The 55849-nt window shown below is 60.5% G+C and carries 56 protein-coding genes and 2 pseudogenes (1 of these 58 cut by a window edge); 17 read left to right on the plus strand and 41 right to left on the minus strand.

Annotation, left to right across the window (positions count from 1 at the left end; all coding sequences use genetic code 11):
* Positions 1 to 204, plus strand: a 204-nt coding sequence (locus B5G06_RS14175) for a hypothetical protein (RefSeq protein WP_204220783.1), incomplete at its 5' end; no start/stop codon positions are given.
* Positions 205 to 543: 339 nt separating this feature from the next.
* On the opposite strand, the gene B5G06_RS08630 is transcribed toward B5G06_RS14175, so the two are convergent.
* The 5 genes from B5G06_RS08630 to B5G06_RS08650 form a co-directional block, all read right to left on the minus strand.
* On the minus strand, positions 544 to 1164 hold the full coding sequence (locus B5G06_RS08630; protein ID WP_087188678.1) for a toprim domain-containing protein: 621 nt from the start codon (positions 1162 to 1164) through the stop codon (positions 544 to 546).
* Between the two features lie 2 nt (positions 1165 to 1166).
* A complete protein-coding gene (locus tag B5G06_RS08635; RefSeq protein ID WP_087188730.1) occupies positions 1167 to 1592 on the minus strand; it encodes a toxin-antitoxin system antitoxin subunit in 426 nt (141 codons plus the stop codon).
* A 5-nt stretch (positions 1593 to 1597) separates the two neighbouring features.
* Positions 1598 to 2635, minus strand: coding sequence for a DNA polymerase III subunit delta (holA, locus tag B5G06_RS08640; protein WP_087188679.1), 1038 nt, complete (start codon positions 2633 to 2635; stop codon positions 1598 to 1600).
* Positions 2636 to 2647: 12 nt separating this feature from the next.
* On the minus strand, positions 2648 to 4915 hold the full coding sequence (locus B5G06_RS08645) for a DNA internalization-related competence protein ComEC/Rec2 (RefSeq protein ID WP_087188680.1): 2268 nt from the start codon (positions 4913 to 4915) through the stop codon (positions 2648 to 2650).
* Positions 4916 to 5081: 166 nt separating this feature from the next.
* Positions 5082 to 5981, minus strand: coding sequence for a DMT family transporter (locus B5G06_RS08650; RefSeq protein ID WP_087188681.1), 900 nt, complete (start codon positions 5979 to 5981; stop codon positions 5082 to 5084).
* Positions 5982 to 6044: 63 nt separating this feature from the next.
* On the opposite strand from B5G06_RS08650, the gene B5G06_RS08655 reads away from it, so the two are divergent.
* The gene (locus B5G06_RS08655; RefSeq protein WP_087188682.1) at positions 6045 to 6629 is read left to right on the plus strand and encodes a DNA-3-methyladenine glycosylase; all 585 of its coding nucleotides are present in this window, start codon (positions 6045 to 6047) and stop codon (positions 6627 to 6629) included.
* A complete protein-coding gene (locus tag B5G06_RS08660; protein WP_087188683.1) occupies positions 6626 to 7258 on the plus strand; it encodes an HAD family hydrolase in 633 nt (210 codons plus the stop codon). Before B5G06_RS08655 ends, B5G06_RS08660 begins: the two co-directional genes overlap by 4 nt.
* Positions 7259 to 7294: 36 nt before the next feature.
* On the opposite strand, the gene B5G06_RS08665 is transcribed toward B5G06_RS08660, so the two are convergent.
* The gene (locus B5G06_RS08665; protein WP_087188684.1) at positions 7295 to 9727 is read right to left on the minus strand and encodes an ATP-dependent helicase; all 2433 of its coding nucleotides are present in this window, start codon (positions 9725 to 9727) and stop codon (positions 7295 to 7297) included.
* Between the two features lie 225 nt (positions 9728 to 9952).
* Here B5G06_RS08665 and B5G06_RS08670 point away from each other — a divergent pair, with 225 nt between their 5' ends.
* The gene (locus B5G06_RS08670; RefSeq protein ID WP_087188685.1) at positions 9953 to 10510 is read left to right on the plus strand and encodes a GNAT family N-acetyltransferase; all 558 of its coding nucleotides are present in this window, start codon (positions 9953 to 9955) and stop codon (positions 10508 to 10510) included.
* Positions 10511 to 11827, plus strand: coding sequence for a sodium-dependent transporter (locus tag B5G06_RS08675; protein WP_087188686.1), 1317 nt, complete (start codon positions 10511 to 10513; stop codon positions 11825 to 11827).
* A 45-nt stretch (positions 11828 to 11872) separates the two neighbouring features.
* Here the strand turns inward: B5G06_RS08675 and spoIIR are convergent, their stop codons facing one another.
* The 16 genes and pseudogenes from spoIIR to B5G06_RS08750 form a co-directional block, all read right to left on the minus strand.
* Positions 11873 to 12505, minus strand: coding sequence for a stage II sporulation protein R (gene spoIIR / locus B5G06_RS08680; protein WP_087188687.1), 633 nt, complete (start codon positions 12503 to 12505; stop codon positions 11873 to 11875).
* A 54-nt stretch (positions 12506 to 12559) separates the two neighbouring features.
* Entirely contained in the window at positions 12560 to 13441 is an 882-nt protein-coding gene (ispE, locus tag B5G06_RS08685; protein WP_087188688.1) for a 4-(cytidine 5'-diphospho)-2-C-methyl-D-erythritol kinase, read from the minus strand.
* Positions 13442 to 13452: 11 nt separating this feature from the next.
* Positions 13453 to 14727 carry a DUF1015 domain-containing protein gene (locus B5G06_RS08690; protein WP_087188689.1) on the minus strand — a complete coding sequence of 425 codons (1275 nt, stop codon included), beginning with the start codon at positions 14725 to 14727 and terminating at the stop codon, positions 13453 to 13455.
* Positions 14728 to 14766: 39 nt separating this feature from the next.
* Complete coding sequence (thrH, locus tag B5G06_RS08695; protein ID WP_087188690.1) at positions 14767 to 15369, minus strand: bifunctional phosphoserine phosphatase/homoserine phosphotransferase ThrH; 603 nt, start codon at positions 15367 to 15369, stop codon at positions 14767 to 14769.
* A gap of 17 nt (positions 15370 to 15386) precedes the next feature.
* Positions 15387 to 16577, minus strand: a complete 1191-nt coding sequence (locus B5G06_RS08700; protein WP_087188691.1) for a pyridoxal phosphate-dependent aminotransferase — start codon at positions 16575 to 16577, stop codon at positions 15387 to 15389.
* Positions 16574 to 17050, minus strand: coding sequence for an Lrp/AsnC family transcriptional regulator (locus tag B5G06_RS08705; protein ID WP_087188692.1), 477 nt, complete (start codon positions 17048 to 17050; stop codon positions 16574 to 16576). Before B5G06_RS08705 ends, B5G06_RS08700 begins: the two co-directional genes overlap by 4 nt.
* A 192-nt stretch (positions 17051 to 17242) precedes the next feature.
* Positions 17243 to 18325, minus strand: a complete 1083-nt coding sequence (locus tag B5G06_RS08710) for a hypothetical protein (protein ID WP_087188693.1) — start codon at positions 18323 to 18325, stop codon at positions 17243 to 17245.
* Between the two features lie 74 nt (positions 18326 to 18399).
* Positions 18400 to 18891: pseudogene (locus B5G06_RS08715) on the minus strand (sigma-70 family RNA polymerase sigma factor); the annotation flags it as partial.
* Positions 18892 to 18915: 24 nt separating this feature from the next.
* Positions 18916 to 20310, minus strand: a complete 1395-nt coding sequence (locus B5G06_RS08720) for a recombinase family protein (protein ID WP_158094682.1) — start codon at positions 20308 to 20310, stop codon at positions 18916 to 18918.
* Positions 20311 to 20386: 76 nt separating this feature from the next.
* Positions 20387 to 20512, minus strand: a complete 126-nt coding sequence (locus B5G06_RS14530; RefSeq protein WP_255396447.1) for a hypothetical protein — start codon at positions 20510 to 20512, stop codon at positions 20387 to 20389.
* Between the two features lie 82 nt (positions 20513 to 20594).
* Positions 20595 to 21311: a HesA/MoeB/ThiF family protein gene (locus B5G06_RS08725; RefSeq protein ID WP_087188695.1), complete on the minus strand. Its 717-nt coding sequence runs from the start codon at positions 21309 to 21311 to the stop codon at positions 20595 to 20597.
* A gap of 9 nt (positions 21312 to 21320) precedes the next feature.
* Positions 21321 to 21569 (minus strand): MoaD/ThiS family protein, encoded by a 249-nt coding sequence (locus B5G06_RS08730; protein ID WP_087188696.1) that lies wholly within the window; start codon positions 21567 to 21569, stop codon positions 21321 to 21323.
* 1 nt (position 21570) lies between these two features.
* The gene (locus B5G06_RS08735; RefSeq protein WP_087188697.1) at positions 21571 to 23469 is read right to left on the minus strand and encodes an aldehyde ferredoxin oxidoreductase family protein; all 1899 of its coding nucleotides are present in this window, start codon (positions 23467 to 23469) and stop codon (positions 21571 to 21573) included.
* Entirely contained in the window at positions 23466 to 23894 is a 429-nt protein-coding gene (locus B5G06_RS08740; RefSeq protein WP_087188698.1) for a 4Fe-4S binding protein, read from the minus strand. Before B5G06_RS08740 ends, B5G06_RS08735 begins: the two co-directional genes overlap by 4 nt.
* 68 nt (positions 23895 to 23962) lie before the next feature.
* Entirely contained in the window at positions 23963 to 25165 is a 1203-nt protein-coding gene (locus tag B5G06_RS08745; RefSeq protein ID WP_087188699.1) for an iron-containing alcohol dehydrogenase, read from the minus strand.
* Positions 25166 to 25278: 113 nt separating this feature from the next.
* Positions 25279 to 25584 (minus strand): annotated as a pseudogene (locus B5G06_RS08750) (sigma-70 family RNA polymerase sigma factor); the annotation flags it as partial.
* Positions 25585 to 25770: 186 nt separating this feature from the next.
* Between B5G06_RS08750 and B5G06_RS08755 the strand changes: the two are divergent.
* Entirely contained in the window at positions 25771 to 27171 is a 1401-nt protein-coding gene (locus tag B5G06_RS08755) for a PLP-dependent aminotransferase family protein (RefSeq protein WP_087188700.1), read from the plus strand.
* Between the two features lie 42 nt (positions 27172 to 27213).
* Here B5G06_RS08755 and B5G06_RS08760 read toward each other — a convergent pair whose 3' ends face one another.
* Together B5G06_RS08760 and B5G06_RS08765 are read right to left on the minus strand one after the other, a co-directional pair.
* Entirely contained in the window at positions 27214 to 27717 is a 504-nt protein-coding gene (locus tag B5G06_RS08760; RefSeq protein ID WP_087188701.1) for a GreA/GreB family elongation factor, read from the minus strand.
* Position 27718: 1 nt separating this feature from the next.
* Positions 27719 to 28129, minus strand: a complete 411-nt coding sequence (locus tag B5G06_RS08765) for a DUF3783 domain-containing protein (RefSeq protein WP_087188702.1) — start codon at positions 28127 to 28129, stop codon at positions 27719 to 27721.
* Positions 28130 to 28222: 93 nt separating this feature from the next.
* Here B5G06_RS08765 and B5G06_RS08770 point away from each other — a divergent pair, with 93 nt between their 5' ends.
* From B5G06_RS08770 to ppk1, 3 genes are read left to right on the plus strand one after another with little or no spacing between them, the layout of a single operon-like run.
* Positions 28223 to 28447 (plus strand): hypothetical protein, encoded by a 225-nt coding sequence (locus tag B5G06_RS08770; protein WP_087188703.1) that lies wholly within the window; start codon positions 28223 to 28225, stop codon positions 28445 to 28447.
* 31 nt (positions 28448 to 28478) lie between these two features.
* Positions 28479 to 29393, plus strand: coding sequence for a hypothetical protein (locus B5G06_RS08775; RefSeq protein WP_087188704.1), 915 nt, complete (start codon positions 28479 to 28481; stop codon positions 29391 to 29393).
* The gene (gene ppk1 / locus B5G06_RS08780; RefSeq protein ID WP_242955420.1) at positions 29383 to 31527 is read left to right on the plus strand and encodes a polyphosphate kinase 1; all 2145 of its coding nucleotides are present in this window, start codon (positions 29383 to 29385) and stop codon (positions 31525 to 31527) included. The genes B5G06_RS08775 and ppk1 overlap by 11 nt, the downstream gene beginning before the upstream one ends.
* A gap of 61 nt (positions 31528 to 31588) precedes the next feature.
* On the opposite strand, the gene B5G06_RS08785 is transcribed toward ppk1, so the two are convergent.
* The gene (locus B5G06_RS08785) at positions 31589 to 32293 is read right to left on the minus strand and encodes a DUF6320 domain-containing protein (RefSeq protein ID WP_087188705.1); all 705 of its coding nucleotides are present in this window, start codon (positions 32291 to 32293) and stop codon (positions 31589 to 31591) included.
* Positions 32294 to 32305: 12 nt separating this feature from the next.
* On the minus strand, positions 32306 to 33610 hold the full coding sequence (locus tag B5G06_RS08790) for a hypothetical protein (RefSeq protein ID WP_087188706.1): 1305 nt from the start codon (positions 33608 to 33610) through the stop codon (positions 32306 to 32308).
* Positions 33611 to 33776: 166 nt separating this feature from the next.
* Between B5G06_RS08790 and B5G06_RS08795 the strand changes: the two genes are divergently transcribed.
* A complete protein-coding gene (locus tag B5G06_RS08795) occupies positions 33777 to 34721 on the plus strand; it encodes an alpha/beta hydrolase (protein WP_087188707.1) in 945 nt (314 codons plus the stop codon).
* A 38-nt stretch (positions 34722 to 34759) separates the two neighbouring features.
* Here B5G06_RS08795 and B5G06_RS08800 read toward each other — a convergent pair whose 3' ends face one another.
* From B5G06_RS08800 to glgB, 12 genes are all read right to left on the minus strand, one after another.
* Positions 34760 to 35608 (minus strand): bifunctional 5,10-methylenetetrahydrofolate dehydrogenase/5,10-methenyltetrahydrofolate cyclohydrolase, encoded by an 849-nt coding sequence (locus tag B5G06_RS08800; protein WP_087188708.1) that lies wholly within the window; start codon positions 35606 to 35608, stop codon positions 34760 to 34762.
* On the minus strand, positions 35608 to 36225 hold the full coding sequence (locus B5G06_RS08805; RefSeq protein WP_087188709.1) for a cyclodeaminase/cyclohydrolase family protein: 618 nt from the start codon (positions 36223 to 36225) through the stop codon (positions 35608 to 35610). Before B5G06_RS08805 ends, B5G06_RS08800 begins: the two co-directional genes overlap by 1 nt.
* Before the next feature lie 55 nt (positions 36226 to 36280).
* Positions 36281 to 37951, minus strand: coding sequence for a formate--tetrahydrofolate ligase (locus tag B5G06_RS08810; protein WP_087188710.1), 1671 nt, complete (start codon positions 37949 to 37951; stop codon positions 36281 to 36283).
* Positions 37952 to 38151: 200 nt separating this feature from the next.
* Positions 38152 to 38364, minus strand: coding sequence for a cold-shock protein (locus B5G06_RS08815; RefSeq protein ID WP_009259878.1), 213 nt, complete (start codon positions 38362 to 38364; stop codon positions 38152 to 38154).
* Positions 38365 to 38603: 239 nt separating this feature from the next.
* A complete protein-coding gene (gene argF / locus B5G06_RS08820) occupies positions 38604 to 39524 on the minus strand; it encodes an ornithine carbamoyltransferase (RefSeq protein WP_087188711.1) in 921 nt (306 codons plus the stop codon).
* Positions 39525 to 39551: 27 nt separating this feature from the next.
* Positions 39552 to 40730, minus strand: a complete 1179-nt coding sequence (locus tag B5G06_RS08825) for an aspartate aminotransferase family protein (RefSeq protein ID WP_087188712.1) — start codon at positions 40728 to 40730, stop codon at positions 39552 to 39554.
* Positions 40731 to 40739: 9 nt separating this feature from the next.
* Positions 40740 to 41594: an acetylglutamate kinase gene (gene argB / locus B5G06_RS08830; RefSeq protein ID WP_242955421.1), complete on the minus strand. Its 855-nt coding sequence runs from the start codon at positions 41592 to 41594 to the stop codon at positions 40740 to 40742.
* A gap of 26 nt (positions 41595 to 41620) precedes the next feature.
* Positions 41621 to 42883, minus strand: a complete 1263-nt coding sequence (gene argJ / locus B5G06_RS08835; RefSeq protein WP_087188714.1) for a bifunctional glutamate N-acetyltransferase/amino-acid acetyltransferase ArgJ — start codon at positions 42881 to 42883, stop codon at positions 41621 to 41623.
* Between the two features lie 88 nt (positions 42884 to 42971).
* Positions 42972 to 43913 carry an N-acetyl-gamma-glutamyl-phosphate reductase gene (gene argC, locus B5G06_RS08840; RefSeq protein WP_087188715.1) on the minus strand — a complete coding sequence of 314 codons (942 nt, stop codon included), beginning with the start codon at positions 43911 to 43913 and terminating at the stop codon, positions 42972 to 42974.
* Positions 43906 to 45291: an argininosuccinate lyase gene (argH, locus tag B5G06_RS08845; RefSeq protein WP_087188716.1), complete on the minus strand. Its 1386-nt coding sequence runs from the start codon at positions 45289 to 45291 to the stop codon at positions 43906 to 43908. Before argH ends, argC begins: the two co-directional genes overlap by 8 nt.
* Positions 45292 to 45402: 111 nt before the next feature.
* The gene (locus B5G06_RS08850) at positions 45403 to 46623 is read right to left on the minus strand and encodes an argininosuccinate synthase (protein WP_087188717.1); all 1221 of its coding nucleotides are present in this window, start codon (positions 46621 to 46623) and stop codon (positions 45403 to 45405) included.
* Between the two features lie 141 nt (positions 46624 to 46764).
* On the minus strand, positions 46765 to 48540 hold the full coding sequence (gene glgB / locus B5G06_RS08855; protein WP_087188718.1) for a 1,4-alpha-glucan branching protein GlgB: 1776 nt from the start codon (positions 48538 to 48540) through the stop codon (positions 46765 to 46767).
* 224 nt (positions 48541 to 48764) lie between these two features.
* On the opposite strand from glgB, the gene B5G06_RS08860 reads away from it, so the two are divergent.
* The 7 genes from B5G06_RS08860 to B5G06_RS08890 all read left to right on the plus strand — a co-directional run bounded on the left by B5G06_RS08860 (position 48765) and on the right by B5G06_RS08890 (position 54599).
* A complete protein-coding gene (locus B5G06_RS08860; protein WP_087188719.1) occupies positions 48765 to 49685 on the plus strand; it encodes a metal ABC transporter substrate-binding protein in 921 nt (306 codons plus the stop codon).
* On the plus strand, positions 49682 to 50452 hold the full coding sequence (locus tag B5G06_RS08865; RefSeq protein ID WP_087188720.1) for a metal ABC transporter ATP-binding protein: 771 nt from the start codon (positions 49682 to 49684) through the stop codon (positions 50450 to 50452). The genes B5G06_RS08860 and B5G06_RS08865 overlap by 4 nt, the downstream gene beginning before the upstream one ends.
* Entirely contained in the window at positions 50452 to 51300 is an 849-nt protein-coding gene (locus B5G06_RS08870) for a metal ABC transporter permease (protein WP_087188721.1), read from the plus strand. The genes B5G06_RS08865 and B5G06_RS08870 overlap by 1 nt, the downstream gene beginning before the upstream one ends.
* A 366-nt stretch (positions 51301 to 51666) precedes the next feature.
* Positions 51667 to 52347 (plus strand): TVP38/TMEM64 family protein, encoded by a 681-nt coding sequence (locus B5G06_RS08875; protein ID WP_242955422.1) that lies wholly within the window; start codon positions 51667 to 51669, stop codon positions 52345 to 52347.
* On the plus strand, positions 52344 to 52994 hold the full coding sequence (locus B5G06_RS08880) for a lysoplasmalogenase family protein (RefSeq protein ID WP_087188723.1): 651 nt from the start codon (positions 52344 to 52346) through the stop codon (positions 52992 to 52994). The genes B5G06_RS08875 and B5G06_RS08880 overlap by 4 nt, the downstream gene beginning before the upstream one ends.
* Positions 52995 to 52998: 4 nt before the next feature.
* Positions 52999 to 53649 carry a TIGR01906 family membrane protein gene (locus B5G06_RS08885; RefSeq protein ID WP_087188724.1) on the plus strand — a complete coding sequence of 217 codons (651 nt, stop codon included), beginning with the start codon at positions 52999 to 53001 and terminating at the stop codon, positions 53647 to 53649.
* 116 nt (positions 53650 to 53765) lie between these two features.
* The gene (locus B5G06_RS08890) at positions 53766 to 54599 is read left to right on the plus strand and encodes a hypothetical protein (RefSeq protein WP_087188725.1); all 834 of its coding nucleotides are present in this window, start codon (positions 53766 to 53768) and stop codon (positions 54597 to 54599) included.
* 217 nt (positions 54600 to 54816) lie between these two features.
* Here B5G06_RS08890 and B5G06_RS08895 read toward each other — a convergent pair whose 3' ends face one another.
* The 3 genes from B5G06_RS08895 to B5G06_RS08905 form a co-directional block, all read right to left on the minus strand.
* Positions 54817 to 54999: a hypothetical protein gene (locus B5G06_RS08895; protein ID WP_087188726.1), complete on the minus strand. Its 183-nt coding sequence runs from the start codon at positions 54997 to 54999 to the stop codon at positions 54817 to 54819.
* Between the two features lie 8 nt (positions 55000 to 55007).
* A complete protein-coding gene (locus B5G06_RS08900) occupies positions 55008 to 55493 on the minus strand; it encodes a hypothetical protein (protein ID WP_087188727.1) in 486 nt (161 codons plus the stop codon).
* Between the two features lie 148 nt (positions 55494 to 55641).
* Positions 55642 to 55849: the end of a TetR/AcrR family transcriptional regulator gene (locus B5G06_RS08905; protein WP_087188728.1), read on the minus strand. 422 nt of this gene lie beyond the right edge of the window; the window shows 208 of its 630 coding nt (coding positions 423-630); the start codon falls outside the window, past its right edge; its stop codon occupies positions 55642 to 55644.

The following is a 55849-nucleotide window of genomic DNA, read 5'->3' on the forward strand; positions in this document are numbered from 1 at the left end:
TTAAGCACGCCGCCAGCGTTCATCCTGAGCCAGGATCAAACTCTCAATAAAATGGTATCTAAAGAACCAAAGTTCTTCAAATCATCTTATCGAAGCTTAATTCATAGCTTCAAAGAAATTAAATCAAGAGCCTTCTTCAAGCTTTGCTTGTCAGAAGGACTTCTCGTCCTTTCTGGTGCTTCGTGTTTCTTTCACGTTGTTTAATTTACAAGGTACACGCTCTTGTCGGCCACTCGGGCTGACGTGCTATTTATTTTAGCACACTCTGTTTCGCTTGTCAAGAACTTTTTTCAAGTTTTTTCAGGACTTTTTAGCCCCGAACCACTTGTTTTGGCTCTTTTTCAAGCTGGTTCACGCCCTCCGGCGCGAACTCATTTAGTTTACCACGCACACTCGCGTTTGTCAAGCACTTTTTTCTGATCCCTTTCCGCAAGGCCGTCCAGGTTCCCCTCGGTTTCTTCCGATTTTGGTCAGATTTTCATGCCCTCTCGCAAGGCGCTCAGATAGAATATCACTCCCAATCCCATTTGTCAACACCTTTTTTCACTTTCCGCTCTTTTCTTTTTCCGTCCCGGATTTTCGGACAGCAGACACCAGGTCCTCATAGGAGAAAAGCGCATTCAGTACCTCCAGCATGGCATTGGGAGACAGATGCCCCGGCAGCCCCAGCTGCTTCATCAAGGCCTGCCTGCGCTCGGCTGATCCAGCCCCTCCAGACAGCCCCAACAGCATCAGATCCGCCTTGGTGATGGCTCGTCCACAGCGTACCGGCGGAGCATCTTCTTCCAGAAAGGTAGCCCCCGCCCGTCGGAGGGCCTGTTCCAGTACCTGGGGACGCATTCCTTCCACGCCCAGCTTCCCCTCTTTTCCCGGCGTACGCTTCCGTCGTTCCTTACCCAGGATATCAGGCACATAGGCGTGTTTCACCTGTTCCGGCGGAATGCTGCCCTTGAGGAAATTGCGGATAACAAAACCAGCCCCATCCGGATCGGTGAGGATGATAAGGCCCCGCTCCGCCGCCAAGCGGCGGAACAGGGCCAGTTTTTCACTGTTTTTAAATACACCGAAGCCGGAGGTCTCCACAATAATGGTATCCACCATCTGAGAGAGGGTATTCTTATCATAACGCCCCTCTACCACAATAGCCTCTTTGATCCGCAGCATACTCAGCTCCAGTGCAGGCAGGCATATCCAACGTGCCAGCCGTCACCCAGGTTTTCCGTGTACAGAACACCGGGCCGGGCACTGCCCCGCCAGGGCTGCTGATGGACGTTCAGACGATCCATCGGCTGATCAGACAGCCAGGCCCGTGCCGCACCGTTGCAGAGACACACAGTCAGCGCACCATCCTCCAGGCGAACCGCCTCCACCTCCAGGCCATCCAGCGGTTGGGTACTCAATCCCTCCGAGGGCAGTTCCCCCGCCTGGGCCGCCTTCCGCAGAAGCTGCAGCTCATCCCTCCGCACCGCCAGCAGCTTGCGGACCTGCTCACGGATGATCTCCATCTGATTCTTTCTGCGATTGGCGGTCAGATACCACCCCGCCGCGCCGGCGGCGGCAAGCGCCACGCCAAAGATCGCACGCTTTTTCATAATCATCAGGCTCCTTTCTTTACGGCCAGCTCCATCAGCAGGCCAGTCAACAGTTCTTCTCCATCCGCGCCGGTGGATTTCATGGCCAGATCAACCTCACCACAGCGGATCACCGCCCGGCGGCACCAACCCAGAGAAAACCGCCGGGCTGACTGCATCATCCGTTCCGCCGGATAAGCCGAGCGCAGTCCCCACAGCTCCATCAAATAGCGGCTTCCCTTCCTGTGTTCCAGGGCCAGCCGGGCTGTATAGAGCTGCCGCAGCTGCTTGCCCAGGGCCGCCAGCAGCTTAATGGGAGGCTCCTGCATATGATAGAGGTCCCCCAGCACTGAGGCCGCCTTGTCAAAGTCTCCGGCGGAGATGGCATCGGTCATCTGGAACACCACCGCGTCAAGCTGGGGCGTGGCCACAGCGTCGATATCCTGTCGGGTAACCCGCCGGTGAGAGGCATAAGCGCCGATCTTGCCGATCTCCGAAATTAGAGTGTGCATCAGATCTCCACACAGGAAGATAAGATACTTGGCGTCCTCAGTACCGATATCATGGTCCATGGCCCGGAAACGCCGGGCGATCCAGTCCACCAGATCCCCCTGCTCCTGCCGGTTGAAGGGCACTACACTACCTTTCTCCTTGATAACACCGGCCAGCTTGGTACGGGCGTCTGATTTATATTCAATCAGGTCATACACAAAGACCAGGCACACATAGTCGGGCAGATCCTTCAAAATGGCGGTAAGCCCCTCCTTGTCCCCCTTAAAGAGATCGTAATCATTGACTACGATCATGGTACGGGGACTCATCATAGGCAGGCAGTCCACCGTCTGGGCCAGAGCCTTCAAATCAAACTCCTTACCCTGGATCACATGGTAGTTGAAGGCCTCCATTCCCGGAGGCAGCAATTTCTGCTTCATTTGTCCCAGATAGTAGTCACGCAGATAGGCCTCCTCGCCATGAAACACATAGAGGCTACCCAGTGTGCCACTTTTCAGATCCTGTTTCAGCTTCTGATAGGCAGCAGTATCTGGTTTTCCCTTTGGCGGCATGGTATCTTCTCCTTATTCCGCAGTAATAGTAACGGTCCCCGACCAGTCAGTGCGGTAGATCTGGCATCCGTGCTGGGACAGCCGGGCCAGAGTCTCCGCCGCCGGGTGACCGTAAGTATTGTATCCAACTGATATAACAGCCCATTCCGGCTGTATGGCCTGGAGCAATTCGTCCGACGAGGCGTATTTGGAGCCGTGGTGGCCTGCTACCAGCAGCTCTGTATCCGGCAGGTCTCCGTATTTCACCAGCCGTCCCTCCACGGTGGTATTCATATCACCCGTAATCAGAACGTCAAATTCCCCTGCACTTCCCAGCACTGACAGGCCCTCTTCATTGCTGCCGCCACTGCCCAGGGGCGGGTAGATCTTCAGGCTCGTCTCTCCCAGCTCGGCGGTGGCCCCATCGGTGACCAACAGAGTCTCCACTCCATGGGCTTGGGCGGCAGCCTCCACCTCTGCCCGCAGGGCACTGTCCGGCTCCACGTCAGGCAGAATCAGCAGTCCAACGTCCATCCGCTCCAGCAGTTGAGGAATTCCGGATGCGTGGTCGTCGTGGTAGTGGGTGAGGATCACCAGGTCGATGTGGCTCAGGCCCAGAGACTGGAAATAATCCGCAGCGGTATTTCCCGCATCGTAGCCGCCGCAGTCAACCAGCGCGGTCTGTCCCTGGGAATAGAGGGCCACGCTGAGACCCTGACCCACATCCAACACCGATACGGTCAGCCTTCCGCCGGTGAGGGCAGCAGCCTGGAGGATCAGGGCGCCACACAGGGTGGACGTACTGAGACACAATGGCACCACCCCCCGCCCTCTTGGACCTCGCCAAAGCACCCACAGAAAAATAAGTCCATAAGTCAGAGCCATCCACAGAATCAGATAGATGGAATGGACGGCCACCGAGGCAAAGGGCAGTCCTGCCAGGGCTGCGGTAAGCCACTGGAGATACCACACCGGCAGAGAGACCACCCAGGCCATCACCGTGGCCACGGCAGGCAGCACAAGCCCCACCAGCGCCGTCACCAGCCCACCCAGGAAGGCATCGGACACCGCCCACAGGGAGAGCAGATTGGTAAGAGGTGAAATAAGCGTTACGCTGCCAAAATAGAAGGCCATCAGAGGCGTGGTGAACACAATGGCTCCCAACGTGGTGGCAACAGTGGCGATAATCACCCGGGCCACCCGGCAGCCCAGTTTGAGCCAAAAGTTCTGGGGCTTGCGGGGCAGTCTGCTCTCCCACTTCTCACACAAAGGCCCGGTAAACAGAAAGATACCGGCCACGGCGGCAAAGGACAGCTGGAGGGACACGCTGGCGGCGGCATAGGGATTGACCGCCAGCAGTATCATCAGCACGGTACTGAGGCTGGTAGGCGGATCATTCTCCCGGTCCACCAGCGGGGCAATCAGGAGCAAAGCCTGCATCAACGCCGCCCGCTGGACTGAGGGGGTGTTGCCTGCCACGGCGCTGAAAAAGAAGAGCAGGCAGATACCCACCACTGCCGACAGCCGCCTGCGGCGGCCCAACAATGTGGTAATCAGTCCGGCCAGGAAGGAGACATGGAGGCCGGAGACAGCGATCACATGGGCCAGTCCGGACCGGCGCAGGGCGCTGTACGCCGCCTCAGGCAGTTCCGTTTTGTCTCCCGTCAGCAACGCGGTGACCAAAGGCGCGGTACTGTCCGGAAAAGCCCGGTCCACGCTGTCCTTCAGCGCCCCGCTGAACAGGGCGGGCCAACAGCCCACCGGAACCTGCTCCGGCCGTTCCGCCGTCCAGTCCTTCCCGCCACTGCCAATGAGGAGTACCCCTTTGGCATAATAGTAGCTGGTGCTCTCCCCCGCCATAGTGTCTGCCATACGGAAGGAGGCGGTCACTGTCAGCCGGTCACCGGGCCGCAAACCCATGGCCTCTTCCCCATTCAAATAGAGCAAGGTCTTGACCGGACTTCCATCGTCCCCATAGACCTCCGACATAACAGAAGTGCTGTAGCTGTTCTCCTGAGGCCAATCGGTAACCAGAGCCGTAACCGTCGTCTCTGTGCCGTTCAGCCGCAGCGCAGGTACCCGTACCAGAGCGCAGTATACTCCCGTCCAACACAGGCCCGCCGCCAAACCGAAGCAGATCAGCAGCGTCCGCAGACGGGCTTTGCCCCGAAGGAACAGTCCGGCCAGAGCTGCCAAACCACAGCACGCCCCCGCCGGCACCAGTATGGCTTCCGGCAGCAGATAAACCGCCAGAAACACCGCGCCGGAAAAGGCGGCGGCAAACCAGGCCAGCTTACGCATAGGGCATCCCAGCCATGCAGCGAATAGACTGAACATACATGGTCATCACCTTATCCATGATACCAAACTGAGCCATACAGCGCAAGACATGACTCCATGCACAGTCACAAAAAATGCAGAACAGCCCCCGCCCTTCTAGGGCAGGGGCTGTCTTTCTATCTGGTTCTTATTTCTTCCGCAGGAAAGAGAACTTGGTCTCGGAGCAGATCACGCCCACAAAGATCAGGGCAAAGCCCACCAGCATCAGGGCGGTAGGCTGCTCGTTGGCGAAAATCATGGAGAAAATTACGCCGAAGGGAGCTTCCAAGGACAGGAGGACCGCCGCGGTGGAGGGGGCGGTGTACTTCTGGCCGATGTTCTGGAAAAGCAGCGCACCGCAGGAGGCAAAGATCACCAGGTAGGCAAGGCCGAAGATCAGGTCCCCGTTGAACACTTCGGGGCTCACCGAGGTTCTGGTAACCAGCACACCGATCCAGGAGAACACGGCAAAGCTGGCAAACTGGAGGGTGGTCAGGATGAAGATATCCCGGCCCTCGGAGAACTTGGACACCGCCACGATATGTGCAGCAAAGAAGAAACCGCCGATAAGGGTAAGTACATCACCCATATTGAAAGCGGAGGCGTTATCGCCGGTAACCGACACCAGACCAATGCCAATGATGCACAGCAAGGCGGCAATCACATTGAACTTGTCCGGCCGGCGCTTGGCCACGATCCAGTACAGGAAGGGGACAATGACGCAGTAAACTGCAGTGAGGAAGGCGTTCTTGCCGGGGGTGGTCTGTTCCAGCCCGTAGGTCTGGAAAGCATAGGCCACAAACAGGCAGAAGCCCATTACTGTACCGCCAATCAGGTAGTGGCGGTCCATCACCTTCCATCGCTTGATAAAGACCACCGCCAGCACAAGAGCGGCAAAACTGAATCGAATGGCCAGTAGCCAGAAGGTGGGCAGCACATCCACGCTGCTCTTCATCACTACAAAGGAACTACCCCAAATAATCGTAGCGAGGATAATCAGCGGGGTGGCGAACTTGGCCAGGACACTGCTTTCATTGGTTTGGCTCATGGTTGTACCTCTCCTTTACCTATGGTAAAATAAAATGTAATCCCAACAAAGGGGGGCATCCAAATGAAACCGCTGGATCGGACCTTTTTTGCCCGGGACACCTTGGATGTGGCCCGAGATCTGCTTGGAAAACACCTGGTCCGGATATGGAACGGGGAAACGCTGGTGGGTCGCATTACAGAAACCGAGGCCTATATTGGCCGGTGCGACAAGGCCTGCCACGCCTATGGCTACCGCCGAACCGCTCGGACCGAGACTCTCTTTGCCCCGCCGGGCACCGCATACATCTACCTGATCTACGGGATGTACCACTGTCTCAACTTTGTGACCGAGGCGGAAGGGGAGCCTGCTGCCGTCCTGCTGCGGGGTCTGGAACCGGTGGATGGGTTGGCTCGTATGAGCCTCAACCGCTTCGGCAAAATGCCCGGAGAGCTGACTTCCTATCAAAAGAAGCACTTTCTGGATGGACCGGGCAAGGTGTGCAAGGCCCTGGCTCTTACCCGTGCCCAAAACGGTCTGGACCTGTGCGGCCAGGAGTTGTTTCTCTGTGACGCAGGCGAAACACCCGCTGTCATCCATACCGGCCCCCGCATCGGCATCGATTACGCTGAGGAGGCCGTTCAATTCCCCTGGAGGTTTTATGTATGATCCTGTTTGACTTTGACGGCACCCTGGTGGACTCCAACGGCGTGTGGGAGGAGGTGGACAACACCTTCCTGACCCGCCGGGGGCTGACCCCCACCCAGGAGTACAGCGAGACGGTGGGCCACTCCATCTTCCCTCTGGCTGCCCAGTTCACCATCGATTACTACCACCTGGACACCACGCCTCAGGCCATCATGGACGAGTGGACCCAGCTGGGCCGGGAGGCCTACCTATCTCAGGTCCCCGCCAAACCGGGAGCTCTGGCCTTTCTGGACCAGTGCCGGCGGCAGGGGCAGACCATGGTATTGCTCACCGCCTGCGTGCCCGAATTCTGCCAGGCCGCCCTGAAGCGGCTCAATATGGAGAACTACTTCTCCCGCCTCATCTTCGTCCAGGAGCTGGGTATGCTGAAGAAGGACCCGGCCACCTTCGTCCATGTACTGAAAGAGCTGGGAGCCACGCCGGAAGATAGTACCCTCTACGAGGACTCTCCCGGCGCCTGCGCTGCCGCCAAGGACGCGGGGCTGACCGTAGTAGGGGTGTACGACCCTTTTTACGCCCGGTACGAGGGCGAATTGAAGGAGCTGTGCCATCAATACATTTATAGCTTTACGGAATTGCTTCAGCCGTAGCATTTCTCCGGGCCGCCTTCCGGCGGCCCGGTTTTCTTATGCCTTGGTCATATACTGGGAGGCAGATTTCAGCATCAGCTTTTTGGTACCCACGCTGTCGAAGGCGATCTCCACCAGGGCGTCGCCGCCCATGGGAGTCACCTTGGTGATCAGGCCCTGACCGAAGGCCTTGTGCCGCACCGTATCGCCCATGCGGAAGGCTCCGCCGGACGGGGCAGCCTGGTTTGCAGCAGGCGCCGCAGCGGGCTGAGCTGTCGGAGCCGTATGGCCCAGGGAGAAGCCGTGGTCGAAAGTGCGGCGCACCGGCGCGGTCTTGCGGGCAGGCCGCTCCCCCTCACCCCGTTCGCCGTAGGGCAGGCGGCCGGACTTCTCCACCAGTTCCGGTGGAATCTCCCCCAAAAAGCGGGAGGGACGGTTGGAATTGGTGCGGCCGAAGAGCATACGCTGGGAGGCGCAGGTCATATACAACTTCTCCTTGGCCCGGGTCATAGCCACATAGCATAGCCGCCGCTCTTCCTCCATCTCCTCTGGCTCACCGATGGCACGGATGCCGGGGAAGATGCCCTCTTCCACGCCTACCACAAAGACCACCGGGAACTCCAGGCCCTTGGCGGAGTGCATGGTCATCATGACCACGCAGTCCTCGCCGGAGTCGTGGCTGTCAATATCGGTATAGAGGGCGATCTCATCCAGGAAGCCTGCCAGAGAGGGCTCCTCCACCGCATTGTCCAGGTAATTCTGGATGGAGGTAGCCAGCTCTCGCACGTTCTCCAGTCGGGTGCGATCCTCAATGGTCTTTTTCTGCTCCAGCATGACGGCATAACCGGTGCGTGCCACTACCTCTTCGTAGAAGGCAGGCAGCGGCAGCTCCCGGGATAGTTTCCGCAGATCGTCCATCAGTTCCACAAACTGGCCCAGCTTGGGAGCCGCCTTCTGCAGCTCCGGCCAATCCTTGGCGTGGCTGATGACCTCCCACAGGGACCTGCCCTCAGCCTGGGCAATGTTCTGTGCCCGGTCCACGGTGGTGGCGCCGATACCGCGGGGCGGATTGTTGATAATGCGGGAGAGCCGCAGATCGTCGCCGGGGTTGTTCACGGCGCTCAGGTAGGCCAGCATATCCTTGACCTCGGCACGGTCAAAGAACCGGATACCGCCGATGATGCGGTAGGGGATACCGTTGCGCTTGAAGGCCTGCTCGATCTGGTTGGACTGGGCATTCATACGGTAGAGCACCGCGTGATCTTTCCAGCTGCGCCCGGCGGAAAAGCCTGCCAGAATCTGAGCCGCCACATACTGGGCCTCGTCGTGCTCATTCATGGCGGTATAGCACTGGATCTTCTCGCCCTCTTCGTGCTGAGTCCACAGTTCCTTGCCCTTGCGGCCCTCGTTGTTCTTGATGACCGCGTTGGAAGCCTCCAGAATGTTCTTGGTGGAGCGGTAGTTCTGCTCCAGCCGGATCACCCGGGCGCCCTTATACTGGCTTTCAAAGGAGAGGATGTTCTCAATGGTGGCGCCCCGGAAGCGATAGATGGACTGGTCGTCGTCACCCACCACGCAGATGTTCTCATAACCTCCCGCCAGAGTGGAGGCCAACAGATACTGCAGATTGTTGGTATCCTGATACTCGTCAATGAGGACGTAGCGGAATTTCTTCTGGTAGTAGGTCCGTACCTCCTCAAACCGCTGGAGCAGGCGCACCGTATCCAGGATAATGTCGTCGAAGTCCAGGGCATTGGCTTCCTTCAGCCGCCGCTCATACTCCACATAGATCTTGGCCATCTTCACCAGGCGGAAGTCTCCCGCCTTCTCGCACTGGGCCAGATAATCCGCCCCGGACAGCATGGCGTCCTTGGCCCGGGACAGGTAGCCCAGCACCGTGCGGGCAGAGAAAGTCTTGTCGTCCAGGTTGAAGTCCTTCACAATATCCTTGATGACCCGCTCGGAGTCGGCGGTGTCGTAGATGGTGAAAGAGCTGGTAAAGCCCAGCCGGTCGATATCCCGCCGCAGGATACGCACACAGGCGGAGTGGAAGGTGGAGGCCCACACGTCGTTGGCGTTGGGGCCCAGCATCCGCTCCAGCCGCTCTTTCAACTCCCCGGCAGCCTTGTTGGTGAAGGTGATGGCAAGGATGGACCAGGGCACCGCCGGGTCCAGGCGACACAGCCGCTCCTGCTCTCCTTTCTTCTCCGGATCGGGGCGGGCCACATACTCCTCCAGGAAGGCCAGATCCTCCGGCGTCACCCAGGCAGGCACCTCATTGGAATCGGAGCCCCGGCCGTACTTCATCAGGTTGGCGATGCGGTGGATGAGCACCGTAGTCTTTCCGCTGCCCGCTCCTGCCAGCAGCAGCAGAGGCCCTTCAGTGGCCAGAGCCGCTTTCCGCTGTTCCGGATTCAGATTTCCAAACTCCAGTTCGATGGCCGCCCGCCGGGCCTTGCAAAAGCGCAGTTCCTCTTGGGTATTCAACATATCGTTTTCCTGTCTCCTTGGCAATGGGAGAGCCGCCCACAGGTGGACGGCTCCCTTTTTTGGTATCTCTATTGTATCGAAAAGCGGCGGCCAGGTCAACCACCCCCAGGGGATTCTTTTTACCGTTATGGGCTCTTTAAAGTGCTATAACTTTATAGTGCAAAAGTCTTAAGGATGTGATATAATGTGCCTCGCGTGCAATGCATCGGAAGGGAGAGGGTTGGGATGCGCCGTTTTGTTTTTCGTTCCCCCCGGCTGGGGTTTCTGGCCTGTGATCCGGCGCTGGCAGGTCCGGCGGCAGCATTCTACCGACGCAATCGGGCAGCTTTTGCCCCCTTTGATCCGGTCCAGCCCGAGGAATTCTTTACAGCAGAGGGCCAGGCAGAGCGTCTTGCCTTCGACCTGGAGCAGGCGGAGGCGGGCCGCTGTTTCCGCTTCCTGTTGGTCCAGCCCCGGCATCCCGGTAAAATCATCGGGCTGGCCGGTCTCAACGAGATCGTGCGCGGGGCCTTCCAGTCCTGCTTCATCTCCTACAAGCTGGACCACACTCTCTGGGGACAGGGTTACGGCTCGGAGGCCATCGCCGCTCTGACCGAGTGGGGTTTCCGCAACCTGGGCCTCCACCGGGTGGAGGCCAACATCATGCCCCGCAATCTTCCCTCACGCCGGGCGGCGGCCAGAGCCGGTTTTGAGGAGGAGGGGCTGGCCAAACGCTACCTCAAGATCAACGGGGTATGGGAGGATCACATCCACATGGTACGCAGAAACGAGGAGGATCTCTGAATGGAACACAACAAATCCGGCGGCAAGTTCACCAGCTCCCTGGGCTTTGTCCTGGCGGCGGTGGGCTCCGCCGTGGGCATGGGCAACATCTGGCTGTTCCCCTACCGGGTGGGACAGTACGGCGGCGGCGCCTTTCTGATCCCCTATTTCATCTTTGTGGCCCTGTTCAGCTATGTGGGCCTGTCCGGCGAGTTTGCCCTGGGGCGGCTCACCGGCACCGGCGCCATGGGCTCTCTGGATTATGTCATGAAATCCCGGGGCAAGAAGGGCGGCAAGATCCTGGGCATCATTCCCCTGCTGGGCGTGCTGGGCATCGCCATCGGCTACTCGGTGGTGGTGGGCTGGGTCCTGCGGTACACCGCCGGCTCTGTCACCGGCTCCATCCTGGCCGGGGATTCTCAGAGCTTTTTTGACGCGCTGGCTGTCAACTTCGGTTCCGTGCCCTGGCACCTGATCGCAGTGGTCTTTACGGTGGTCATTCTGATTTTCGGCGTGGCTTCCGGCATTGAGAAGCTGAGCAAGTTCATGATGCCCGCCTTCTTTATTCTGTTTCTCATCATTGCCGTCCGGGTAGCCTTCCTTCCCGGTGCGGCGGAAGGCTACCTCTACCTGCTCCGGCCCGACTGGAGCTACCTGCTCAACCCGGAGACCTGGGTGATGGCCATGGGACAGGCCTTCTTCTCCCTGTCCATCAACGGCGCCGGTATGCTGATCTACGGCAGCTATATGAAGAAGGACGAGAGCATTCTGCGCCACGCGGGCATGACCGCCCTGCTGGACACTCTGGCCGCCCTGCTGGCGGGCTTTGCCATCATCCCCGCCGTCTTTGCCTTTGGCATTGATCCCACCAGCGGTCCCTCCCTTATGTTTGTCACCCTGCCTCAGGTCTTTGGGCAGATGCCCGGCGGCCAGATCTTCGCCCTGCTCTTCTTCGTGTCGGTGTTCTTCGCAGGTATCACCTCCCTGATGAATATGCTGGAGGCCTGCGGCGAGGCCCTCAGCTCCACCGTCAAGCTCTCCCGCCGGGCCGCCACGCTCATTGTTGGCGTGGTTACCTTTGTGCCCGGCCTGTTCCTGGAGTCCCTGGCAGGCATGGGCAGCTGGATGGACCTGATCACCATTTACGTCTCCCCCTTCGGCGCCCTGCTGGTGGCGGTGTGCATCTACTTCGTACTGCGGGTAGACACCATTAAGGACGAGCTGGCTCTGGGCGGAAAGGGCCGCCCCGGCACGTTCTTCACCGTTACCGCCCGTTTCTATGTGCTGGTGGCGGCAGCTGTGTGGGTGCTGGGTATCTACTACGGCGGCATTGGCTGATCTCATATAAAAAGACAGGCTCGGCTTACAGCCGAGCCTGTCTTTTTATCCGCCTGTGATCCAGTGCTTGAAGCCCTCCCACAGCTCAATGGCCTTGAACTTCACCACATACCCCTCGTCCTCTCCGGTGATGAGGGACACCTGGTCCTGGGTAAAGCCGTCGCTGAGGGCGGTCTGGGTCGCCGTCTCACTGACCGAACCCAGGCACAGAGGCGGAAAGACCACGCACCACCAGTTCTGACCGGCGCCTTCGCCGATCACCACCCGCAGGGCGGTATACTCTCCGGCGGGAAGGGCAAAGTCTGTGTACTGCTTGGTGGGAAACCAGTAGTTGTCCTCCAGGGAGACCGTCACCGGATACTGATACCCCTCCTCCGCCACCTGATCTGCTCCGGCAGCTGCTATGTCGGCCAAATGCTCTGTCAGAACCTCTCTGGTCTCTTCCAAGGTGGCCCTAGGCACAAAATAATCCGACGCCGCGCCCAGCACCCGGTCCCTCACCTTCAGCTTCAGGGCCTGGTCAGCCTCCGAGTCGGAGTTAGCCAGCACATGGAGCCGGATCACCTGATCGGACAGAGCCGCCTGACTCCGGTCCAGCCAGACTCCTGCCAAAGCCGCAATGGCCACACCCAGCAAAAGAGCCAATTCCCAGCGCCGCAGGGTCTTGCTCTGTTTCATAAAAAATCACCGTCCACATTGGTTTGTCTCCATTGTGGACGGTGATTTTTGATTTTATACCTGTTCCAGCAGATTTTCCACGGTCTGGGCCAAAAATGTCTCTTGGTACTGCTCCTTCAGCGCGTCAAAAGCACTTTTAGCCCGTTCCTCGTGGTCAAAAAGTCCAAATACAGTGGGACCGGTGCCGCTCATGGAGGCGCCAAGGGCGCCGTGCTGGATCATCACATTTTTAATGGCGTCAATTTCCTGGGCACGGCGGCTGGGCAGAGCGTCCTCAAAGACGTTATACATCCGCCGGGACACCCCGGGCAGGTCGCCGCTCTTCAGCGCCGCGATCAATCCGGCGGTATCAGGCCGCCGGCGAATCCGGCAGCCGTCCAGCGTACGGAACAGCTCCGGCGTGGACACCGAGAAAGCGGGCTTGCACAGCACCACCAGGCAGGACGGCAGAGGGGGCAGATCGGTGAGGACCTCTCCCCTGCCCTCGGCCAGGGCGGTGGTTCCCCGGACGCAGTAGGGCACATCGGAGCCCACCAGAGCGCCGATCTCCTCCAGCCGCTCCCCGGAGAGACCCAGGCCCAGCAGCTTGTTCAGCCCCCGGAGCACAGCAGCGGCGTCGGCACTGCCCCCCGCCATTCCGGCACATACCGGGATGGTCTTGTCCAACTTGATGGATAGTCCGCCGTGGTCCACCCCTGCCGCTTCGCACAGCCGCAGGGCGGCGGCGGCGGCCAGATTACTCTCGTCCGCCGGCAAAAAGCCCAGGTTGCTCTCCATGCGCAGGGGCTGCCCGGTGCCGGTCTCCAGCCGGAGGGTATCGGTAAGCCCCACCGTCTGCATCACCATCCGCATATCGTGGTAACTGTCAGGCCGCTTTCCCAGCACATCCAGGGACAGATTCAGTTTGGCGTAGGCCTTGACCTCCAGGACTGCCATGAGACTCCTCCTTATCGGATCTTGCGCGCCTCCAGATAAAAGCGCTTGTCATGGGCCTCGCCCATAGAGAAGGTCTTGCGGGGCAGGGCTCCGTCGTGGATCACAGTGGGGAACAGCTGGTCCTTCCCCATAGCAGGCAGCAGGAAGGCCAGGTTACCCGGCCGGTCTGCCAGGGTACGGGCCACATCGGCCCCGTGGATGTAATCGATACGCCCTCCCTGTTCCTTCACATAGGCATCCAGGAAGGGCTGGAGGGTGCCCACCTCCATCTGTGCGGGGGGATTGGGCACGGTGACCGCCCCCTGCCCGCCGGCGTGGACATAGCGGAGGACGTGGCCCTCCCCCTCTCCCCGGAAGGCGCCGGGGAAGGCCTTCACCAGAGCCTCCACCACCTGCTCCGGCTCCACGCCGAATAGTACCCGGTGGATGGCCTCAAACTCCAGGGCCGGGTCGTGGAGGTTCACCAGCTCGCACAGGGCGAAGCGGGCAGGCAGACGGCTCCACTGCTCCTTGGGGGTCAGTCTCTTCTGACGCTCATAACACTCCTTGGCCGTGGCCAGGGAGTGGTTGCCGTCACCCACGGCGAAGGCCATGACCTCCTCCGTGCCGTATTTGGCCCGGAAGGCGGCTGGGTCAGCCAGGGTGGATAGTGCGTCGGCCACCAGGGCCATACTCTCTTCATCCAGCAGCCAGCCGGTGATGTGTCCCCCACGCTCCATCAGGTCAAAGTCATACACCTTCTGCATTCTGTCTTTCCGCTGGGCCAGAGGCTCAATGACCGTTTTCTGGGGATCGTCGGTCAGCAGCATAACGTGGGGCAGCTCCAGGGGGGCGTTCTTCCGCACCGCCACCCGGGGTGGAATGCGGGACATGACGGTACCCTCGGTGGCCCGCACGGCGGCGCCGGAGCCGGGCTCATAGTCGTACTGCTCCAGATCCACCATGCCCACCAGGCCCCGGCGCACCTTCAGGTTATCCAGCCGCCGCTCCACATAGATGAGGGCGTTGGGGAACTCCTGAAAGCGCTCCTCCCGCAGGTAGCGGGTCATGGTATTGTTGACTTCCATAATATCGGTCTCTACATTGGGACCGTCCAGGCAGCTCTCCGGCAGGATGAGCCGCAGGGCGGAGGGCGCGGAGCCCACATACTCCTCCACCCGCTGCCAGTAGTCCGGCTGGGAGGTATACTGATCGCAGGCCACCACCGACCACTTGCAGTATTCGCAGTCCCGGGGCAGCAGGATATCGGCCGGCCGGAAGGCCAGTCCCTCAAATTGCCGCAGCATATTGCTCACTCACTTCCAGACATGAAGTTTGGGTGGTACTCAGTCCATCGCGTTCCGGATGGCGGCCAGCAGATCGGGGAATTCCTCGTAGGCGGGCAGCTCCGGATGATCGGCCTTGATCTGGTCGGTGCTCTTGAAGAGGAAGCCCGCCTTGCTGGCCTGGATCATGCCCAGGTCGTTGAAACTATCCCCAGCGGCGATGGTGTCGTAGCCGATGGACTGGAGGGCCTTCACCGTGGTCAGCTTGGACTGGGGGCAGCGCATCTGGAAGCCGGTGATGGTACCGTCGTCGGCCACCTCCAGGGTGTTGCACATCAGAGTGGGCCAGCCCAGCTTTTTCATCAGGGGCTGTGCAAACTGCTCAAAGGTATCGCTGAGGATGATCACCTGGCTGAAGGAGCGCAGCTCATCCAGAAATTCCTTGGCCCCGGGCAAGGGATCGATGGTAGCAATGGTATTCTGGATCTCCTTCAGGCCCAGTCCATGCTCTTTCAGAATATCCAGACGGAACTGCATCAGCTTGTTGTAGTCAGGCTCGTCCCGGGTGGTGCGGCGCAGCTCCGGGATACCAGTGGCCTCGGAAAAGGCGATCCAGATCTCAGGGACCAGAACGCCCTCCATATCCAGACAGGTGATGTACATATCCTCTCCTCCTTTTCTTATTCCTGCTCTCTGGCCTGCTTTTTCTTCAGGTTGGTCAGGAAGTTGTCCATACGCGTCAGGGCCTCGGCAATATCCTTCATGGAGGTGGCGTAGCAGCAGCGGACGAAGCCCTCGCCGCCGGGGCCGAAGGCGGAACCGGCGATAACGGCCACCTTCTCCTCCATCAGGAAGCGCTCACAGAACTCATCAGAGGTCAGACCGGTGCCCCGGATGTCGGGGAACACATAGAAGGCCCCTCTGGGCTCAAAGCAGGGCAGGCCAATGCGGCGCAGACCCTCCACCAGATAGCGGCGGCGGCCGTCGTACTCGTCCCGCATATGCTCGATGTCGCCGTCGCCGTTGCGCATGGCCTCAATGGCGGCGTACTGGCTGACGGTGGGGGCGGACATGATGCCGAACTGGTGGAGCTTCAGCATCTGCTTGATGACCGGGGCAGGCCCGCAGACGTAGCCCATCCGCCAGCCGGTCATGGCATGGCTCTTGGAGAAGCCGTTGACCACGATGGTGCGGTCGTACATATCAGGCAGGTTGGCCATGGAGACGTGGTGCTGGCCGTAGGTCAGCTCGGCGTAGATCTCGTCGGAGAGCACCATGATGTTGGTGCCCCGCAGCACCTCGGCAATGGCCTCCAGATCCTCCCGGCCCATGATGCCGCCGGTGGGGTTGGAGGGGAAGGGCAGCACCAGCACTTTGGTACGGGGGGTAATGGCGGCCTTCAGCTGCTCGGGAGTGAGGCGGAACTCATTCTCCGCCTTCAGCTCCACATACACCGGGGTACCGCCGGCCATGGAGGCCAGAGGCCCGTAGCACACGAAAGAGGGCACGGGCACGATGACCTCGTCGCCGGGGTTAAGCAGGCAGCGCAGAGTCAGGTCAATGGCCTCGCTGCCGCCTACGGTGACCACGATCTGGTCGGCAAAATTGTAGTGCAGGTCGAACCGGCGGGCCAGATAGGCGGCAATCTCCCGCCGCAGTTCCGCCATACCGGCGTTGCCGGTATACTTGGTAAATCCCTTCTCCAGGGAGTAGATGCCGGCGTCCCGGATGTGCCAGGGGGTAACGAAATCGGGCTCACCGATACCCAGGGAGATGGCGTCCTTCATCTCCTCCAGAATGTCAAAAAAGCGCCGGATGCCGGAGGGCTTCACATCCTGGATGCGCTTACACAGTATCTCGTCGTAGTTCATGAGAAAATCCACTCCTTCGGCTGCTTCTCCTGCTTTTCAAAGATCAGGTGCTTTTCCTTATATTTATGCAGGATAAAGTGAGTGGCGGTGCCGGTCACGTCCTCCAGGGTGGACAGGCGCTCCCCCACGAACTGGGCCACTTCCTTCAGGGTGCGGCCGGAAATAATAACGGTCAGGTCAAAAGCGCCGCTCATCAGGTAGACGCTCTCCACCTCGTCGTACTGGTAGATCCGCTCGGCTACCCGGTCGAAGCCCTCGCCCCGCTGGGGGGTCACCTTGACCTCGATCAGGGCGGTAACCGCCTCCCGGTCGGTGCGGTCCCAGTCCACAATGGCTTTATAGCCCAAAATAGTTTTTTCATCCTCGTACCGCTTGATCTCCGCCTTCACGTCCTCCACGGACATATCGGCCATAGATGCAAGCTGTTCGGGGGTCAGAGTGCAGTCTTGTTCCAAAAGCTGGAGCAATTTCATGGCTGTGCTCCCTCCTTCTTCTTATCAGCAATTCACACAGGTCTGTAAAAAGGCCTATTATGTAATATTATATACTGGTGGTTTCGGAAATACAAGAGCACAGATGGAAACTTCATGGGCCGTCTGTCTTACATTTCCATGCAAACAGACAGGCCCCGGGGCTTTTTAGCCCCGGGGCCTTGTGCGCTTGGTTTACAGCACGCCCTTGCGGACGTTGACCACAAAGTCCTGCACGTTGGTGACGATGGTGCGTACCGACAGGCTGCCCCGGTCCCGCAGCTTGTTCACCGCGAACTCGGAGATGTCCACCGAGTAGAAGTACACCGGGCGCACCACCCCGTCCACCACCCGGTAGGAGGGAGTCATGTTGCCGGTGGCTACCGTGTGGAGGGTGGAGGCCATACAGATGACGGTGGTGGCTGTCTTTACCAGGGCCCGCATGGCGTCCTGGCCCTCGTACACATTGCCGTACACCTCGGGGAGGGGGCCGTCATCCCGGACGGAGCCCACCAGTATGAAGGGCACATTGTGGTTGACGCACTCGTAGATGATGCCGTCTTTCACCTTGCCGGAATGGACGAAGGCGGCGGTGGACCCCGCCAGCCGGACAGCGTTGATGGTGTCAATGTGGTTGTAGTGGCCGTTGGGCATACTCTTCTGGGTGTAAATGTCCTGGCCCAGGGCAGTGCGGAGATAGCCCGCCTCCAGATCGTGGGTAGCCAGGGCGTTGCCCGCCAGCAGGCCGTGGACATAGCCACCCCGCACCAGAGCGGCAAAGGCGTCCCGGGCGTCGTGGTCAAAGGCACAGGCGGGACCCATGACCCACAAAATGCACCCGTGGTCCTTCTCATGGCGGAGCAGTTCATAGATGGAGTCGTAATCCATGGAGTAGGCGGTCTCCCTGGAGCGGCCCTGACGGAAGGAGAAGGTCTCCTGCTCCCCTTTTTCCGTCTCAAAACCATCGGCGTAGATATAGATGCCCTCCGAGGCATCCTCCGTCCGGCCTACTACCACCGGCTCGCCCTCTTTCAGGTTGCGGAACTCTACCACGGCAATCTTGCCATCCCGCAGGACGGCCACGCAGTCCATGCGGCTCTCCTCGGCCAGCAGCCAGTCTCCGTTGACTTTGAAGTATTCCGGGAAAATACTGGTGGCGTGGTAGCCTTCGGGCGCCACACCGTCCCGGGGGGCGGGGTGGAAGGTTACGCTGGGGGCGTTCTGGAACATGGGCTGGGTAAAATCAGGGGCATGATACTCAGGCAGTACAAAGCTCATGGGAATCAGAACTCCTTTCCGTCGTTTTGTCACCTCCATTGTATCATGACGGCCCCAAATCCGCAATCTGTTCTTCAGAGATCCTTTTTCATCCGGTTTATTGCACTTTTTTCCAATCTGGACACCTGTGCCTGGGAGATACCCACCTCGGCGGACACCTCCATCTGGGTCTTGTCCTCAAAAAAGCGCATCCGCAGAATCCGCTTCTCCCGATCGGTGAGCCGCTCCATGGCCTCCTTCAGGGCGATGTGCTCCAGCCAGCTCTCATCGGTGTTTTTGGAGTCCTTCACCTGATCCATGACGCAGATGGTATCTCCCCCGTGCTCGTACACCGGCTCGTAGAGGGACACCGGGTCCACGATGGCGTCCAGGGCAAAGACCACGTCCTCCCGCTTCAGCTCCAGCATCTTGGCGATCTCCTCCATGCTGGGCTCCCGCTGGTGCTCGTTCATGAACTTCTCTTTGGCCTGGAGTACCCGGTAGGCGGTGTCCCGCATGGACCGGGACACCCGGAGAGAGGAGTTGTCCCGGAGGTAGCGGCGGATTTCCCCAACAATCATCGGCACGATACTACCGTTAGGGAAAATCGTCTATGACTCCGCTCCGTGCTGCAAAAAGGTGTAGTAGATCTCCACTTTGGGCCCCTCCACCACGATGCGCTCCACGCAGTCCCGGATCACCGCCTGCCGCTCCTCCGGGGTGAGATTTGGCCAGCTGTCCTTGATGCCCGCCGCCTGCTCCCGCAGGTCCTCCAGCCGGGCGGCCCGGCGGCAGGTGGCCTGCTCGGTCTCATAGTCCTGCCGCAGCAGCTCCAGCTGCCGGCGCACCTCCCGCACCTCGTCCAGCAGCACCGGGTCCTCCCCCTCGGCAAAGAGCTGGTAGAGCCGCCGCAGCTTGCTCTCCAGCTTGTCCATCTCCCCTTCCAGTTGGGTCAGGGGATCGGGGACGGGGTCAATCTCCTCCCCCAGCCGGGCGGACACCTGGAACAGGTCGTGGAGCACCTGCTCCTCCAGTTCCTCCGCCCACACCGCCTCAGCCTGGCAGTTGTCGCCCTTTTTCATGTGGGGCTTGGAGGGGTCCCGGCCATAGCAGCGCAGCTTATAGCCGTTCTTGCCCCAGCGGATGTATCGCATCCGGGCGCCGCAAGCGCCACAGTACACCAGTCCGGTGAGCAGGTGACCCCCTCCGGCGGCTCGGTGCTTGGTAGCCCGCTCCTTCATCCGGTCCTGAACCAGATAAAACAGCTCCTCGGGCACGATGGGCTGGTGAAGGCCCTGGTACTCCTCCCCCTTGTAGGTGATGAGGCCGATGTTGCTCTTGCGGGTAAGGATCTGGGTCACCAGCTTGTCGTATTTCAGCCCCATTCTGTGGGCGATCCGCTGGGCGGACCATCCCTTCAGGTAGAGCTCGTACATCTGCCGCACCCGGGGAGCGTCTGCGTTGGGCACCAGAATGCCGGTGCTCCGGTCGTAGTCGTAGCCAAAGGGTACCCCGCCGCCCCCCATCCAGTAGCCCTGCCGCACCCGCTCCACCATGCCCATTCGGGTACGCAGGTAGATGTTTTCCCGCTCCAGCTGGGCAAAGGCGGACAGAATACCGATCATGGCCCGGCCATAGGGGGTGGAGGTGTCAATGCTCTCATTGAGGGAGATAAAATCCACCCCGTGAGGCAGAAACACATCCTCAATGAGGTAGAGGGTATCCTTCTGGCTCCTGGACAGCCGGTCCAGCTTGAACACCACCACCGTGGCCACCTGCCCGCCCCGGGCGTCGGCGATGAGCCTGGTCATCTCCGGCCGGTCCAGATTGCTGCCGCTGTAGCCGCCGTCGGTGTAACAGCGGTAGTTGTCCCATCCCATAGCCTTGCAGTAGGCCTCCAGCCTCTCGGTCTGGGCCTGGATGGAGTAGCCCTCCTCCGCCTGGGCCTCGGTGGACACCCGGATATAGAGGGCCCGCAGGGACTGGTTTTCCATTAATTCCGTCATGTTTCTCTCCTGATACCGTGTCATGGGGTCCATTGTACCGGATGGTCCCTATCCGCCGCAATTCCTTTTTCTCCCATCACCGTCTCCGTCCTCTGGCCCGGGCCTGCCGCAGCAGACGGACCAGCACCGGATTTTCCACCTGCTGGGGCGGCAAATCCTTGCCGGACACCGGCTTTCCGTTGATATAGCGCCGTATCTCCATGAAATCGCCTCCGCTCTCAGTGTGCCCGGTTTTGCCCGAAGGCAGACAAAAGGGCCTGCCGTTTTCACAGCAGGTCCTTCCATCAACATATTCCGCAGACGGGGCAGCCCGTGCCCCGCTCCACCGGCACACGGTCCAGCTCCAGCCGCCTGCCGTCGTAGAGCAACATTTCTCCCGGGATGGGATTGTGCCCCAGCAGCATCTGGAGGGCAACGGTAGCCATCAGGGAGGCCACCGCTCCGGTAACTGCCCCCAGGGCCTGACCACCCTCCTCCGGCGTAGTCCCGGCATAGCAGCAGGCCAGGCAGGGTGTTTTTCCAAACTCCACCGCCATCACCGAGCCGTACCAGCCCTCCACCCCGCCGTTGACCAGTGGGATCTTCCTTTTGGCACAGGCGGCATTGAGAGCCAGCCGGGCAGGCAGATTATCCACCGCCGCCACTGCCAGTTGGCAGTCTGCCAGCAGCTCCATTCCAGTTTTCTCGTCCAGCCAGGCCTCCACCCCCTCCACCCGCAGGTCCGGGTTGAAGGCGGACAGCCGCCGGGCGGCCGCCTCCGCCTTGGGGCGGCCCAGGTCGGCCTGGTCAAAGAGGAACTGCCGGTTCAGGTTGCTGAGGGAGACGGTGTCCCCGTCCACCACCACCAGCCGGCCCACGCCGGCACCGGCCAGGGCATAGAGCAGCGGGCCCCCCAGCCCCCCGGCTCCCACCACCAGCACCGAGGAGGCGGTCAGCTTGTGCTGGCCCTCTTCCCCGATCTCCGGGATGGCCAGCTGCCGTCGGTATCGCTCCAGTTCCACAGCACCCTCCTAACCGCCCCCGCACACTGGGATGAACTCCACCACACTGTCCGGTCCTGTGGGGGTGCGGAAGCCCTTCTCCGCCCCGGCGGAGCGTCCGTCCACAATGATGTGGCTTCGCTTGGCCAGCCGGTAAGCCTCAACCCCGCGGTACTTCTTGATCTGATCCAGCAGCCGGGACACATTGTTCCCGTCCATTGTTTCCTCCCGGCAGCCGGTGAGGTCGGCCAACCGGCCGTGATAGCGCACCAACGCCATATTATCCCCCCTCCGGCAGGGGGATGCCCAGGTGTTTCAGCCGCTTGGCGGTGGGCACGCCGTGGGAATCCCAGCCCCGGACCCTGTAGTACACCGGCAGCATCTTATCCAGAGGCACCACCGTGTCCGGCCGGTCCGGATCCTGGGGCGTTTTAGTGAGCCGTCCGGGCAGGGCGTCGTCCGCCGCCGTCAGACCCTCCCGCAGGTTGTACAGCCGCTCCACATTGTAGCTGCGCTCCCCTACAGTAAAGAATTTTCCTATGGTCATGGGCAGGCCGGTGACCAGAGAGATGGACTTGCTGTGGGGCACCAGCATACAGTTGATGGGCATGATCCAGGGCATGAACTTCCAGATTTGCCCCAGCAGGGGCCGGGCAGACAGCATCACCTTGCCCGCCGCCCGGCAGGCAAAGCTGGCAGGTCCAAATTTGAACAGGATACCGGGGATCATGGCCTGCATGGTGAACAGGCAGAACCCGGCGGCGGAGGCCGCCTCCATACCGTTCTGGAAGAACACCGTCAGCTCCGGCTTGCCCTTGGGGGTCTGGGCGTCCATGCTGATAACACCCACCGACTCCAGAAGGGCCAGATAACCGCCATTCAGGTGGCAGCCGCCCCGGTTGGCGGTGGCGTAGCCCAGTCCCATGCCCACGCTCTTCCGGGGCTCATAGGCGGCCAGCTCCAGTCCCTTGGCGTGGATGGCAAAGTCGGCGCCGCCGTACTTCTCGCTCAAGGCCTTGCTGCCGATGGACAGTTCTCCGGCGGGACCCCGGCGGTAGGCCACGTCCTCCACCACCCGTGGCAGGTCCTCGGGCTGGCCCGGCTTCAGGCCAAAGTCCCCCATCCCCTTCTCCTGGAGCTCCATGGCAAAGGCGATGGTACCCGCCAGGGAGATAGTGTCCATGCCCAGCAGGTCGCACTTATAGTTAAGCTCATTGATGAGGTCCAGATCCCGATTTTCCAGATTGGGTCCAAAGAGGCCCAGGGTCTCGTACTCCGGCCCCTTGACCTCTTTGCCGCCCACTTTCACCCGGCGCTCGCAGCGGATGGGGCAGCTGACGCAGCTGCTGTTGCGGGTGAGCCTGGTGTCCGCCAGGGTCTCGCCGCTGACCTCCTCGTAGTGCTCGTACCGGCCCCGGGTAAAGTTGTGGGTGGGCAGCACACTGGAGGCGTTGGCCTTGCTCACCAGACCCGCCGAGCCGTATCGAGGCAGACTGTCCCCCGTCATGGGGTGCTTTTTCAGCAGCTTGACCCACTTGCGGGTGTGGGCCTCGAAGCCCTCGGGATTGGCCTTCACCACCTCACGGGTGCCGTAGGCAATGACCGCTTTCAGATTCTTGCTGCCCATGACCGCCCCGGCCCCGCAGCGCCCGGCCACTCGCTCGCCGCTGGCGGCGCAGGCAAAGCGTACCCCGTTCTCTCCGGCTGGGCCGATGACCAGCTTGCCGTACCGCTCCGGCAGTTCTTCCTGGGTGCGCTCAGTGTCCAGGCCCTGGAGTTGGGGACAGGCCTCGATGCGGATCTTGCCGTCCTCCACCACCACCATGCTCAGCTCCGGGGCCTTTCCGCACAGAATGAGTCCGTCAAAGCCCGCCTTCTTCAGCAGCATCCCAAAGGGTCCGCCGCAGTTGGAGGAGGCGATACCGCCGGTGAGGACGTTTTTGAAGGTCATGTTGAACCGGCTGGAGCTGGGAGCGCCGGTGTCGTTCATGGGCCCGGTGTTGACAATGAGCACCGCCTCCGGGCTGAGGGGGTCCAGCCCCGCCGGGGTCAGATCGGTGAGCAGCCGGGCCCCCAGGGCCTTGCCACCCAGATATTGCTCAAACAATCTGGCGGAGATGGTACACTTCCGCCACCGGCCGTTTGTCAGATCCACTTGGGCATAGACCGGCAGGATCATGCTCCCACCCCTTCCTTCATGGTGATGGCCCCGATGCCGCAGGCCCGGGCGCACAGACCGCAGCCCACGCACTTCTCCGGGTCACTGAGCCGGGCGAATACCGCCAGATCCCCCTTCTCCCTGGGCAGGCTGATGGACAGGCAGGAGAAGCCGCAGGCAAGCACGCACATGGAGCAGGCGGTACACAGCTTGGTGTCAATGACCGGTCTGGGCCACTTTTCTTTGGGTACTTTATGGCTGTAGAGGCCGGGCAGGGGCCCCTCGATGGCCCCTCTCGGGCACACCCGGCCGCACACCCCGCACTGGGTACAGCGGACGGGATCGATGGTATGTACCTGCTTGACCGTCCCGGAGATGGCCCCCACCGGGCAGCTCTTGGCGCACAGGGTACAGCCCACGCAGTGTTCTGTGATCTGGTACGGCATCCGGATCCCTCCTTCCCGCATCACGGAAAAGCCCGCCCCGCAGCCGGGGCGGGCTTGACTGCCTGAACTCAGGCCTCTTCCTTGGCGCACACCGCCTCCATCAGCTTGCGGGCGTGCTCCCGGGTGAAGTACCGGGGCACCGGATAGGTGCCGTGGCACTCCTGGAAGGCCATGTCGATAACCTCCTCGATGGCGGAGGCGGGGAACTTTTCAAACCGGGTGGGAATGCCCATCTGCCGGTTGAGCTTGTAGAGCAGCTTTACGAAGCGGGTGGCTTTGATCTGGTCGCTGTCTCCCGGCATCCCCAGCTTGAGCATCCGTCCCAGCTCGGCAAAGCGCTTATAACACACAGGCAGGTAATAGCGCATGATATGGGGCAGCAGCACCGCATTGGCCAGGCCGTGGGGCACGCCGAACTTGCCGCCGATGGTGTGGGCAAAGGCATGGACGTAGCCCACATAGGTACGGGTAAAGGCCATACCTGCGAAGAAGGAGGCGGTGAGCAGGGCCTCCCGGCCCTCCAGATCGGTCGGGTCCTCCTGCACCTTGGGCAGGTACTGGAAGATGAGCCGGACCGCAATACGGGCCTGGCGGTCGGTCTCCTCATCGGCGTAGCCCGCCACATAGGCCTCCAGGGCGTGGGTCAGGGCATCCAGAGCGGTGTGGGCGGTGGTGTGCTTAGGCAGGCCCACCGTCAGCTCCGGGTCCAGAATGGCGAACATGGGCACCAGCTTGGGGTCCAGCAGCTGCTTTTTGCTGTGGGTGGCGGAGTCCGAGATGATGGCAGCCACGGTGGTCTCGCTGCCGGTACCGGCGGTGGTGGGCACCGCGATGAGGGGCAGGGGCCGGCGGCGCACCTTCAGCATCCCGGCCAGGGCCTCGGCGCTGGTGTGGTTGGCCACGGCGGCAGCCACCGCCTTGGCAGTGTCCATCACCGATCCGCCGCCCACGGCCACCACCGCGTCGCAACCGGAGCAGGCCTTTTTGGCCTCGGCCACAATGGCAAAGGTGGGATCGGGCTGAACCCCGTCATACACAACATGGTCTACGCCCGCGCTCCGGATACTCTCTTCCACCCCATCCAGCAGGCCGGACTGGTGGAGGAAGGAATCAGTGATCACCAGGGCCTTCTTGGCGCCCAGCATTTTCAGCAGGCGGCCTGCCTCTTTGGCACGGCCCGGCCCAATGTAGGTCACAGGGGTAGGTTTGCTGACGATTTTGATGACCGGTTTACGCACGGCCACGCTCAGCTTTGACATGGTGGTATTCATAAGATCCTCTCCTCCTGACCGCCCGCGGTCCGCGGTTTGTTTTCTTTATTTTACCACCAACCTACTCAAGAATCAAGATTCTGAAACCTGGAGTTTGAATTCAAGTATTTCTATTTCCCCAAAATGCCTATCATCGGCACGCCATAGGTGGAAAAACGCACGTCCAGATCGGTGTTGAAATTATCAATGGCTTTAATGAGGCCAATGCACCCTACCTGAAACAGATCGTCGGCGTTCTCACCCCGGCCGGAAAACTTCTGAATCACCGACAGCACCAGCCGCAGGTTGCCTGCGATAAGCTGTTCCCGGGCCTCCATGTCCCCCTGCTTCACCCGCCGGAGCAGTTCCATGGTCTCCTCGTTTTTCAGTACCTTCAGCTTTGCCGTGTTGACGCCGCAGATCTCAACCTTTCCCTGCATGGCCCCTGCCTCCTTCTCTGTGTCTGTGTTCAGTATGTCCCCGGCGCTCCCTTTCATACGGCGGCCCCTGCGGCAATCTTTTTTATCGTGGGACCGCTTTCGATGGACTTCGGTGCCTCTTGTACTCTGACCTTATTTCCGCTATACTGAATAAAAAGAAGGATCAGGTCAGACAGGAGGATCTCTATGCTCACGCCTATTTTGGACAGCAGTGCTTCCATGCCCTTATACGAACAGCTCTACCGCCACATTCGGGGGGAGATCGAGGCCGGGCGGTTGGCCGCCGGGGAGCGGCTGCCCTCCAAGCGGGCCCTGGCCGCCCACCTGAAAATCAGCGTGGTAACGGTGGAGGGGGCCTATAATCAGCTTCTGGCGGAGGGCTACCTTCGCTCCCAACCCAAGCGGGGCTTCTTCGTGCAGGCGGCGGAGGCGGCCCCCGCCAGAACCTCCCCCGGGCCTCTGCCTCCACCGGAGGAACCCACCCGGCCCACCTTCCGCTACAACTTCTCCACCAGCGCCGTGGACACCGCCCTGTTTCCCTTTGCCACCTGGGCCAAGCTGATGCGGGAGGTGCTGTCTCAGCAGGAGGACACCCTGCTCAACACTCCCCATCCCCAGGGGGTGCCCGAACTACGGGAGGCCATTGCCGCCCACCTCTACCGTTTCCGGGGCATCCGGGCGGACCCGGCCCAGATCGTGGTGGGCGCAGGGTCGGAGGTACTCACCAGCCTGCTGGTCCAGCTGCTGGGCCGGGAGGGACGCTACGGGGTGGAGAACCCCGGCTACACCAAGACCCACCGCATTCTGGGCAGCTGCGGGGCCCAGGTGGAACCCATCCCCCTGGACGACCAGGGCCTGGTGGTGGAGGAGCTGGACCGGCACAAGGTACAGGTGGTCCACGTCACCCCCTCCCACCACTTTCCTCTGGGCATCATCATGCCGGTGACCCGGCGTCAAGCCCTGCTGCGCTGGGCCGCCCAGCAGCCGGGGCGCTATATCCTGGAGGACGACTACGACAGTGAGTTCCGCTTCTCCGGCCGGCCCATTCCGGCCCTGCAAAGCCTGGACAACGGGGAGCGGGTCATCTACCTCAATACCTTTGCCAAGAGTCTGGCCCCCTCCCTGCGCATCAGCTACATGGTGCTCCCCCCCCATCTGCTGGAGCGGTGGCGGCGGGAGTTCTGGTTCTACTCCTCCACTGTTCCCTCCTTTGAGCAGTACGCCCTGGCCCGGTTCATGGACCGGGGCCACTTTGAGCGCCACCTGAACCGCACCCGCACCCGGTACAAGGCCCGGCGGGAGGCCCTGCTGGCCGCCGCCCGGGACACCGGTCTGACCCAGGTGGGTTCCTTTGACGGAGGCGACGCCGGCCTCCACCTGCTGCTGTGGATGGACCGGCGGTGGAATGAACAGGAGCTGGCCGCCCGGGCGGCGGAGGTGGGTGTTGGAGTGTCTCCCCTGTCCATCTGCGACCTGACTCCGCCCCCCATAGACCGGCCGCCAGCCCTCATCATGGGCTATACCCGGGTGGCTGCTGAGGACATGGCCCCTGCCCTGTCCCTGCTGAAATCCGCTTGGGGCTTTTGAACAAAAAAGGACGCATTGCCTGTGCAATGCGTCCTTTTTTCCTTAAAATCCGGTGAGTGGAGCGGAACCGTCGTCCTCTCCCTTCTCAATGGCCAATACCTTAGCATCATAGCCGTAGTTGTCGTTGACCTGGATGTGGAAAGTCTCCCCCACCTTGCGGCCCAGCAGGGCCTTGCCCATGGGCGACTCCTTGCTGATGAGCCCGTGGAGGGCGTCCTGCCGCATGGTGGTGACGATCTGGTAGGTCTCGGTGTCCCCCTCGTCCTCCAGAAACACGGTCACCTTATCATAGAGTCCCACCCCGTCGGTCACCGGCTCGTCCGGCAGCACCTTGGCGGTGCGGATCATATTCTCCAGGTAGCGGATGCGGCCCTCGTTCCGGTTTTTCTCCTGCTTGGCGGCCTTGTACTCAAAGTTCTCGCTGAGGTCACCGAAGGCCCGGGCCTCCTTCACCGCCTCCAGCAGCTGGGGGCGCAGCTGGATACGGCGGTAATCCAGCTCCTCCCGCATCATCTGAATGTCCTTTTTGGTCAGTTCGTTGTGCACGTCAGTTCCCCTCTTCCCCAGATGTCTGCCCAGCGTGGGCCCCCTGGCCCTGGGCAATGGCCTGCCTTTCCTTGACCAGCTCACCGTGGAGGGCCACCGAGTTCCAGGTCCGGTTGGTGGGGGTCAGCACTGCCTTGAGATAGACCGCCGGGATCTTGTTCCGCCGGAAGCCCTGGAGGAACCGATCCAGCAGGGGGCCAGTGCAGTTGACCAGCACCAGCATCTCGTCCCCAAAGGTCTCTCCGGTCCAGGGCGTCTCCGGCGCGGCGCCGTCCACCAGATCGCCCAGAGGCAGGCCATACTCCTCCGGCGTCACAAGCCGGGTCCGCAGACCCAGAGGCAGGCACATCCGTCGGATCTTAGCCCCCTTGGGAGTATCCAAATTATAAAGCAGAATGAGAGGCATATTCATACGCTTCTTCCCCTTTCGTTCTTCTCATTGTACCCACATCCACCGCCGCCGTCAACCCGCATCTCCCGCCGCCATACATTGGAGAGAAGGGAGATGAGGCCTGTGTACACACCGCCTTCCGGAGAAACCCTGCTTGCTGCCGCCGCGCTGGCCGCCGCCCGGCTGGCTCACAATTGCTCCGCCGAGGAACTTGCCGTTCTGTCCGCCTTTTTCTGTACCCTGGGGGACGGCCTGGCTCTGGTGGCCGCCCGCCGGACCATGGACGACGCTTGTAAATCTTCTGTAAATCCCATTGATAATGGGGAGGAAATCGCGTAAACTAGACATCTAAAGAGAGGTGTATCATCACATGAAATGCGGGATCGTGGATGTGGGTTCCAACACCATCCGCCTGTCTATCTATCATTGGGAGGGGCAGACGTTTAAGCTCCTCATGAATAAAAAGGAAATGGCCGGTCTGGCCGGCTATATCAAAAACGGCCTGCTTTCCGACAGCGGCATCCTGGTGGCCTGCCGGGTGCTGGCGGGCTTCAAGGCTCTGCTGCGCAATTTCGACATTGCCGACCTCTATGTATTCGGCACCGCCTCCCTGCGCAACATCGTCAACACCGAGGAGGCCCTGGAGACCATTGAGGCGGTGACCGGGATCAAGGTAGAGGTGTTGTCGGGGGCTGACGAGGCCGCCTTTTCTTTCCTGGGGGCCACCGTGGGCGGCGGCGCGCCGGGCTCCGGTATGCTGGCCGATGTGGGCGGCGGCTCCACCGAGCTGGTGGCCTACCGGGACGGGGCCATCACCTCAGGCTGCTCCCTGCCCATGGGCTCCCTGTCCCTCTTCACCAAACACGTCTCCGGCCTTTTCCCCACCAAGGAGGAGCGAAAGGCCATCCGCTCCGACGTGAGGGAGGAGCTGGAAAAGGCCAAAACCGCCGGTCTGCGGTGCAGTCACCTGACCGGCGTGGGCGGCACCTTTCGGGCCGCCGCCAAGCTGTGCAACGACCTGTCCGGCGCCGATCCGGACAACCGGATCATCCCCGCCGGGGAGATCCATGCCCTGTACAAGGGGCTGAAAAAGGGCGATCAGGATACCCTGCGGCAGATCCTGCGCTCGGTACCCGACCGGGTCCACACCATTCTGCCCGGTTTGGCCATCCTCACCGCCATTCTGGACGCCTATGAGGTATCCACCGTATCGGTCAGCGCCTGCGGCGTCCGGGAGGGCTATCTGCTCCGCCGCGTGATGGAGGGAACAAGCCATGATGCATAAAGAGATCGACACACGCTATACCCAGGAGCGGGAACTGTCCTGGCTGCGTTTCAACGAGCGGGTGCTGGAGGAAGCCAAGGACGAGAGCGTCCCTCTCTTCGAACGGCTGAAATTTGCCGCTATTTTCACCAGCAACCTGGACGAGTTCTTCATGATCCGGGTTGGGTCCATCTACGACATGACCCTGTCCAAGCAGACCCATGTGGACAGCAAGAGCGGCCTCACCCCCACTGAACAGCTTCAGGCTATCTTCAAGGCGGTACCCGGCCTGTACAAGCAGAAGGACAAGATCATCTCCCAGCTGGAGAAGCGGCTGCGGACCTGCAACATCTGCAACCTGACCCCCGGGGAGCTGGACGGCAAGGAGCGCAAGCAGGTGGAGCGGTGGTTCCGGGACTATGTGCAGCCCATCCTGTCCCCCATGGTGGTGGACAGCCACCACCCCTTCCCTCACCTGCCCTCCAACAGCCTGACCATCGCCCTCACCCTGCGGCTGGGCAACACCCGCTGCTTCGGTCTGGTGCCCATTCCCAAGGCCCTTCCTCCCTACTTCCAGCTGGAGGAACAGGGCCTGCGTTACCTGCTCACCGAGCAGGTGGTCCTTCACTTTGCCGATCAGCTCTTTGAGACCTATCAGGTGGAGGAGAAGTGCGTTATTTCGGTCACCCGCAACGCCGACATCAGCCCCGAGGACGAGGACTACGATGTGGGCGAGGACTTCCGGGCCCATATGCAGAAGGTGCTGAAGAAGCGGGCCCGACTGGCCCCCGTACGGCTGGAGATCCAGGGGGAGGCCTCCGCTGAACTGCAGCAGTTCCTCTGCCAGCGGCTCAATCTGACCGCCGAGCAGGTGTTCCGGTCCAAAAGCCCCCTCATTATGGGCTATGTCTACTCCCTGGAAGGCAAGCTGCCCGAGGAGAGCGCCGCCGCCCTGTGTTATCCTCCCTATACCCCCCAGTGGCCCGCCGGTCTGGTCAAGGGCGAGAAGCTGATCCCCCAGATCTTACGGCGGGATATGCTGCTCTTCTATCCCTTCCACTCCATGGAGCCCTTCCTCCAGCTGGTGCGGGAGGCCGCCAACGATCCGGCGGTGCTGTCCATCAAGATCACCATCTACCGGCTGGCCTCCACCGCCAAGCTGGTGGAATATCTGGCGGCGGCGGCGGAAAACGGCAAGGACGTGACCGTGCTCATGGAGCTGCGGGCCCGGTTCGACGAGCAGAACAACATTGCCTGGGCCCAGCGGCTGGAGGAGGCGGGCTGTACCATCCTCTACGGCTTTGAGCACTACAAGGTCCACTCCAAGATCTGCCTCATCACCCGCCGGGACAAGGGCCGCATCCAGTACATCACCCAGATCGGCACCGGCAACTACAACGAAAAGACGGCCAAGCTTTATACCGACTTCTGCCTTATGACCGCCAGCCCCGCCATCGGCGGTGACGGCGCGGCGTTCTTTCAGAATATGGCCACCTCCAACCTCCACGGTGAGTATCACCAGCTGCTGGTGGCCCCCCACAGTTTGAAAAACCGCATTCTGGCCCTGATGGATCGGGAAATCGAAAAGGCTCGCCAGGGCCAGCCCGCCCGTATTTTCTTCAAAGTCAACTCGGTCACCGACCGGGAGCTCATCGACAAACTGGCCGAGGCCAGCCAGGCCGGCGTACCCGTGACCCTCAACGTGCGGGGCATCTGCTGCCTGCGGCCCGGCGTACCCGGCCTCACCGACCGCATCCGGGTCTTTTCCATCGTGGGCCGCTATCTGGAACACCCCCGGATCTACGCCTTCGGCGTAGGAGAGGGTACCCGCCTCTACATCGGCTCCGCCGACCTGATGACCCGCAACACCGAGCGCCGGGTGGAGATCGCCTGCCCGGTAGTAGACCCGGACGTGCGCCGTCAGATCCGGCAGTATGTGGAGCTGTTCTGCTCCGATAACGTGAAGGCCCGCAACATGGGTCCCGACGGCAGCTACACGCCGGTGCCCCGCCAGGCGGGCGCCCCCGCTGTCAACGCCCAGGCGGCGCTGATGGAGCAAGCTGTGCGGGAGGCCCGGGCCGTTGCCAATGCCCCGGCTCCCCAGGAGAAGCGAGGGGGATTTTTCCACCGTCTCTTCCACCGGGAGTCCCGCTGAATAGCCTGATTTTTACGCAAGAAAGGCCGCCCTGCCGGGCGGCCTTTCTTGCTATTTGAATTCAGGTATGGAACCGGCGGCGTACCTCTTCCCGGACAGCGGGAATACGCCGGATAATCACCAGGGGGATCACAGTACACACACAGATAGTAAGTACTACCAACGACCAGGAGGGGTCCCACCGGCCAGTAAGCCAGCGGTCGATGAAAAATTCCACACCCAGGAGAAATACCCCCAGGCTGCCGATAAGAATGGCGACAGTACTGATGACCGAGCGGTGGTACACCCGCAGCATCAGGGAGAGCAGCAGCCATACTGCGCCTCCCCACAGGATAATGGGCACCGCCAGCCCCAGATACCAGTCCCGGCCATTCAGGTCCACCGACATCAGGTAGACATACAGGGCCACCGCCGCCACATTGATGACGCTGCGGACCAGCAGAGGCAGTCGTCTGAAGAGGAGGGGCAGCACGATCCACAGCCACAGCATGATGGTGGCCCCAATCACATAGAGAGACCAGGCCCGCCCCGGTTTCAGAAACAGGTTGAGCAGACCGCATCCCACCGCCACACAGGCCAGCATAGCGGTAATGGCCGCCGCCACCGCCCCCTTAGGGATGGGCGGCACCTCTCCCCGCTCAGTGGGAAAGGGCTTGGGAGATGTGGTGTCGGGCGGACGGCCCGGGTCCATCACCTTCGTCTGGCACAGCGGGCAGAACGTGGCAGTGGCGTCCAGTTCCACTCCACAATGAACACAATAGGACATGGTGCTTCCTCCTTATTGGGTACGGTTGCTCTCCACCTTGACATGGATGCCGTCCCGCACCAAAAAGCGGAAAAATTCCCGCTCCGTATCCGTCTCCCTCTGGGTCCCGGCAAAGGTGATCTCCATGATATCGCCGTAGCTGATGGAGGCACAGTGGACCCGGGGCATGGTGGCCTGGCCCAGGATGACCTCCATCCGGCGGATGTGGGGCCGCATCTCCTCCGGCACTTGGAAGGGGCCGGGATTGGTATAGGTACCGGAATAGGGCCGCACTCCTGCCATCCAGTACCCGAAAGCAATACCCGGCTTCTTCAGGGCAATAGGTATGATCTGAATGAATTTGTTCCTGGCAAACTTCACATTGCCCGCCAGCTCTGCCTGCATCTGCTGCCGGTTGATGTTCAGCCGCAGATAGTGATGGACCTGGCTGACAATCTCCTCAAAGGTATACTCCCCCAGGCTGGGATCGATACAGGGCCGGACCGTGAGGATGAAATTACGCAGGCTCTCGGTGGGAAACCAGGGCCGCAGGTTGATGGGGATGGCCAGGGCCACCGGCAATTCCTTTTTGGGCCCCTCCCGGTGCTGCTTGTCCACCAGAACCTTCAGCAGCACCGCCGTCAGATATTCCGTAATGGATGCCCCGTGCTCCTTGGCCTTCTCCTTCAGCTGCCGCACCGAGCAGAAGCCCATGGTCACGTTGAGGGTATAGAAGGGCTCCGGCGTACCGGTGTTGGCATAGGCCTTTTTCAGCGTGGTAAAGCTTCTGGCCTTTACGGTAGCGTACCGGGCGTAGGCGTCCTCCAGCTCCTCCGGCCTGGGGGGCTGATCCACATCCAGCACCCCGCAGGTATTGGGAATCTGGTAGCCCAGCTCCCGGAGATAGACCGCCAGCAAGGTCCGCAGCAGGGTCATAGCGCCTCCTCCGTCGCTGATGGCGTGGAAGACTTCCAGGGAAATACGCCGCTCATAGTAGAAAAAGCGCACCAGCCATCCGTCCCCCTGATCAAAGCGTATAGGTTGGCACGGATTGGAGATATCCTTCTGTACAAAGGGGCCGGGAGCGTCGTTGAACTCCGAGTAGTACCAGAAGATCCCTGGCTTGATCCGCACCCGGAAGCCGGGGAAGCGGGGCATGGTCTTGTCCACCGCCCGCTGAAGGGCCTCCGGGTCCACCGGCTGGTCCATCACGGCGGAAAAGCGATAAACAGCGGAATACCGTTCCTTTTGGATGGCGGAGTAGACCACCGCCGCATTGTCCAGCCGGTACCACTCTTTGTGCTTCTTTTCTCCGCGTTCAGACTGAGCTGCCGCCATGGCTCACCCCCCTTTCCTGAAAAAAGGATACCACATTCCTCTGTCGCTCACAAGGGAAAGTGAATCTCTCCACAAAAAAGAGGCCCCGCCCGCCTCTTTTCTTTCATTCTCCCCTGTGGTATAATTCAGTTTATCAAATTACCATGAAATAAGGAGAGACGGCATTATGAGCCACCACAGCAAGCGTCAGGAGCTGGCCGGACAGCGGGCAGAAAAGCAGCGTCTGGCCCCTTTCATGCGCGCACTGAAGGCGATCCACAGCGCCGCCACCCCCGAGGTCATGAACGTGGAAGATCTGGCCCGCCAGCGGAAAAGCCAGGAGCTGCTGGGCCGACTGGTGGCTCCTATGGGCGGCATGAGCTGGGAACCCTTTTCCCTGGGCGAGATGAACTGTGCCTGGATCAGGCCTCACCGGAGCTATGACCGCAGGAAGGCCATTCTCTATTGCCACGGCGGCGGCTATACCAGTGGCACCCTGGGCTACTCCCGCATCCTAGGCTCCAAGCTGTCCCTGGTCACAGGATTGCAGGTGATGAGCTTTGAGTACCGCCTGGCCCCTGAACACCCCTATCCCGCTGCTGTGGAGGACGCCCTCCAGGCCTGGGACCACCTGATGTATCTGGGCTACGGCGCCCGGGACATCATTGTGGCGGGCGATTCTGCAGGGGGCAACCTGGCACTGGTGCTTACCCACAAGCTGAAAGAGGCGGGCCGTTTGCTTCCCCGGGCACTTCTCCTCTTCTCTCCCTGGACCGACATGACGGCCAGCGGCAAGTCCTATCAGGAGCGGGCTGACATTGACCCCGTGCTCACCCTCAACTATATCTACGCCACCCGGGACGCCTATGCCCGGGGAGAGGACCTGACCGGCCCCTGTCTGTCCCCTCTGTTTGCCGATCTTACCGGATTTCCCCCTACCCTGATCCAGGCTGGCACCAACGAGCTGCTGCTCTCCGACTCGGTGCGTCTGCGCAACCGGATGCTCAAGGCCTCCGTGCCCTGCAAGCTGGAAGTGTGGGACAAGATGTGGCACGTCTTTCAGACCTTCCCTATGAAGAAGGCCAACGAGGCCATGGAACACGCCGCCAGTTTCTTAATGGGCGGACTATAATGAAAAACAGGCGCTGCCGCTGGCAGCGCCTGTTTCTGTTATCTGGCTTGTTCCGCAGCCTGGAGCACATGGGCCGCCAGCACCGAGGTGGTCACGGCCCCCACGCCGCCGGGCACCGGCGTCACTGCGCCTACAATCTCGTCGGCAGCAGCAAAATCCACGTCGCCCACCAAATTGCCATTCTCATCCACATTGATGCCCACGTCCAGCACCAGCTGTCCGGGGGCCAGGTGGTCCCGGCCTATCATATTGGCCCGTCCGGCGGCGGCGATGAGCACCTCCGCCCGACGGCACTCGGCGGCCAGGCCGGCGGTACGGGTATGGCAGAGGGTGACGGTGGCGTTTTTCCCCAGCAGCAGCATAGACAGAGGCTTGCCCACCACCAGGCTTCGGCCCACCACCACCGCCCGCTTACCGGTGAGGTCACAGCCATAGTAGTCCAAAATCTCCATGCAGGCCTGGGCGGTACAGGGCGGATAGCCCGCGCCGCTGCCGGTGAACACCGCCGCCAGCGAACCGGCGGTAATACCGTCCACGTCCTTGGCCGGGTCCAGGGCAGCACAGATGGCCGCCTCATCAATCTGCGGCGGCAAGGGACGGAACAGCAGGCAGCCGTGGATCTCCCGGTCCGCGTTGATCTGCTCAATGACCGCCAGCAGGTCCCCGTGGCTGGATTCCTCTGGCAAGGTAAACTGCCTGACACGGATGCCCACTTTTTCGCACCGCTTCAGGGCTCCTCGCTCGTAGGACAGGTCCTCAGGGCGCTCCCCTACCCGCACGATGGCCAGGGTGGGAACGATGCCCTGGACCTTCAGCTGGTTGGCCTTGACGATCAGCCGCTCTGTCAGAGCCCGGGCCACAGGGGCCCCCTTCCAATGTTCCGCCATCAGGCAAACCTCCCCAGAACTGCTTCATAAACGCGCTCTGCGATCTTCCAATACCGCTCCACCAGACTGTCCACTTCTTCATTCATAGCCTGCGCATAGGCCCGGTCAGCCATACTCTTGGTGTTGACCTTCACGTTGAGGGCAGCGCCGTACAGAGCACTCCAGCAGAAAACCACCCCGGTGCCTACATCGGAGAGCATCATCACACTCCCCTTCTCCAGCATCTCACTGTGAAGGTCAATGGCCTCACAGCTCAGGCGCAGGATCTCCATGGGTGTGGCCGCAGCATTCCGGAGGCATTCTTCCATCACCTGCTCCCGGTCGGGGGCATCCTTGGGAATGGCGTAGGCCTTGGACAGGGGCTCGAAGGCCGCAGCGTCAGCGTCCACCAGAGCCAGCAGGCGAGCCCGCAGGTCCTCCGCTTTGGCCATCAGGGCCTTCACGTCCTCCTCCACCTCGGCATACTTCTTCTTGCCTACGGTGTAGTTGCCCACCATGGTACACAGGGCCGCTCCCAGAGCGCCCACCAGGGCGGAGGCGCCGCCGCCGCCAGGAACAGGCGCTTTGGAGGCAAGGGCGTCCAGAAAATCGCCGCAGGTCTGGTTGGCGGTATTCATCGCAATCAACTCCTCATTACAGCGGGCGGGTGTTACCACCCGCCCGCGTTTTCTTTTAGAACAAGCCGGAGATCTTGCCGTTCTCATCCACGTCCACCTTCTCGGCGGCGGGGACCTTGGGCAGACCAGGCATGGTCATGATGTCGCCGGTGAGGGCCACCAGGAAGCCGGCGCCGGCAGACACCTTGATGTTGCGCACCGTAACGGTAAAGCCCTCGGGGGCGCCCAGCAGATTCTGGTCGTCAGAGAAGGAATACTGGGTCTTGGCCATGCAGATGGGTAGGCCGCCGAAGCCCAGGGCGGTAAGCTCCGCCGCTTGCTTCTTAGCCGCGGGGGTGAGGGCCACGCCGTCGCCGTGGTACACCTTCTTCACGATATCGGCCAGCTTGGCCTCAATGGGCTGATCCAGCTCATAGGCGAAGGAGAAGTGGTTGGGCTCTTCGCACAGGCGGATGACCTCCTGGGCCAGAGCGATGCCGCCCTCGCCGCCCTTGGCCCACACCTCGCTGAGGGCCACGTTGACACCCAGCTTCTTACACTTGTCCTCCACCAGCTTGAGCTCGGCCTCGGTGTCGGTAGGGAACCGGTTGATGGCCACCACGCAGGGCAGACCGTACACGGTGGTAATGTTCTCCACATGGCGCAGCAGGTTGGGCAGCCCCTTCTCCAGCGCCTCCAGGTTTTCGTTGTTGAGATCGGCCTTGGCCACACCGCCGTGATGCTTCAGGGCCCGGACAGTGGCCACCACCACTACGGCAGAGGGCTTCAGCCCGGCCAGACGGCACTTGATGTCCAGGAACTTCTCCGCGCCTAGGTCGGCGCCGAAGCCGGCCTCGGTGATGGCGTAATCTCCCATCTTGAGGGCCACCCGGGTGGCCATGACGGAGTTGCAGCCGTGGGCGATGTTGGCAAAGGGACCGCCGTGGATGAAGGCGGGAGTCCCCTCCAGAGTCTGGACCAGGTTGGGCTTGATGGCGTCCTTCAGCAGGGCGGCCATAGCGCCCTCGGCCTTCAGGTCGTGGGCGGTGATGGGAGCGCCGGAGCGGGAATAGCCCACCACCATGCGGCCCAGTCGGGCCTTCAGGTCGCCCAGCCCGGTGGCCAGGCAGAGCACCGCCATGATCTCAGAGGCCACGGTGATATCGAAGCCGTCCTCACGGGGCACACCCTGCATCCGGCCGCCCAGACCGCACACGATGTTGCGCAGCTGGCGGTCGTTCATATCCACGCACCGCTTCCAGGTAATGCGTTTGACATCGATGTCCAGCTCATTGCCCTGCTGGATGTGGTTGTCCAGCATAGCGGCCAGCAGGTTGTTGGCCGCGCCGATGGCATGGAAATCGCCGGTAAAGTGGAGGTTGATATCCTCCATGGGCACCACCTGGGCATAACCGCCGCCGGCAGCGCCGCCCTTGACGCCAAACACGGGACCCAGGGAGGGCTCCCGCAGGGCCACCACGGTGTTCTTGCCCAGCCGCCGCATACCGTCGGCCAGACCCACAGTGGTGGTGGTTTTGCCCTCGCCCGCGGGGGTGGGGTTGATAGCGGTGACCAGCACCAGCTTGCCGTCGGGCCTGCCTTCCCGATCAGACAGCAGCTTCAGGTCGATCTTGGCCTTGTACTTGCCGTAGTACTCCAGGTACTCCTCGTCCACCCCGGCCAGGGCGGCGATGTCCCGGATGTGCTTCATTTCACAGGCCTGAGCGATCTCGATATCCGTTTTCATGGACCTTCACTCCTTCATCCTTCCGCTTAGCAACGAAAACGCGCCGGCTCAGCCATCCTTGGCAAACCGGCGTTTCAGTTCATTTCCGCTGTTTCATCTTATAAAATGTACCATTCTTTCCCCGGCTTGTCAACGGAAATGAAAAAAAGCAGACCGACAGGTTTTGTCGGTCTGCTTTGTGTGGCTTTATATCCTTACGATCAAGCGGCCACCACGTTGACAGCGCGCAGCTTGTCAGCGTTCTTGGGATCGGGCTCCACGTCGTAGGTCACCTTCTGACCCTCCTGAAGGGTCTTGAAGCCGTCGCACACGATGGCGGAGAAGTGCACGAACACGTCGTCGCCGCCCTCGTCGTTGGAGATGAAGCCGAAGCCCTTGGTCTCGTTGAACCACTTGACAGTACCGTGATACATAATAATGGTACCTCCTGCAAAAAATTTCGCGCTAAATGACAAGAAAACTCACATTTTCGGACATCGTCTGAAGAAGCGACGATGACTACAAAAATGTGAGTTCAGGCCGTACATTTAGACTACCAGAATACTATAACACCGAACTGGGTCCCCGTCAAGAAAAATCCATACCGTTTGGTGCGGAATGGCCCTGCCGTGGCGAAACAACACCACGGCAGGGCCGTCAACAGCAATTTGAATCAGTTTTCCGGGTTCATCAGCAGGTACATGACCGCCTTCTGGGCGTGGAGACGGTTCTCCGCCTCGTCAAAGATCTCACCGGCGTGGGCCTCAAAGACCTCAGCGGTGATCTCCTCGCCACGGTGGGCGGGCAGGCAGTGCTGCACCATGCAGCCGGGGTTGGCCACTGCCATCAGCTCGTCATTGATCTGGTAGATACCCTCAAAGACAGCCCGGCGCTTCTGGGCCTCGCCCTCCTGGCCCATGGATGCCCACACGTCGGTGAACAGGGCGTCGGCTCCGGCAGCCGCCTCCTTGGGGTCCCGGCACAGGGTGAACTTGCCGCCGCAGTTCTGGGCAAACTCCAGCACCTGGGGATCGGGATCATAGCCCTCGGGGCAGGCCACGGACACCTCCATACCCACCTTCAGGCCGCCCACAATGAGGGAGTTGGCCATGTTGTTGCCGTCGCCGATGTAGCACAGCTTCAGGCCTTCCAGCCGGGACTTGTGCTCACGGATGGTCATCAGGTCGGCCAGCACCTGGCAGGGGTGGGCGAAGTCGGTGAGGCCGTTGATCACGGGGATAGAGGAATACTTGGCCAGAGTCTCCACCTCGGCCTGGCCGAAGGTGCGGATCATGATGCCGTCGCAGTAGCGGCTGAGCACCCGGGCGGTGTCCTCGATGGGCTCGCCCCGGCCAATCTGGCTCTCCTTGCCGGAGAGGAAGAGGGCGTGGCCGCCCAGCTGGAACATACCGGCCTCAAAGGAGACACGGGTACGGGTGGAGTTCTTCTCAAAGATCATGGCCAGGGTCTTGCCCTCCAGATAGTGGTGGGTCAGGCCATGCTTCTGGTTGTATTTCATCTGGTCGGCAGTATCCAGAATCTTCACGATATCGGCCTTGGTCAGGTCCAGCAGCTTGAGCAGGTCTTTTTTCATTGTATTCACCTCATTGTTTCGGTTTGCTTACAGCAGGGTCTCCTTCATAATGGCGAGGCCCTTGTCAATCTCCGCCATGGAGATGGTCAGCGGGGGCAGCAGCCGCAGTGCGGAGCCGGCGGTGAGCACCAGCAGGCCGTTCCGGATCAGCCGGGCGGCCAGCACCTTGTTGCTCTCCTCCCCCTTCACCTCCACGCCAATCATCATGCCCAGGCCACGGGTCTCTCCCAGGCTGGACAGGCCCATATGCTCGATGCGGGTGCGGATATAGTGGCCCTTCTCCTTCACCTGGGCCAGAGCGTCCTCGTCCAGGGTATCCAGCACCACCTGAGCGGCGGCGGCGCAGATGGGGTTGCCGCCGAAAGTGGAGGCGTGGGTGCCGGGGCCCAGCACATCCCGGCAGCGCTCGTTGGCCAGGAAGCCGCCCATAGGCAGGCCGCCGGCGATACCCTTGGCGAAGGACACCGCATCGGGAATGATGCCGTACTGCTGGAAGGCAAACAGGGTGCCGGTGCGGCCCACACCGGTCTGCACCTCGTCCACCAGCAGCAGCCAGTCCCGCTCGGCGCACAGCACAGCCAGGTCGTGGACGTACTCCGGGTCCATGGGGAGCACGCCGCCTTCGCCCTGTACCAGCTCCAGCATGACGGCGCACACGTCGTGGCCCGCTACCTCCTGGAGGGAATCCATATCACCCGCCAGGGCATACCGGAAGCCGTCGTTGAAGGGGAAGAAATACTGGTGGAATACATCCTGGCCGGTGGCGGTCAGGGTGGTGATGGTACGGCCGTGGAAGGAGTTCTTCAGGGTGATGATGGTGCCCCGTCCCTTGCCGTACTTGTCAAAAGAATATTTCCGGGCCAGCTTGATCATGCCCTCGTTGGCCTCGGCGCCCGAGTTGCCGAAGAAAGCGGCCGCCATGCCGGAACGCTCACACAGCTGCTGGGCCAGCTTGGCGTAGGGCTGGGAGTAAAACAGATTGGAGATATGACCCAGCTTCATGGCCTGGTTGGTGATGGCCTCCACCCACTTGGGATTGGCGTAACCAATGGAGTTGACGCCGATACCGGAGGAGAAGTCGATGTACTCCTTCCCCGCCAGGTCGTACAGGGTAGCCCCCTGGCCGTGGTCGATATCCACGTCAAACCGGCCGTAGGTCTGCATCATATACTGGTGGTCCAGTTCCACCAATTCTTTATGGTCCATACTATCACCTCACATCAGCATGGTGCCGATGCCCTCATCGGACAGCAGCTCAATGAGGATGGAGTGGGGGATGCGGCCATCCAAAATGACAGCGTTCTCCACGCCGGAGCGCACCGCCTCCACGCAGCACTCCACCTTGGGGATCATGCCGCCTTTGATGACGCCGTCCTGCACCAGGCCGGGCACTTGGGACAGCCGCACCACCGGCAGCAGCGTATTCTCGTTCTTCGGGTCCATCATCAGGCCCCGCACATCGGTGAGCAGGATCAGCTTCTCCGCCTTCAGGGCGGTGGCCAGCTTAGCGGCGGCGGTGTCGGCGTTGATGTTATAGGAGTTCTCGCCGTCAATGCCCTGAGCCACGGTGGACACCACCGGGATATAGCCGTCCTTCAGGGCGTCCTCCACCATCTGGGGCTCCACGGCAGTAATCTCACCCACCAGGCCGTATTTCTCGTCCAGCTTTTTGGCCTGGAACATCCCGGCGTCCATGCCGCACAGGCCCACAGCCTTGCCGCCCATCCGGTTCAGGGTGGCCACCAGGTTCTTGTTCACCTTGCCGCACAGCACCTGCTGGACCACTTCCATGGTCTCCTCATCAGTGTAGCGCAGTCCGTCCACAAACTTAGACTCTTTGCCGATCTTGTTCAGCATCTCGGTGATCTCCGGACCGCCGCCGTGGACTACCACCACTCGGATGCCCACCAGGTGGAGCAGGATGATGTCGGAAATGACGGCCTGGCGCAGCTCGTCGGAAATCATGGCGTTGCCGCCGTATTTCACCACCACGGTCTTGCCGTAGTATTTCTGAATGTAGGGCAGGGCCTCGGCCAGTACCTTGGCCCGGTCCACCTCGCTGAATGACATGGGAATCGCCTCCATATTGCCTTTGATCAGGTGCGATAGTCGCCGTTGATCTTAACGTAGTCGTAGGTCAGATCACAGCCCCAGCAGGTGGCCTCATGCTCGCCTTCGTGGAGGTCCACATGGATGACCACCTCGTCCTGAGACAGGATGCTCTTGGCATTCTCCTCGTCGAAGTCCACCCCGGCACCCTTCTCACACACCAGGATCTCCCCCACGGCAGAGGAGAACTTCACATCCACAAACTCAGGACGGAAGGGGGCCTTGGAGTAGCCCATGGCGCACAGCACACGGCCCCAGTTGGCGTCGGAGCCGAACATGGCGGCCTTCACCAGGGAGGAGCCCACCACCGCCTTGGCCAGACGCTCAGCGCTCTCCTCGCTACGGGCATTGGCCACGGTGCAGGTGATCAGCTTGCTGGCGCCCTCGCCGTCGGCGGCGATGTTGCGGGCCAGCTGTTCAAACACATAGTAGAGGGTCTTGTAGAAGACGGTATAATTGTCGTCCTTCCACTCCACCAGCTCGTTGCCCGCCATGCCGTTGGCCAGCACCACGCACATATCGTTGGTGGAGGTGTCCCCGTCCACCGTCACCCGGTTGAAGGTACGGGGGACGATCTCGTGAAGGGCGTCAGTGAGCATCTCATGGGTGATGGCGCAGTCGGTGGTAACAAAGCACAGCATGGTGCCCATGTTGGGGTGGATCATGCCGGAGCCCTTGGCAATGGCGCCGATGGTCACGGTCTTGCCGCCCACGGAACAGGTGACAGACAGCTCCTTCTTCACGGTATCGGTGGTCATAATGGCGTTGGCCGCGGCGTCGGAGCCGTCCTTGGACAGGGCGGCGGCGGCGGCGGGCAGCCCCTTGGCAATGGCGTCGATGTTCAGCTCCTGACCGATGACGCCGGTGGAAGCCACCACAAAGTCGGAGGCCTTCAGGCCGGCGGCCTGGGCGGCCAGCTGGCACATGGTCTCGGCGTGCTCGTGGCTGTTAGGGGCGCAGGCGTTGGCGTTGCCGGAGTTAGCCACGATAGCCTGGGCCTCGCCGTTCTCCAGGTGGTCCATGGTGACATAGAGGGGAGCGGCCTTCACCCGGTTCATGGTGTACACGGCAGCCGCCACACAGGGCTGCTCAGACACGATGAGGGCCAGGTCCTTCTTGCCCTCCAGCACCTCAGGCATCTTGCTCATGGGGGGCTGATTGCCGTCCCCCTTGCCCTTCTTCACGCCGCAGTGGACACCGGACGCGGTAAAACCCTTGGGGGCGGTCACGCCGCCGGGGATCTGTTTCATATCGTTCACTCCTCAAATTGGAATCGCGGGCCGATGTGGGCATCGGCCCCTACAGGAGGGCGAGGGCTTGCCCCCGCCGTTGCGTTTCTCACAGCGCCAGGCCGGCTGTCATATCGAAGCCCAACATCAGGTTCATGTTCTGCACTGCCGCGCCCGAAGCGCCCTTGCCCAGGTTGTCGAACCGTGCTGTAACGATGGACTGTCCCTCGTGGCCGCTGACGGTGAGCTCCAGCTTGTCGGTGCCCGCCAGGGTATTGGCCGCCAGATAGGCCGGTTCCTCAGAATAGGGGGCCACCGTCACCAGTGGCTGGCCGGCATAGTAGGCCATCAGGATCAGACTCAGTTCCTTGGCGGTGGGCTGGCCCACCAGATAGCGGTTGTGGAGGAAGATGGTAGTGGCCATGCCCTTGTAGTAGTCGTCCACCACAGGGGTAAATACCGGCGGGGTATCCAGGCCGGAAATTTTCTGCATTTCGGGCAGATGTTTGTGCCGAAGGGTGGTTCCATACACTCTCGGGCTGTAAAGCTCTTCTCCTTTCTCCCCCTCCTCATACTGGGCGATCATCTTCTTGCCGCCGCCGGAGTATCCGGTGAGGGAAAAGCAGGTCATAGGGTAGTCCTTGGGCAGGATACGCATGGAGACCAGTGGAGCTGCCGAAGCCAGGAAGCCGGTGGCATGGCAACCCGGATTGGCCACGAATCGGGCATTTCCGATGATTTCCTTCGGATTTTTGTACAATTCCGGGAAACCATATACCCAGCCGGGAGCTGTGCGGTGAGCGGTGGATGCATCGATAACCCGGGTGCGGGAGTTCTCAATGAGACCCACCGACTCCACCGCCGCGGCGTCAGGCAGGCAGAGGAAAACCAGGTCTGCCTCATTGATCAGGCGCTTTCTTTCTGTCAAGTCTTTCCGCTTGTCAGTATCGATCACCAGCAGTTCGATGTCATCCCGGTCTGCCAGCCGCTGATGGATCTGGAGACCGGTGGTACCTTCCTGGCCGTCGATAAATACCTTAGGCTTACTCATGGGTTCTCTCCTCCACAAAGGCCTTGATGTTGGCGATCTGCTGCTCCACGGCCTCCTTACCAGGGCCGCCGTAAACCTTACGTCCGTTGACGCAGGTCTTGAGCTCCAGGGCCTGGTACACATCGGCGTCAAACAGGTTGGAGATGGAACGGAAGTCCTTCAGAGGCAGGGTATCCAAAGTCTCGCCTGCCTTGATACACAGGTTGACCAGCCGGCCCACGATCATGTAAGCCTCCCGGAAGGGCATTCCCTTCTTGGTCAGGTAGTCGGCGCAGTCGGTGGCGTTGATGAAGCCGCCGGAGGCCGCATTTCTCATGTTCTTGGGCAGGACGGTGAGGGTGTCCAGCATGGCGGTAAAGACAGGCAGGCACATCTCCACGGTGTCGATGGCGTCGAACACCGGCTCCTTATCCTCCTGCATATCCTTGTTGTAGGCCAGGGGCAGGCCTTTCATAACAGTGAGCAGGGTGATGAGGGAGCCATACACCCGACCAGTCTTGCCCCGGACCAGCTCGGCCACGTCGGGGTTTTTCTTCTGGGGCATGATGGAGGAGCCGGTGGAATAGGCGTCGTCCAGCTCCACATACTTGAACTCCCAGGAGCACCACAGGATGATCTCCTCGGAGAACCGGGACAGGTGCATCATCATAATGGAGCAGGCGGACAGGAACTCAATGGCAAAGTCACGGTCGGACACCGAGTCCATGGAGTTGTCGGTGGGCTTCTGGAAGCCCAGGGCGGCGGCAGTCTGGAACCGGTCCACCGGATAGGTGGAGGTGGCCAGGGCACCGGCACCCAGGGGGCACTCGTCCATCCGCTCCAGGCAATCCTCCAACCGGGTCACGTCCCGGCGGAGCATATTGGCGTAGGCCATCATGTAGTGGGCAAAGGTGGTGGGCTGAGCCCGCTGCATATGGGTATAGCCCGGCATGACGGTCTCCAGATTGGCCTCTGCTTTCTTGATGAGCACCTTCTCCAGGTCCAGCACCATGTCGATGATCTTGGGGATCTCCTGCTTGACATACAGCCGGAAATCCACCGCCACCTGGTCGTTACGGGACCGGCCGGTGTGCAGCCGCTTACCGGTATCCCCGATGCGCTGGGTGAGCATGGTCTCAATGTTCATGTGGATGTCCTCGTTCTCCAGCGAGAACTCCACCTGCCCGGCGTCGATGTCCGCCAGGATGACCTTCAGACCCTCGATGATCTTTTCCGCCTCATGCTCCTCAATGATGCCCTGCTTGCCCAGCATGGTGGCATGGGCAATGGATCCGGCGATATCCTCTTTGTACATCCGGGCGTCAAAGGTGATGGAAGAGTTAAAGTCGTTGACCAGTGTATCGGTCTCTTTCTGGAACCGTCCAGCCCAAAGTTTCATGGTAAGTTAACCACCTTTTTACTAAGTTAGGAGTGTGAAGATAGGAGATAGGAGATAAGAGTTTTATAGACCGGCGGTCTATCTCCTATCTCCTATCTTCCATCTGCTATCTTACTTGTTCAGCTTGCCCTGATCCCGGAGCGCCAGCACGGTATCCGGCAGGCCCCACAGGTTGATGAAGCCGGTGGCGTCGTTCTGGTTGTAGTCGCTCTCCTGGAAGGTAACGATGTCCTCAGAGTAGAGGGTCTCGGGAGAGGTAACGCCGGAGGTGATGATGTTGCCCTTGTACAGCTTCAGCTTCACCTGGCCGGTAACGTGCTTCTGGGTCTCGGTAGCAAAGGCGGACAGGGCCTCCCGCAGGGGGGTGAACCACTTGCCGTTGTATACCAGGTCGGCAAAGTCCACTGCCAGCTTGCTCTTCATGTGGGCGGTGTCCTTGTCGATGGTGATCATCTCCAGCACCTCGTGGGCCCGGTACAGGATGGCGCCGCCGGGGGTTTCGTACACGCCGCGGTCCTTCATGCCGGTCATCCGGTTCTCCACGATGTCCAGCAGGCCGATGCCGTTCTCGCCGCCCAGCTTGTTCAGCTTGCGGATGATGTCGGAGGCCTTCATCTTCTCGCCGTCCACGGCCACAGGCCAGCCCTTCTCAAAGTCGATGGTCACATAGGTGGGGGCGTCGGGGGCCTTCACGGGGGACACGCCCATCTCCAGGAAGCCGGGCTTGTCGTACTGAGGCTCGCTGGCGGGATCCTCCAGATCCAGGCCCTCGTGGGACAGGTGCCACAGGTTCTTATCCTTGGAGTAGCTGGTCTCCCGGCTGATCTTCAGAGGCACGTTGTGGGCCTCGGCGTAGTCGATCTCCTCGTTCCGGCTCTTGATGTCCCACTCACGCCAGGGGGCGATGATCTTCATCTCAGGAGCGAAGCGCTTGATGGCCAGCTCGAAGCGGATCTGGTCGTTGCCCTTGCCGGTGCAGCCGTGGGCGATGGCGTCGGCCCCTTCCTTCTTGGCAATGTCCACCAGGCCCTTGGCGATGACGGGCCGGGCAAAGGCGGTGCCCAACAGATAGTCCTCGTACTTGGCGCCCATCTGCATGGAGGGGATGATGACGTCGTCCACCATCTCGTCCACCAGGTCCATCACGTACAGCTTGGAAGCGCCGGTCTTGATGGCCTTCTCCTCCAGGCCCTCCAGCTCGTCGTTCTGGCCCACGTCGCCGGCCACGGCGATGATCTCGGGATTACCGTAGTTCTCCTTCAGCCAGGGGATGATGATGGATGTATCCAGACCGCCGGAATAGGCGAGTACCACTTTTTTAATGTCAGCCATGGTAAAAACCTCCGTTTGTTTATGTTGGACACAGTGTACCACAGCCTAAATAAAATTGCAAGTGTTATATCGCATAAATATGCGTATTTTTCCCTTGCTCCTTGGGTATTATTTTGGGTATTGTGTATAATATTCATTTATTTATGAATATTTGTATGATTCCATGCAATATAGCTGCCCAGAATAGGGCGGCAGGCATACCGTCAGCACACCGCCGGCCGGCTTGGGCCGCTCCCCCGCCGGCGTGGACCCGCCGAAACGCTGCCAGTCGGTGTGAAGGAGCAATTTTGCGCCTGCCGTGGCGGGCAGCCGGTATTGCCGGGCCTGAGCGCCGAAGTTGAAGAGGGCAACTAGCCGCTCCCCACCCCCCTGCCGCTGGATGGCAAAGACACAGGATTCCTCCCCACTCCCGTCCAGCCAGGCAAAGCCCTCAGGCCGATAGTCCCACCGGGACAGAGCGGGGTAGTCCAGATAGATGTGGTTTAGTTCGGCCATGTAGTGGTAGAAGGCGTCGTGAATGGGAAAGTTCCGCAGCAGCCAGTCCTGCTCCCGCTTTTCGTCCCACTCCCGGAAATGGCCGATCTCGTTGCCCATGAAGTTAAGCTTCTTTCCCGGATGAACCATCATATAAAGGTATAGCGCCCTGGCCTGGGGGAACTTGCCGTCATAATCACCATACATCTTCTGCAAAATGGTGGCCTTGCCGTGGACCACCTCGTCGTGGGACAGGGGGAGCAGGTAGCGCTCCTGGGGAAAATAGTGCATGGAAAAAGTAAGCTGGTGGCGCCGGGCAGGCCGTTGATCGGGCGGCGTCTGGAAATAGGACAAGGTGTCATGCATCCACCCCATGTCCCACTTGTAGTCGAAGCCCAGTCCCTCCTGCTCCGCCGGAGCGGTGACCTTGGGGAAGTTGGTGGAGTCCTCCGCCGCCAGAATGCAGCCGGGACACAGGCGCTTCAGCCCCTGGTTCATGGTACGCAGGAAGGCTACGCCGTCCCCGTTCACTCCACGGGCCTCATCCCCCTGCCAGTATAGAATCCGGCTGATGGCGTCCATCCGCAGGCCGTCAAAGTGGAACTCCTCCAGCCAGTACCGGGCGCAGGACTGGAGGAAGGAGCGCACCTCCCCCCGGGAGTGCATGAAATTGTGGCTCCCCCACTCACTGACCTCCACATCCCGGTGGGGGTACTCATAGAGGGCGGTACCATCGTACTTGGCCAGGCCGTAGTCGTCCACCGCGAAATGGGCGGGTACAAAGTCCAAAATGACCCCGATCCCGGCCTGGTGGAGCCGGTCAATGAGCATCATCAGCTCCCTTGCGGTGCCGTACCGGCTGGTGGGGGCGTAAAAGGCGGTGATCTGGTAGCCCCAGCTCTCATCGCAGGGATGCTCGCTGATAGGAAGGAACTCCACATAGTTATAGCCGCACTCCTTCACATAGTCGATGAGAGGCTGGGCCAATTCGTCATAGCGGTACCAGCTCCCGTCCGGTCTCCGCCGCCAGGAGCCCAGGTGAAGCTCGTAGATATTCAGCGGATCCTCCCGACGGTCGGTCCGTCCCGCCATCCACTTCTCATCCTGGAAGGTATACGTCCCCAGATCCCGCACCACCGAGCAATGGTCCGGCCGCAGCTCCATGCCGTAACCGTAGGGGTCACAGTGGTCGGTATAGCCCCCATCCCGGCGGTAGATGCGGTACTGATAACAGTCCCCCGGCTGGACGCCCTCCGCCCGCACCTCATAAAAATTGCCGTCGTGGATTCGCTCCATGGGCAGCTCCCGGCCTCCATGAAGGAGCACCACCCCCGCAGCGGAGGGTGCAAAGGTGCGGAACACCCACTCCTCTCCCGACCGATGGGCCCCCAGATAGCGGTATGCGTCAAAGCACTGTCCGGTATAAAACGCGTAATAATCCATCCTGTGGACTCCTTTTCCTTTGGATGTACTCCGACAAGTTCCTCAAAAACCGCCGGTGCCTGTTACTTCCATCATATCACACCCGTCATTAACTTAACAGAGTAATTTTAACGTCGTTATGTTTATTTTTTGAAATCGTCCATAAAGATTTTATTTTACACCGGCAGAAAAAAGCGATATAATAAGATGTTATGATAAAACTACTCAACTGTAAGGGGAACCACATGAAAAAACTGCTTGCGCCCCTGTGCGCTTTTGGCCTGCTGCTCTCCGCCTGCGGACAGCCCGCCGCCTCCCAGCCCCAGGATGAAAACATCCTCCATATCGTGGCCACCACCTACCCGGTCTACCTCTTCACCACCGCAGTGACGGAGGGCGCGGAGGGTGTAGAAGTGAGCCTGCTGGTAAACCAGCAGACCTCCTGCCTCCACGACTACACCCTCACCGTGGCCGACATGAAGGCCATTGAGGGGGCCGACGTCATCGTCATGAACGGCGCAGGACTGGAGGACTTCATGAACGACGCCCTGTCCACCTCCTCTGCTCAGGTCATCGACTGCTCAGAGGGGATGGATCTGCTGCCTGCCCAGGGCCATGAGGGCCATGACCACGACGCCGAATACGATCCCCATATCTGGATGGACGCCACCTATGCCAGTCTCATGTTGAGTCAGATCTCCCAGTCTCTGACCGAGCTGGACAGCGCCAATGGCGACCTTTACACTCAGAACGAGAGCGCCGCCCAGACCGCGCTGACGGAGGCGGACCTCAGCTGGCGGGAGGCGCTGGCGCCCTACAAGGGCCGCTCCATTGTCACCTTCCACGACGGCTTCCAATACTTTGCCAACGCCATGGGCCTGACCATCTTTAAGGCCATTGAAGAAGAGGAAGGTTCTACCGCCTCCGCCCAGGAGCTGGCTGAGATCGTGGACGCCATCAAGCTTGCCCAGAAATACGACCTGGGGACCATGCCTATCTTTACCGAGGTCAATGGTTCTACCGCCTCCGCCGACACCATCGCCCGGGAGGTGGGCTGTCAGGTCTATCAGCTGGATATGATCATGAGCGGCAAAGGCACGGGCATCCAGCCCTATTTGGATGCCATGCAGAAGAACATTGATACCATTGTGGAGGCGTTTGGATGAGCGTACACAAACACGGAACTTCCGGCCCCGGCTGTGCCGGCTCCTGCTGCCTGAAGGTGGCCGACCTGGGGGTCAACTTTGGCAATGAAGAGGTCCTCCACGACGTATCTTTCCACCTCCACTGCGGAGAGATCGTGGCCCTCATCGGCCCTAACGGAGCAGGTAAGAGTTCCCTGTTCCGCACCATTCTGGGCCAAGTCCCCCACACCGGAGTCATTGAGTTTCAGCGGGCGGGAGGCGACAAGACCCGGCCCCTTATCGGCTATGTGCCCCAGTCCCCCAGCTTCGACCGTGGGGACCCGGTAAGCGTATTTGATTTCTTCTCCGCCGCCATCTCCAAGTGGCCGGTATTCCTGCCCTCCCCCAAAAAGCTGCGGGAGCGGGTATCCCAGTGTCTGGCACGGGTCCACGGCGAAGGGCTGCTGGACCGGCGGATGGGCGCCCTGTCCGGCGGCGAGCTTCAGCGGGTGCTGCTGGCTCTGGCGCTGGAACCCCTGCCCCATATCCTGATCCTGGACGAGCCACTCTCCGGTGTGGACGTGGACGGCGAGAAGCAGCTGCTGGATATGCTGGATGAGATCCGCACCCGGTTTGACCTGTCCATTCTGTTGTCCACCCACGACTTTGCCACCCTGGACCAGTACGCCGACAAGGTAATTCTGCTGAAAAGCCAGGTGCTCAAAGTGGGACCGCCCGACGAGGTTCTGTCCTCTCCCGAATTTCAAGAGGTCTTTCATCTGGCGCTGGGGAAAGGGGGCCGCAGCTGATGGAACTGTGGTATTCCCTGGTGGAGCTGCTCCCCTTCGAGTGGGCAGCCCCCGGCACTATGTACTTCATGAAAAATGCCCTGCTGGCGGTGCTGGTGATCTCTCCCCTGTTCGGCCTGCTGTCCACCATGGTGGTCACCAACCGAATGAGCTTCTTCTCTGACGCTCTGGGCCACTCCGCCTTTACCGGCATTGCCATCGGCACTCTGTGCGGTATGGCCGACCCCATGTGGGCCGCCATTCTGCTGGCCGCCGCCTTTGCCCTGCTCTTTACCTACGTTCAGCGCAAGTCCAACATGGCCAGCGATACGGTGATTGGTGTGTTCTCCTCCACCGCCGTGGCTCTCGGCATCTTTATCGCCACCTTTGACAGCGGCAGCTTTACTAAGTTCAACAGTCTGCTCATTGGTGATATCCTCAGTGTGGAACCGGGAAAGATTGCCCTGCTGGCGGTCATCCTTCTGGTCGTGGTAGTGCTGTGGCTGTGCTCCTTCAACGGACTGATGCTCTCCTCCATCCACCCCACCCTGGCTGACAGCCGGGGCGTCAAGGTGTTCTGGCAGGAGGCCATCTTCTCCATGGCCATTGCCGTGGTGGTCACCGTGTCCATGACCTGGGTGGGCCTGCTGGTCATCAACTCTCTGCTGGTCCTGCCTGCCGCCGCTGCCCGCAATCTGGCCCGCAATATGCGCCAGTTCCATCTGATCTCCATTCTGGCTGCGGTGGTGGCCGGGATCGCCGGACTCATGACCTCCTATGAGCTCAGCTCCTCCGCAGGCGCCTCCATCACTCTGTACCTGGCCCTGTGGTTTGCCATCACCTTCCTGCTGCGGAAAAAGCGGATGTAACCGTTTTCGGCTCCGGAGAGATCCCCCTCTCCGGAGCTTTTGACCAAATCCAGCCCCAAACTTGATTAAAGCTTTACCTCCCTCCTCTTGTTCTTTACCAGACTTGCGCGTATACTAAGCACAGATCAAACAACAGACGGGGAGGTGAAGCAATATTATGTACAATGATGTGGATGAGCTGATTTTTGGCAGCAATGAGCAAGTTGTCTCCAGCGAGCGATAAGTCCTTTCCACCAACGGACAAGAACCACACCTTCGGGTGTGGATTTTTGCGTTTTGCGGGAAAATTTAAGAAATTTTAATGACAGTCTGCCGTAACATATGGTAGCCTATAGAACAGAACACAGAAAGACGAGGCGACGCGCTTTGAAGAATTCCCGAAAATGGCTTCCGGCCCTGCTGCTGGCCATCCTCCTGCTGGGCGGCAGCGGACTGCTGCTCTGGAAAACCGGCTTTTTCTCCTCGCTGGGCTCGCTGGACGCCATGCGGGCCTATATCGCCCGTTTTGCACCCTTTTCTCATCTGTTCTATTTTGTGATCCAGCTGCTGGGCGTGGTGGTGGCTCCCATTCCCAGCAACATTACCGCTCTGGCCGGCGCCCTGCTCTTTGGCACCTGGCCCGCTTTCCTGCTCACTTGGGCCGCTGTTGTTGTAGGCTCTACTTTGGTATTCTGGTTAGCTCGGGTGCTGGGGCAGCGGTTTGTGGACCGCTTGGTCAGCCAGAAGGTATCGGAAAAATATCTGGACATCATCCGCCGCAAGCGGGATGTGTTTCTTTTTCTTGCCTTCCTCTTCCCCTTCTTCCCCGACGATCTGCTGTGCATCCTGGCCGGTCTCACCGATATCCCCCTGAAACGATTCTGCGTTCTGGTGCTGGTAGCCCGGCCCTGGGGCCTGCTGGTGTCCTGTCTGGTGGGCGGCTCAGTGCTGGCCATCCCCTATTGGGCCATGGCTCTGCTGGGAGCTGCGGGCCTGGCCATCTTCCTGATCTGTATGAAATATGGCGACCGCTGGGAGCAGAAGCTGCTGGAGCGCTTTAAGAAATGAAGCGTATTCTATGGTTTCCGCTGCTGGAGGGCTGTCTCTACCTGATCTTTCTCTGGCTGGACCTGTTTCGGCCGGACAGCGGATGGGATATTCCAATCAAATATCTCTCCATCCTGCTATGTTTCTGTTTTGTCCTTTGGGCCGGACAGGGACGGGACGGTTTGCTGATGAAAATTGCCCTGGGCTTTACCCTGCTGGCCGACCTGTTCCTGCTGGTACTGGACCGTTGGTATCTGGCAGGGGTAGCCTGCTTCTGCGTCGTGCAGCTGCTCTATTTGACCCGCATCGCCAAACTGCGACCGGAAAAGCTGCCTCTGCGGCTAGCCCTGCGGGGCTTGCTGGTCGTCGCCGCCCTGATAACAGCCTGGCGGCTGGGAGCGCTGGACGGTCTGACTGCTCTCTCCCTCTTCTATTTCTCCCAGCTTGTTTGCAATGCCCTGGAAAGTCTCAGCCTGGGCACCCCCTTCCGGGGCTTTTCCCTGGGGCTGTTTCTCTTTGTGGGCTGCGATCTCTGCGTGGGGCTGCAAAACCTGTCCGCCTGGTTCCCGGCGGCAGGCGGTCCCCTGGTGGAATTTGCCCGGGTGGGGATGTGGCTGTTCTATCTGCCCTCCCAGGTTTTGATCTCTCTGTCTGTCAAAAGGAAGTGATCCCATGCGGCTGCCCAAAGCAGTTACCGCTCTGGCCGCTCTGCTGCTGGCCCTGCTGATTCTCAGTTTTTCCATCGCGGTCCCCATTCTGTTCCGTCCGTTCTACTACATCCAGATCGATATGCTGGATCTGCCTGAGCGTACCGGCTGGTCGGAGGAAACCATCCGGGAGGCTTACGACGAGGTTCTGGATTTCTGCGTCTTTGGCAAACCCTTCGGCACCGGTCAGCTGGCCTGGTCCCAATCCGGCTACAGTCATTTTGCCGATGTACGGGAGCTGTTCCTGCTAGACTTCTGGGTACTGGGCATCAGCGCCGCCGCCTGCCTGCTCCTTTTGATTCTCCGGCTTGGAAAACAATGGGTCTACAAACCGCTGCTGGGGCACGGCCCCGGCTTTTGGGCCGGCGTAACCGCCGGTGGGCTTGTGCTGATACTGGCCGGACTGGCCGCTCTGGATTTTAACCGGGCCTTTGTGATCTTCCACGCCATTTTCTTCCCCGGCAAGGACAACTGGATCTTCGATTCCGCCACCGACCAGATCATCCTGGTTATGCCGGAGGAGTTTTTCTGCAACTGCGCCATCCTTATTGGGGTGGTACTCCTGACCTGCTGTACCGTCCTGATCCTCACCGACCTTCTGCGCAGAAAGAAATAAGGTACAGGCCCGCCGCGTGTAAACGGCGGGCCTTTTGCTCCGCACCAACCGGCCGGGCAAACATAGAATGGAGCGGAAGGGAACTATCCCTCCAATATCTGCTAGGAGGTATTGCAATGCCCGACAAGATGATGCCCGGTCCGGTCCAGGATGCGGCCTGCATCCGGGAGGCCGTATGCATACACACGAAAAAGATCTACGATTCCTGCAAGGATAAGGATTGTATCGAAGATCTGCGTTTCTATCCCACCCAGAGTTCCCAGGCGGCCATTGAGCGCGCCGTCAGCATCAAGGCCGGCAAGGCCGAGCTGCTCTATGTGTACATCGATGTGGAGCCGGTTGGATTCAACCGGGGCTTCTACACCGTTGACGTGCGCTACTTCTACCGGGTCACCGCCGACGCCTTTGTGGGCGCTGCCCGGCCTGTGGAGGTCAGCGGCCTGTGCGTCTTTGACAAGCGGGTGATCCTGTTCGGCAGCGAAGGCACCGCCAAGATCTTCTCCTCTCAGACCTCGCTGGAGGGTCTGGATGAGCAGATGCTCCGCCAGAGCAACCTGCCTACCGCCGTGGTGGAGGTGGTGGACCCCATCGTCCTCAACATGAAGCTGGTAGATGTGTGCGAGTGCCACTCCTGTGACTGCGAGCTGTCCGACGTGCCCCCCTGTATCTGTGGCTGTTTCAACAGCGAGCTGTGCTGCGGCAGCCAGGGCAAGCGGATCTATGTCACCCTGGGCCAGTTCTCCATCATCCGGCTGGAGCGGGATTCCCAGCTGCTTATGCCGGTGTACGACTACTGTATGCCCGAGAAGGAATGCGCCTGCGGCGGCGGCGAGGAGGACCCCTGCGAGATCTTCCGCCATGTGAAGTTCCCCGTCAACGAGTTCTTCCCCCCCAGCAGCCCCACCCCCGGCGGCGACTGCCATCCCCAGCTGAAGAGCTGCTGCTCCTGACCTTTGCCCCACCCCTCCGTACCAGCTATCCCGGACCCGGCCAGCAAGCCGGGTCCGGGATGGTTTTGCCTCCATTGTCTGGATGAACTGGAGGGAGGAGAGCCATCATGATGGAGACTCATATTCCGGTATTCTGACGCTGCACAAACACCCCCTGACCTGCCCGTTGAACTGGTGCAGGTCAGGGGGTGTTTTATTGATTGGGCTTTTGTGGATATCAGCGATCCTCCCGGTCCTCCTGCTCTGGTGGAAGGGGATGCCACGCCGGCGGCTCCTCTTTCCGGTGAAACAGCCGCCTGATCCGCTCCAGAATGGCTTCCACAAAGTGAAACCACAGATTTCCCAAAATAACGATAACCAAAAGCACCAATACAACGGCGCCAATCTCCATCAGGGGCATGGGACGCCTCACTTGGTGGCAAAGCGGTTGAGGAAGAAGTCGGTAAAGGCCTTCAGTTCCTCCTCCTGGGACACATAGACGTACAGGCTTTCATCCTCCAGCCAGTCGTAGGCGTTGATCCCGATGTAGCTTCTCTTGTCCGGATAGATGATAAAGGCGTCGGTGGGATACTTGTTCCGGTAGGCCTTCAGGATCTCAGCGCGGCGGTAATAGGTGGGGTCCCCGCAGCCGGACAGATCAGGTACGGTAGGCACCACTACGATGGTCTGACTAGCCTCGTTCCAGCCCACGATCAGGTTTCCGATTTTGGTCTTGCTGCCGTGGACAAAGCCGTAATTGAACCGGCTCACATCCTCGGTATAGCCGAAAATCAATTTGTATTCATCTCCGTTTTCCACCACCTGATTAAACAACACCCGCATCTTTTTTGCGTTGGCATTGCTCTTCTCCATATCTACCTCAGGTCCCTTGAACAATTTGCTGAACAATCCCATAACTGTTTCCTCCTGCACATTTTATTTTGAGACGGCTCCGCCGTCAGCCTGGCAAAATAAAGATATTTTTATATTTTTGTGTTTATTAAGCTTATAAAACAGTCCGTCTGAACAGAAGGCCAAATGGTTCCGCTCAGACGGACAGGTGTTACACACCGTCTGCCGGCGCTTCGTGCTTGAATTGCTCCAGGCAGTCCACAATGGCATTGATCTGAAACGCAATGGTCTGCTGGGCCGCTTCCGGGGCAAAGAGGGGCAGCGTTTCCGGTATGGCCCGGCAAATGATCATGGCAGACAGACTCAGGTTGGTAAAAAGCCCGATTCTGGCCGGGTCTGCTTTGACCCCGAAACACTCC

It is taken from the genome of Flavonifractor sp. An52 (genome assembly GCF_002159385.1).
Taxonomy (GTDB): Bacteria; Bacillota; Clostridia; order Oscillospirales; family Oscillospiraceae; genus Flavonifractor; species Flavonifractor avicola.

Coding starts and splice junctions, on each gene's coding strand:
- B5G06_RS08675 (WP_087188686.1), top strand. CDS start 10,511: ATGGAACACAACAAATCCGGCGGCAAGTTCACCAGCTCCCTGGGCTTT.
- B5G06_RS08900 (WP_087188727.1), bottom strand. CDS start 55,493: ATGGGATTGTTCAGCAAATTGTTCAAGGGACCTGAGGTAGATATGGAG.
- ppk1 (WP_242955420.1), top strand. CDS start 29,383: ATGATGCATAAAGAGATCGACACACGCTATACCCAGGAGCGGGAACTG.
- B5G06_RS08890 (WP_087188725.1), top strand. CDS start 53,766: ATGCCCGACAAGATGATGCCCGGTCCGGTCCAGGATGCGGCCTGCATC.
- argC (WP_087188715.1), bottom strand. CDS start 43,913: ATGAGTAAGCCTAAGGTATTTATCGACGGCCAGGAAGGTACCACCGGT.
- B5G06_RS08870 (WP_087188721.1), top strand. CDS start 50,452: ATGGAACTGTGGTATTCCCTGGTGGAGCTGCTCCCCTTCGAGTGGGCA.
- B5G06_RS08850 (WP_087188717.1), bottom strand. CDS start 46,623: ATGGCTGACATTAAAAAAGTGGTACTCGCCTATTCCGGCGGTCTGGAT.
- B5G06_RS14530 (WP_255396447.1), bottom strand. CDS start 20,512: ATGGAGATACGGCGCTATATCAACGGAAAGCCGGTGTCCGGCAAGGAT.
- B5G06_RS08775 (WP_087188704.1), top strand. CDS start 28,479: ATGAAATGCGGGATCGTGGATGTGGGTTCCAACACCATCCGCCTGTCT.
- B5G06_RS08710 (WP_087188693.1), bottom strand. CDS start 18,325: ATGAGCTTTGTACTGCCTGAGTATCATGCCCCTGATTTTACCCAGCCC.
- B5G06_RS08700 (WP_087188691.1), bottom strand. CDS start 16,577: ATGAACTACGACGAGATACTGTGTAAGCGCATCCAGGATGTGAAGCCC.
- glgB (WP_087188718.1), bottom strand. CDS start 48,540: ATGGATTATTACGCGTTTTATACCGGACAGTGCTTTGACGCATACCGC.
- B5G06_RS08815 (WP_009259878.1), bottom strand. CDS start 38,364: ATGTATCACGGTACTGTCAAGTGGTTCAACGAGACCAAGGGCTTCGGC.
- B5G06_RS08825 (WP_087188712.1), bottom strand. CDS start 40,730: ATGGACCATAAAGAATTGGTGGAACTGGACCACCAGTATATGATGCAG.
- ispE (WP_087188688.1), bottom strand. CDS start 13,441: ATGGCAGTCCTGGAGGTCAAGGCCTACGCCAAACTGAATCTGTCCCTG.
- B5G06_RS08655 (WP_087188682.1), top strand. CDS start 6,045: ATGAAACCGCTGGATCGGACCTTTTTTGCCCGGGACACCTTGGATGTG.
- argF (WP_087188711.1), bottom strand. CDS start 39,524: ATGAAAAAAGACCTGCTCAAGCTGCTGGACCTGACCAAGGCCGATATC.
- B5G06_RS08805 (WP_087188709.1), bottom strand. CDS start 36,225: ATGAATACCGCCAACCAGACCTGCGGCGATTTTCTGGACGCCCTTGCC.
- B5G06_RS08770 (WP_087188703.1), top strand. CDS start 28,223: ATGAGGCCTGTGTACACACCGCCTTCCGGAGAAACCCTGCTTGCTGCC.
- B5G06_RS08665 (WP_087188684.1), bottom strand. CDS start 9,727: ATGTTGAATACCCAAGAGGAACTGCGCTTTTGCAAGGCCCGGCGGGCG.
- B5G06_RS08650 (WP_087188681.1), bottom strand. CDS start 5,981: ATGAGCCAAACCAATGAAAGCAGTGTCCTGGCCAAGTTCGCCACCCCG.
- B5G06_RS08720 (WP_158094682.1), bottom strand. CDS start 20,310: ATGACGGAATTAATGGAAAACCAGTCCCTGCGGGCCCTCTATATCCGG.
- B5G06_RS08670 (WP_087188685.1), top strand. CDS start 9,953: ATGCGCCGTTTTGTTTTTCGTTCCCCCCGGCTGGGGTTTCTGGCCTGT.
- B5G06_RS08635 (WP_087188730.1), bottom strand. CDS start 1,592: ATGAAAAAGCGTGCGATCTTTGGCGTGGCGCTTGCCGCCGCCGGCGCG.
- argH (WP_087188716.1), bottom strand. CDS start 45,291: ATGAAACTTTGGGCTGGACGGTTCCAGAAAGAGACCGATACACTGGTC.
- B5G06_RS08735 (WP_087188697.1), bottom strand. CDS start 23,469: ATGATCCTGCCGGTCTATGCCCAAGTGGATCTGACAAACGGCCGGTGG.
- B5G06_RS08895 (WP_087188726.1), bottom strand. CDS start 54,999: ATGCCCCTGATGGAGATTGGCGCCGTTGTATTGGTGCTTTTGGTTATC.
- B5G06_RS08645 (WP_087188680.1), bottom strand. CDS start 4,915: ATGCGTAAGCTGGCCTGGTTTGCCGCCGCCTTTTCCGGCGCGGTGTTT.
- B5G06_RS08630 (WP_087188678.1), bottom strand. CDS start 1,164: ATGCTGCGGATCAAAGAGGCTATTGTGGTAGAGGGGCGTTATGATAAG.
- thrH (WP_087188690.1), bottom strand. CDS start 15,369: ATGTACATCACCTGTCTGGATATGGAGGGCGTTCTGGTCCCTGAGATC.
- B5G06_RS08730 (WP_087188696.1), bottom strand. CDS start 21,569: ATGGCGTTGGTGCGCTATCACGGCCGGTTGGCCGACCTCACCGGCTGC.
- argJ (WP_087188714.1), bottom strand. CDS start 42,883: ATGAAACAGATCCCCGGCGGCGTGACCGCCCCCAAGGGTTTTACCGCG.
- B5G06_RS08810 (WP_087188710.1), bottom strand. CDS start 37,951: ATGAAAACGGATATCGAGATCGCTCAGGCCTGTGAAATGAAGCACATC.
- B5G06_RS08660 (WP_087188683.1), top strand. CDS start 6,626: ATGATCCTGTTTGACTTTGACGGCACCCTGGTGGACTCCAACGGCGTG.
- B5G06_RS08865 (WP_087188720.1), top strand. CDS start 49,682: ATGAGCGTACACAAACACGGAACTTCCGGCCCCGGCTGTGCCGGCTCC.
- B5G06_RS08755 (WP_087188700.1), top strand. CDS start 25,771: ATGCTCACGCCTATTTTGGACAGCAGTGCTTCCATGCCCTTATACGAA.
- B5G06_RS08860 (WP_087188719.1), top strand. CDS start 48,765: ATGAAAAAACTGCTTGCGCCCCTGTGCGCTTTTGGCCTGCTGCTCTCC.
- B5G06_RS08880 (WP_087188723.1), top strand. CDS start 52,344: ATGAAGCGTATTCTATGGTTTCCGCTGCTGGAGGGCTGTCTCTACCTG.
- B5G06_RS08740 (WP_087188698.1), bottom strand. CDS start 23,894: ATGCCGTACCAGATCACAGAACACTGCGTGGGCTGTACCCTGTGCGCC.
- B5G06_RS08705 (WP_087188692.1), bottom strand. CDS start 17,050: ATGAAATTGCTCCAGCTTTTGGAACAAGACTGCACTCTGACCCCCGAA.
- B5G06_RS08790 (WP_087188706.1), bottom strand. CDS start 33,610: ATGGCGGCAGCTCAGTCTGAACGCGGAGAAAAGAAGCACAAAGAGTGG.
- B5G06_RS08785 (WP_087188705.1), bottom strand. CDS start 32,293: ATGTCCTATTGTGTTCATTGTGGAGTGGAACTGGACGCCACTGCCACG.
- B5G06_RS08765 (WP_087188702.1), bottom strand. CDS start 28,129: ATGAATATGCCTCTCATTCTGCTTTATAATTTGGATACTCCCAAGGGG.
- B5G06_RS08690 (WP_087188689.1), bottom strand. CDS start 14,727: ATGCTGCGGCAATTTGAGGGACTGGCCTTCCGGCCGGCCGATATCCTG.
- B5G06_RS08745 (WP_087188699.1), bottom strand. CDS start 25,165: ATGAATACCACCATGTCAAAGCTGAGCGTGGCCGTGCGTAAACCGGTC.
- holA (WP_087188679.1), bottom strand. CDS start 2,635: ATGCCGCCAAAGGGAAAACCAGATACTGCTGCCTATCAGAAGCTGAAA.
- B5G06_RS08795 (WP_087188707.1), top strand. CDS start 33,777: ATGAGCCACCACAGCAAGCGTCAGGAGCTGGCCGGACAGCGGGCAGAA.
- argB (WP_242955421.1), bottom strand. CDS start 41,594: ATGTCATTCAGCGAGGTGGACCGGGCCAAGGTACTGGCCGAGGCCCTG.
- B5G06_RS08800 (WP_087188708.1), bottom strand. CDS start 35,608: ATGGCGGAACATTGGAAGGGGGCCCCTGTGGCCCGGGCTCTGACAGAG.
- B5G06_RS08885 (WP_087188724.1), top strand. CDS start 52,999: ATGCGGCTGCCCAAAGCAGTTACCGCTCTGGCCGCTCTGCTGCTGGCC.
- spoIIR (WP_087188687.1), bottom strand. CDS start 12,505: ATGAAACAGAGCAAGACCCTGCGGCGCTGGGAATTGGCTCTTTTGCTG.